Source organism: Nocardia alba NBRC 108234, assembly GCF_001612665.1.
GTDB classification, from domain to species: Bacteria; Actinomycetota; Actinomycetes; order Mycobacteriales; family Mycobacteriaceae; genus Nocardia; species Nocardia alba.
Map to the genome: position 1 here is coordinate 1 of NZ_BDAX01000005.1, position 41,940 is coordinate 41,940.

Consider the following 41,940-nt stretch of genomic DNA (forward strand, 5'->3'; position numbering starts at 1 on the left):
CTCCAAGAACTCAGCGAAAGTCGCGGGAGCGGGCGACGATGGTCAGGTCCAGGTGTTCGAGGTGGTCGGCGACGACACTGGCCGCGCCCTCGGCGTTCTGGATGCGGCCGCGAACGAGCAGGGCGGTGGCGTTCTGGGCGAGGCGGCGGTAGCGCGTCCACAGGCCGACCGAGCAGACGACGTTGACCATGCCGGTCTCGTCCTCGAGGTTGAGGAAGGTGACACCCGCGGCGGTGGCGGGGCGCTGGCGGTGGGTCACAGCGCCGGCCACCAGGATGCGGGCGCCGTCCTCGACGAGCAGCAGATCGCACGCGGGGACCACCCCGAGCGAGTTCAAATGGGCGCGAAGGAATTCGGTGGGATAGGAGCCCGGCGAGATGCCGGTGGCCCAGACGTCGGCGGCGGCGAGTTCGAGCGCGCTCATGCCGGGCAGCGCCGGGGCATCGATAGCGGGGCCGGTGCCAGGTAGCCGATCGGGACGTTCCACCGCCGCCGCGCCCGCTGCCCACAACGCCGCCCTGCGCACGCTGCTGCCACGCGAATCCCGCCGCACCGCTGAAGAATCCGGCAGACCGGGACGTTCGGTATCGACCAGGACGTCCAGCGCCCCCGCGGTCGCGAGCGATTCCGACTGGGCGACAGTGAGTTCCACGCGGCCGGTGAGATCGAGCATCGAGGCGAAAGGGCCGTGTTCGGCACGGGCGGTGACGATGCGCTCGGCGAGGTCGACGCCGATGTGGCGCACACTCGACAGGCCGAGCCGGATCTCGGTGCCCGCGTTCTCGAGGGTGGGCTCGGCGCGGCTGGCGTTGATGTCGGGGCCGTGCACGCGCACCCCGTGTCTGCGGGCGTCGGCGACCAGCGACTGTGGTGAGTAGAAACCCATCGGCTGCGCGCGCAACAATCCGGCGCAGAACGCGGCCGGATGATGCAGTTTGAACCACGACGAATAGAACACGATCGAGGCGAAACTCTGCGAATGACTCTCGGGGAAACCGAAATTGGCGAAGGCGTAGAGCTTCTCGTAGATGCGATCGGCGAGATCGCCGGTGATGCCGTGTAGGTCGCGCATGCCCTGGTAGAGGCGATCTTTCAACTGTTCCATCTTCTCCGGCGAGCGTTTGGAGCCCATCGCGCGGCGCAGCCGATCGGCTTCGGCGGGACTGAAACCGGCGACGTCGATGGCCATCTGCATCAGTTGTTCCTGGAACAGCGGAATGCCGAGGGTGCGGGCCAGTGAATTCTCCAGTGCCGGATGGTCGCAGACCGGAGATTCCGTGCCGTTGCGCCGACGGATGTAGGGGTGCACCGAGCCGCCCTGGATCGGGCCCGGCCGGATCAGCGCCACCTCCACCACCAGGTCGTAGAAGGTGCGCGGCTTCAGCCGGGGCAGGGTCGCCATCTGCGCGCGCGACTCCACCTGGAACACCCCGATCGAGTCGGCACGCGAAAGCATCTCGTAGACACCGGCTTCGGTGAGATCGAGCGCGTGTAGTTCGACCTTCTCACCCTTGTGCTCGCGCACCAGGTCGATCATGTAGTGCAGCGCCGAGAGCATGCCGAGGCCGAGCAGGTCGAACTTCACCAAACCGACGGCGGCGCAATCGTCTTTGTCCCACTGCAACACACTGCGCCCGGCCATCCGCGCCCACTCCACCGGACACACGTCGGCGATCGGCCGATCGCAGATCACCATGCCGCCCGAGTGGATACCCAAATGCCTCGGCAGGCCGTCGAGTTCGCCCGCGAGTTCCAGCACCGCAGCGGGGATATCGGTGCCCGTCTCGGCGGCCACCCCGGACCAGCGGCTCACCTGCTTGCTCCACGCGTCCTGCTGCCCGGGCGAAAAACCCAGTGCGCGTGCGGCATCGCGCACCGAGGACTTACCCCGGTAGGTGATCACATTCGCCACCTGAGCGGCGTAGTCGCGGCCGTACTTGGCGTAGACGTGCTGGATGGCCTCCTCGCGGCGGTCGGATTCGATGTCGACATCGATATCGGGCGGCCCGTCACGCTCGGGCGAGAGGAACCGTTCGAACAGCAGCCGGTTGGCGACGGGGTCGACATTGGTGATGCCGATGGCGTAGCAGACCGCGGAGTTGGCGGCCGAACCTCTGCCCTGGCAGAGGATGTCGCTGCGCTTACAGAACTCGACGATGTCGTGCACCACCAGGAAGTAGCCGGGGAACGTCATCTCCTCGATCACCGCGAGCTCGTGCTCGAGCTGCCGGTACGCCCGCGGGTTGCGCTCCGGCGGGCCGTAGCGCTCGGCGGCGCCGCGTAGGGCGAGTTCGCGCAGCCACGAGTTCTCGTCATAGCCCGCCGGCACCTCGAACGGGGGTAGCTTCGGGGCGATCAATCCCAGGTCGAACGCGCATTCGCGAGCCAGCACCGCCGCGTTCGCCACCGCGTGCGGGTAGTCGGCGAACAGGTGCGCCATCTCCGCGCCCGAGCGCAGGTGCGCGCCGCCGGTGGGCGCGAGCCAGCCCGCCATCTCGTCGAGACTGCTCCTGGCGCGGATCGCGGCCAGCGCCATCGCCCGGCGACGCTGCTCCGGGGACGCGAAATGCGCACCGGTAGTGGCGAGTACGGGCACCCCGAGCCGGTCGGCCAGCGCGATCAGCAGGGTGTTGCGCTCGTCATCGGTGGCGATGCCGTGGTGGGTGAGTTCCACACTCACCCGGCCGTCGCCGAATCGTTCGATCAGATTCCGCAGGGCCGCTTCGGCTTTCGGTAGCCCGGTATCGCCGCCGCGCAGATCGCGTTCGAGCGCGGTGCGCAGGTGGCCCTTTCGGCAGCCGGTGAGAATGTGCCAGTGCCCGCTCGCCGCCGCCGAGAGGGCGTCCAGGTCGTACCGCAGCACCCCCTTCTCCCCCGCGGCCATATGCGCCGCCGCCATTTCTCGCGACAGCCGCCGGTAGCCCTCCTGCCCCCTGGCGAGGACCAGCAGATGCGGGCCGTCAGGGTCGGGAGATCCAGTGCGCGGCATCGAGTCCGGCGCGTCGGCGTGCCCACTTCGCGGCTCGGGCGATCCGCCGCCATCGCGCGGATCACCCTCAGCCGCCGCTTCGCGCGCCCGCGTTCGCCCCGGGGCGAAACGCACCCCGCCCCGAGGTACAGAACGGCGCCGGACCGCATCCCCTCGGCCCGGCGCCGCCTCCGCATCGGTTCCCAGTGACAGTTCGGCACCGAAAACCGTTGGCATTCCCCATTCCCTGGCCGCCTCGGCGAACCGGACGGTCCCGTAGAAACCGTTGTGGTCGGTGAGCGCGAGCGCTTCCAGACCGAGCCGCACCGCCTCCTCCACCAGCTCCTCCGGCTGACTGGCCCCGTCGAGGAAGCTGTAGGCGGAGTGGGTGTGCAGCTCCGCGTAGGGCACCGTCGGGCCGGTCGGCCGGTCGAGCTCGGCGGCGTGGTACTCGCCGCGCTTGCGTGACCAGGCCGGACTGTCACCGCCGTCGCCCGGGTGCATGTCCTGCGGCGGCCTGCCGCTCGGCTTGCCCGAGAGCACCCGTTCCAGCTCCGACCAGGTCGGCGGCCCGTTGCTCCAGCCCATGCACCCGCTCCTCTCACGACCCCCGCATCACCGCACGCCTTTCCTGTTGGCGGACAACTCAACTCGCGGACAAGCGCTCCATCGAGCGCGACTCCAGCGCCGCCTCCACATCGCTGAGACCCGTGCGGATCACCGCGCCGTAGGCATCGTTGGCGAGCACGTCCAGGTGCCCGCGCGCGATGGCCAACTGCATCCGCGCCATCTCGAAGTCACCGACGCGGCGATGACTGTCGGCCAGGTTCAGATACAGCGAGGGCAGGAATCCGCGCAGCCCCTCGTCGAGCGGGATGCCCGGCCCGAACACCGCGGCCAGCGCCCGCTGATCCCAGAGCAACGCGCCCTCCGGCAACTCCTGCACATCCGCCAGGTGATGTGCCACCACGCAGCGATGCAAGGGGTCGCCGCCCTCCCCTATCTCGTTCCACAGCCTGGTCAGCGCCGCGCGCGCCGCATCAGGGTCGCCACCGCCGAGCCGCACCGCGGCATAGATGTCCGCCATCCGATCGTCCGCCATGCGCACCAGTATCGCACATACGTTCGATTATTGGCGAGCGACATTCGAACATATTTTCGAGTTTCTCCCGAGGCCTGGTTCTCTAACTTACTTTGGAGTAAGTTCTGAGGGAACGAGCTGCAAAGGAGCAGTGATGTCTCAGGTTTCCCCAGGTGAACAGGGCCGCAAGCGGCGCGATCTCACCGGCAGGCAGGTGGTGATCACCGGTGCGTCATCCGGGATCGGCCGGGCCGCCGCGCTCTCGGTCGCCGACAAGGGCGGTGTGGTGTTCCTGCTCGCGCGCCGCGCTGACGAACTGGCCGCGGTGGTCGCCGAGATCGTCGACGCGGGCGGGCGGGCCTACGGCTACCCGTGCGATGTCACCGATTCCGAATCCGTGGACTCCGTCGTCGAGGCCATCCTCGACGAGCACGGCCACGTCGACATGCTCGTCAACAACGCCGGCCGTTCCATCCGCCGCGCCATCCACCGCTCCACCGATCGCCTGCACGACTTCGAACGCACCATGGCGGTCAACTACTTCGGCGCGCTGCGGGTAACCCTGGCCCTGCTGCCGCAGATGCGCGAACGCGGCTTCGGCCATATCGTCAACATCTCCAGCGCCGGGGTGCAGATGGCCACCCCCCGCTTCGCCGCCTATCTCGCCAGCAAGGCCGCCCTGGACAAGTTCACCGAGGTCGCCGCAGCCGAAACCCTGGCCGACGGAGTAACTTTCACCACCATCCACATGCCGCTGGTGCGCACCCCGATGATCGCCCCCAGCGGCGACCAGGGCCCCTCCGAATCCCCCGAGTGGGCCGCGGGCACGATCGTGCGCGCCCTCGCCGAACGCCCCAAACGCATCGACGTCCCCCTGGGCACCATCGCCGAGTACGGCGGCATCATCACCCCCAAACTCCGCGACCGCATCCTGCACCGTTACTACCGCTCGCTGCCCGATTCGCCTGCGGCCAAAGGGGAATCGGCGGAGATCACCGAGGTCGCGGTGCCGTCGAATCCGAGAACGCCCTCGGCCGCCCGTAAGGTCACCGGCACCGCCCTGCGCCGCGCGGCCCGCTGGGTACCCGGCACACACTGGTGATCTCCCGGTTCGGCTCGTAACCAACGGAATTCACCGCACGTCGAGGATCAGATGATGGAACTCGGCCAGCCGCGAAGCCGTCTCCCACCGGGTGTCCCGGCATCCGCACGACGCGCCCGCCCGGAACCCGGAGTGAAGTCAGCGGGTCGCGGGCCGTTCGAGCTGAGCGAGCGACTGCGCGGGGAGCTGTTCTACCGCAGCGGGTTCCAGGTAGGTGGCGGGCTTGGGGCCAGCGCCGCAGCTGGCTTGACGCGGGGCGGCGGCGACGGTGCGGGCGGTGACACGCCAGCGGCGGCCATCGCGGTGGGTGACGATGGCGGCGCCCGCCAGGGTCGGGTCGTGGGCGGGAGCCGGATCGGGCGCGACCGTGAGATCGGTGGCGCCGGCCGGGACCTGTTCGCGCACAGCTACTTCGGCGAGCTGGGAGATCGGCGGGTAGCAGCCGCGGCCACGCAGGCCGGTCAGCGAGACCTCGCCCGCATCGGCCGCGTCGAGCACGGCTCTGGCGGCGGGAGCGTCGACGCGACCGTAGGTGAGGCCCGACGGGAGCAGCACGACCGCTGGGGCGAAGCGGTGGCCGCCGGTGTGCGAGGCCTCCCAGATCCGGCCGGGGTGATCGGCGGCCATGGCGGCGGCGATCGGGCGACCGAGCAGGGCACAGCACTGGTCGCGTTTGCCGTGGGCGCAGACCAGCATCACCGGATCATCGACGCGCGCACCGATTCCCGGCGCGGGTCCGTCGACGAGACCCAGGTCGATGTCGAAGAGCTGACGAAGGTCGGTGATCTCGAACCGCTCACACCATGACCCCTCGGGTCGCGAACTGGCCAGCAGCACGGTTCGGGTTCCGGTGAACTCGTTGCGGCCGGGACGGCGGATCAGCGTCGGCCGCACCCGCGCCGCCGTGGTGCGCGCCGCCAGTTCGGCGGTGATCTCCGGCCCGAGCACCTCGTCGCCGATCACATCTGTGCCCCACGCGCCGGGATGCTCGACGCACAGCCAGCCGGTGACATGCGCCGCGGTGCCGTACAGCGCGAGATCACCAGCGGCCGCCGAACACAGCATGCCCTCGAACGGGTTCACACCGCTCCTTCCGCGACGAGCCGTCGCCGGCGATCCGGGACGGGCATCGTTCACTGTAGGACCAGGGGAACGACCAGCGGGAAAGCCGAGCCGACCGCAGTGGTCGCCGTCACTCGTAAACGCCCTCGGCGTGCCACAGCCGCGCGTCGTAGACGAGCAGGACCGCCCGGATCTCGGTGGGCTCGGCATCGAGCTGGACCTGCGCGCGCACCGCCGGGGCGGCCGGTTCCGCGGTGGACCACCAGCGTTCGATGACCGGCCACGGGCCAGCCCAGCCGAGCAGGGCCCATTCCCGGCGGCCCCAGCGCAGGCGGGTGGGCTCGGCGGTGAACAGACCGCGGTCGGTAACCAGGACGGGGGCGCCGTCGGCGGCGGTCAGGTGCACGACCGGACGGTGCAGCAGGAGCAGGGTGGGGGCGGGTTCGGGGAGGCGACCCGGCCAGGGTTTGGCGGGGTCGGCGGCGGGGGTCAGCTCGTCGCCGAGGGCGATCATGGTGATGCGTTCGGCGGGCCCGCGCCCACCGCTGAGCACCCCGATGCGGACCGCTTCGCCGCCGAGCAGGCCCTGCACGCGCACCAGGGCGCGGCGGGCGCGCTCGGTTTCCTCGCCCTCGCCACCCCACAGGCCCAGTTGCAGGGCACCGGCGGCGACCACCTCGACCGGTTCCAGCGTGAGCGCGACGATCGGTCCGGTGGGGCGGGCGCGGTGGGTGAGCCAGCCGTCGAGTTGCCAGCGGACGCGGTCGGCGGTGTCGGCGGGAGTGAGCGGGCGGGCACAGCGCCAGATCCTGGTGAGTTCCTCGCCCGTCTCGGTGCGCGCGGTCACGGCGAGCCGGGTACAGGCCACCCCCGCCGCCGACAGCACCGTGTGCAGCCGGGTGGACAGCTGCCTGCCCGCGAAGGCGGCCGCGTCGACCCGGTCGATGGGTGGGTCACAGGCCAGCTCGACAGTCAGTTCCGGAGCGGCGCGCCGCGCCGACGGCGGGCGTTGCGGCAGGGCGCGAGCGGTGCGATGGGCGAGCACGGCGTCGGCGCCGAACCGGGAGGCCACCTCGGCCGCAGACAGGCGCGCGAAATCACCGATGCGGCGTAACCCCAAGCGGCGCAGCAGATCCACCAGGTCCGCCCGCTGCGGCGCGGCCAGGCTCGGCTCCGCCGCGAGCTCCGAGACCGGGAGCGCGGCGAGGTATCGCGCGCCCTCCCCCGGCGCCACGATCGCCCCGCGCCGCGCCGCGATCACCGCTGTCGACATGGTGTCGGCGATCCCGATCTGCGCCTCGGCTCCCGCTACGGCGACCGCGTCGATCAACCGCACCACCGCGGCCTCCTCGGAGCCGAAATATCTTGCGGCTCCGCGTGCCCCGAGCACGATGAGCCCGGGCCGCAATACTTCCACGCCCGGCACCGTCTCATCGACGGCACCGACCACCGGTTCGAACAATCGCGCGTCTCGATCCGGATCATCCTGCACAACAACAAGTTCCGGGCAACATCCCTGCGCATCGCGGCGACCCATCCCCCGCCGCACCCCCTCGGCCCGCGCGATCGCCGAGCACGCCACCACCGAGTTCCCCCGCAACACCGCGATCGGTCGCTCCGCCGACACCCCCGCCACCGCGGCCGCCGCCACCGCGGGCCAGTCCAGGCACCACACCGCCAGCACCCGATCAGCACGCGTCACGACGGCACCACCGATCCGCCCGCTCGGCGGATCCCCTCATGTCCATCGGCCGCAACCGCGTAACGGGCCGGTGGTCATGAGACAGCCTCACGCAGGGTGGTGACTTCCGTTGCGGTTTCGCGCGGCAGCCATTCGGTGCGCCCGACCTGGGCGCACAGGTCCATCCGGCCACGGCGGGTCTGGCCCGCCTTGGCGCTGACTCGCACATCGAGGCAGACCGAGCGCAGGCGACCGCGGCCGGGGCCGAGACCGCGGTATCCGGTGACGCGGGAGTCCAGCCGCAGGGCGGGGTTGACCCATTCGCCCGCGACGACCAGGGTGGCGCCGCGGTTGCGGGCACGGGCGGCGAGCACCCGGCAGCGCGCCGGGGGAACAGCGAGGCCGCCGAGACCGAGGACTACCAGGTCGAGGCCGTCGAGCAGGACCGCGGCCACTTCGGCGGGGTCGGGGCCGGGGTCGGTGATCACCGCCAACCGGGACAACTCGGCGCCCATCTCGGCCGCGGCCAGCAAACCGAGCCGGGGCAGGCCGACGACCGCGGCGTGACCGCCGCTCCCAGTGACCGCGGCGAGCATCCCGGTCAGCAGGGAATGCGCGCCGGTATAGGCGACGACCGCGCCTTTCGGCAGCCCGCCATCGGGCAGCAGATCGGCGAGCGGAGGCGGAACAGGCAGCAGATCTCGACGTAATGGCTGCTCACGTGGCATATGACCGGTCGCGGACTCACCACGGCCTCGGCCCGCGGCCATCCGCCTACGCAGCTCGTCGAGCACACGTTCCCGCGCGCCCGCATCGGGCGACAACGCTTCCGAACCCATCAACACCACCTACTTCCACGATGGACCCGCGAGCGGGAAACCGCTCAGCGCCGAAACAGCAGCACCGTTTCAGCTATCGATCGTATTCGAATATACGTTCGATAGCGACCAGCGTGACACCCACCCCCGCCCCGTGTCCACCGAGAAGCACGCCGAAGATCCCGGCCAGTCAGCGCCATATTCGGCTACCCTCGCACCCGTGAACGAACGTGCTCGTCCCCATATCGGCCCCGACTACCTGGTCGCGGGTCGCTACCGCCTGCAGTCCAAGCTGGGCGGGGGTGGCATGGGCGCGGTCTGGCTCGCGACCGATCGATTGCTGAACCGGGAAGTCGCGATCAAGCAGGTGCTGTCCACCGCGGGACTGAGCGCCGCCGAGGCCGAGCGAATCCGCAGCAGCATCGTGCACGAGGGCCGGGTGGCCGCCAAGCTGTCGCACACCCACGCCGTGGCCGTGCACGACGTGGTGATCGAGGCGGGTGAGCCGTGGCTCGTCATGGAGTACTTACCCTCGCGCAGCGTGGCCAAGGCGCTCGCGCTGGTCGACACGCTGCCCGCGGTCGAGGTCGCCCAGATCGGCGCGCAGGTGGCCGACGCGCTGGCCGCCGCGCACGCCGCGGGCATCGTGCACCGCGATATCAAGCCGGGCAACATCCTCGTCGCCGACCGCGGCAACAGTGTGGGCCTGGCCAAACTCAGCGACTTCGGCATCTCGCGCGGGGCAGGCGACACCCACGGTGACGAAGCCGACGGTGTGATCACCGGCACGCCCGCCTACCTCCCACCCGAGGTCGCGCGCGGCGCCCGGCCCACCGAGGCCAGCGACGTGTTCTCCCTCGGCGCCACCCTCTACACCGCACTCGAAGGTCAGCCGCCGTTCGGTTTCGACTCCGACGAGCACGATGTCGTCGCCGCGGCCGCGATGGGCCGGATCATCCCGCCCACTCGCTGCGGCATCCTCACCCAGCCGCTGCTGCACATGCTCGAGCCCGCACCCCAGCGCCGCCCCACCATGGCCGAGGCGCGCGACGAGATCCTCACCGCCGCCTTCGGCCCCGGCACCGGCGGCTACATCCTCGGTGTGCCGCTGCGCGCCGAGGACGGCACCATCCCGGCCTGGTCCACCCGCAACTCCGCCAGCGGCCTGCGCAGCTCCAATTCCGCCCCCCTGCCGCGCCCGCACCGCGCCCCGCTCGCCCCCACCGCCGCCGCACCCCAACAGCGCACCGGCAGCTTCGTCGACAACCTCCCCAACGGCGCCCCCCTCGCCATCGGCGCGGGCGTGCTGATCGGCCTGATCATCCTGATCGCGATCATCATCGCCGTGATGTAGAGCGCCGAGCCTCACTCGATCCGGCGTCGATGCGCCCACCGGGTCAGCGCGTTCCGGTTCGACTGCTGGGTCTTACGCAGCACATTCGACGCGTGCGTCTCGACGGTCTTCACCGAGATGAACAGGGATTCGGCGATCTCCCGATAGGTGTAGCCACGGGCGAGCAGGCGCAGCACCTCCAGCTCGCGGGGGGTGAGCGAGTCCAGTTCGGGATCGAGCGGCGGCTCGGGAACCGGTGAGCGCCCGGTGAACGAGTCGAGCACGAAACCGGCCAATCGCGGACTGAACACCGCGTCACCGCCCGCGACCCGGCGAATACCGTCGGCCAGTTCGGCACCGGAGATCGTCTTGGTGACGTACCCGCGCGCACCCGCCCGGATCACCGCGATCACGTCCTCGGCCGCGTCGGACACGCTCAACGCCAAACACACCGGCCCCTCGGCGATTCCGCCCAGCACCGCCACCCCGCCGCCATCGGGCATGTGCACATCCAGCAGCACCACGTCCGGCTTCGCCGCGTCGATCCCGGCGACCGCCTCGGTCACCGCCCCGGCCTCACCGACGACCTCCATATCGGTCTCCCGGCTCAACTCGGCCCGCACCCCCGACCGGAAGACGGCGTGATCGTCGACCAGGAACACCCGCACACTCACTACAAGACTCCTCATTCGAACCGCTCGATCGACCTGCTGTCATCGGTACCACACCACGGTGTCCGGACGCCGAAATCGGCTCGAGTTCGCCGGTGATCGCGCGATCAGCGATCGGTCGACTGCTCCCGGGTCGACGCGTCGACCTCGGGGCTCGGTGCGGAATCGGCCTGGTTTCCGGAGTCGTCCGAGCCCGATGTCGCGGTCTCGTCCGGCTCGGAGGTCCCGGAGTCGGTGCGCGGCATGACAATCCGTACCTCGGTGCCACGCCCGAGGGTCGAGTCGATCACGGCGGTACCGCCACGACGCTCGATTCTGGCGCAGATCGACTTGGCCACCCCGCGCCGATCCGTGGGCACCGCCGACACGTCGAAACCGGCGCCGCGGTCACGTACGAAGATGCTCACCTGGTGGGGTTCGGTTTCGGCGAACAGGTCGATCTCGGGGACATCGGCGTGTTTGGCGGCATTGACCAGCGCCTCACGGGTCGCGCCGAGCAGCGCGGTGAAATGTTCCTTTGGCAGGCCCGCCCCGGTGTCGCCGGGGTCCATCGCCACATCGCCGACGGTCACCGGGGTGACCTTCACACCGTGCTGGTCCTCCACCTCGCCCGCGATGGTGCGCAGCGCGGTGGCCAGGCTGGACTGAGCGGGCGCGGTGTCGTCGAAGAGCCACTTGCGCAGTTCGCGCTCCTGACTGCGGGCCAGGCGGAGCACCTCCTGGGGGTCTTCGGCCTGCCGCTGGATCAGCGCGAGCGTCTGCAGGACCGAATCGTGCAGGTGCGAGGCGATCTCCTCACGTTCCTCGTTGCGGATACGGGCGCCGCGCTCGGCATTGAGCGCGCGAACCATGCGCAGCCACAGCGGCACCGTCAGCAGACCCGCGCCGACCAGGGTGACCGCCACCGCGATCAGCGCCGACCCGAGCGAACTGAGATCGATCCTGGCCAGCACCACCACCCCGAGCCCGACCACGATCAGCGTCGCCCCGGCCACGATGCGCGACCAGGTGACCACAGAGGGTCGCGCGGGCAGCCCGAACAGGGCGCGCGGACCCGGCGCGGCGACATCGTATTCGCGCCACACCAGCGCGGCGCCGACCGCGACCACCACGATCGGCGCGATCACCTTCGCCGCGGTCCCCTGGAACAGCCACCCCACCGTCACCGCGAGCCCGAGCCCGAGCAGGGCGAGCCCGATCGCCTGCCTGCGTTCGTCACCGGTGGGCTTCGCGGCGTCCGCGCCACCGGGAGTGAAGATCCACAGCAGCCCGTACGCCACCAGACCAGCGCCGACCAGCGCGGACAGCAAGACGAACGCCAACCGCACCTTGACCACGTCGACACCGAGATGGTCGGCCAGACCACCCGCGACGCCGCCGACCACCCGTCCACCGCTGCGGCGAACCAGGCGCGGGGTCTCCGGCAGCGGCGCACCCACCGGCTCGGGTCCGGGGGCGGGCAGCATGGGCCGGTAGCCACGCGGCACGCCATAGCCCTGCGGATACTGGGCGTAACCCGCCGCGGTCCGATACTGCGGCGGCGGCGCGTAGTGCTGCGGCGCCCCGTAGACCACCGGCTCACCCCCGAACGCGCGCGCTACGAAGCCACGCGGCCAGTGCCCGCCATGATGCGGATTCGCCGCGGCCCCCGGCCCGTCGGAAGGCCCTGCCGAGCCGCCAGGCCGGGGCGTGCGGCCGTCGGCCGCTCCGGTGCCCATCCCGGGCTGATGACCGGGCGCGGGGCCGTTACCGACCGTGGGCCGGTAGCCGGGCACGGCGGCCCGGCCGACCGGATAGTCGGTGGCGTTGCTCCCGGCGGCGACGCCGGGCCCGGACGGGGCGGCGGACCCCTGGGCGGCAGTGCGAGCGGAAACAGACGGATCCATGCTCTCGATAGTGGCACGCGCGACGCGGTGCCGACATCAGGAGAGACCCTGAACTCTCCCCCGATGTCGGTGATCCGGCACCGACCTGCGGCGCGAGCTGTCCGGTCCGGACAAAAATCACGTCCTACCTGGGGGTATGCCCGATCCGGTAGCGGACCGCGATGACAGCGCCGGACCGCCGGACCGGCAACCCGGCCACAGGGTCCTCAACAGGTCTTTTAAGCCGATGCGTTGTCACGCCGAAAGCCTTGCCGCACAAGCTCTTCCTACGTTGATGGCAGGCCGGAATCACGGCCGCCACTTCAGGGGAGGAACACATGAACATCATCACCACCGTGCTCGGCGCCGCCGCCATCGGCCTGAGCACCCTCGGGATGACGCCGATCGCCTCAGCGACGCCGATGGCACCGCACGAGACGACCTATCACGGACCGGCGGGCTTCGAACTCACCCTCGGCCATGCCGAGGAGTCCTACCGGCTGGTGCCCCCGCTCAACGCGATGCCGACCAATCGCGAGGTGTTCCTCGACAACACCGCCTACGTCACCGCACCGCTGGGCGCGACCGGCAAGATCACCTCCGGCTATTTCGCCGCCTGCGCGGTGGACCTGAAGCTGTCGGTCGGGCTCGACGGCGGCATCTCGGTCGGCGCGGGGGCCACCATCGGGTTCGGCTCGTCCGGTCCGGACGTGTCCGCCGATATCGGCCCGTCGATCTCGGCCGGTCTCGAGCTGAACCTGTCGCTGGCGCCGGGCGAGATCAAGAAGATCGAGGTGGGGTCCATGCCGCTCGGTTCGGGCACCAGCTATCTGGTGAACCGTGACTTCCATCTGATGGTGGGCAATTGCGGTGGACCGCTCAACATCTATTCGTGGGCGACGGTCACCGCGAGCACCGGACAGGTGAGCGCGACGAACTCGATCTTCGGCGACACCATGTTCCTGTGAGCCGAACCGGGACCCGGCGAATCGCCGGGTCCCGGTTGATCCGAATATCATGACCCTCGGTCTTTTCATCGGGGGGTTCATTTGACCATCAGTGACGCGCAGAGTTCTTCGCCGCGTGCGCTTTTCGCTCAACGGTTCGCCGAACTGTATGCCGCAGCGGGCAATCCGACGCTGCGCCGGGTCGCCGCGGCCACCGAGCGTCGCATGCGCGGCACCCAGGCGAGTACACCGTCACCGCAGCGGATCAGCGATTGGAAGGCAGGGCGCAATGTGCCCGCCCGCTTCGAATCGCTGCTGCCGGTGGTCCTCACGCTCGTCGAGCTGACCGAGAAGGCTCAGCGCGACCTACCGCGCAAGCTGGCCGACCCGCACGAATGGCAACGGCTGTGGCAGGAATCGGTTACCTGGACAGCCGCCGCGACCGACGGCGACGCCTGCCCCTATCCCGGCCTGCGCGCCTACCGACCCGAGGAGCGCACCTTGTTCTTCGGACGGGAGCAGGCCACCGCCGAATTCGTCGAACTGGTGCGCGCCACCACCGGCATCGTCGTCCTGATCGGCGCGTCGGGGGCCGGCAAATCCTCGCTCCTGGCGGCGGGCCTGCGACCCACGATCGACCTACCCGCCGCGACGATGACGCCGGGCGCGACGCCGACCACCGGACTCGCGGCGACGCCGACCGACGACCTACGGGTCCTGATCGTCGACCAGTTCGAGGAACTGTTCACCCTGTGCCAGGACGAAGCCGAGCGCTCGGCCTTCCTGGCCACGCTCGCCGACCTACCAGACACGCTGACGGTCGTCCTCGCGCTACGCGCCGACTTCTACGAACAGTGCCTGCACTATCCAGCCCTGCGGAAAAGCTTGCAGCACAACAGCTATCTCCTCGGCTCGATGTCGATGGACGAGGTGGCGCGCGCGATCACCGGACCGGCCGCCGCCGGCGGACTCACCCTCGAATCCGGCTTGGAAGAACTGGTACTCACCGAACTACGCGGGGTCGGCGGACAACTCGGCACCGACGGCTACGACCCGGGGGCACTGCCACTGCTGTCCCACGTGATGGCCGCGACCTGGCAGCAGCGCGACGGCCGCAAACTCACCGTCGCCGGGTATCGCAAGGCGGGCGGCGTGACGGGCTCGGTCGCCGAGACCGCCGAACTCGCCTGGAGCGAACTGACGCCGCAGCAGCAGAGCGCCGCCCAGGAGCTGCTCGGCTCACTGGTCACCGTCGGACAGGACGGGCGTGACACCAGGCGCATGGTCGAGCGTGCCGAATTGCTCGGTCGCGGCGATGATCCCGACGCTTGCGCGGAAGCGCTCGAAGTCCTCGCGGCCAGCAGACTCATCGCTCTCGACGCGGGCTCGGTGCAGTTCTCCCATGAGATCGTGCTGACCGCGTGGCCCCGGCTACGCGGCTGGATCGATACCGACCGGGTCGGGCACCTGGTCCGCCAGCGGCTCGAACACGACGCGGCCGAATGGGAGGCAGCGAAACATGATTCGGCGCTGCTGTATCGCGGTACTCGGCTCGACAGCGCGAGTGAGCACACCAGCCGGGCAACAAGTAGTCCGCGCGTGCGGACCTTTCTGCGAGCCTCTCGGCGGTCGGCACGCAACAGTGGGCGCCGACGGATCGTGGCGGTCATGGTTGTGTTCGCCCTGCTCGCCACCGGTGTCATCGCCATCGACCGCAGCAGGCTCGCCGATCAACGGGCACTGGACCGCGACTACGCCGAATTGGTGACCGCGGCCCAACGAACCCGGACCATCGACCCCTCGATATCGGCCCAGTTCATGCTCGCCGCGTACCGAATTCGTTCCGATGAATCCACCCGCACCCAGTTGCTCAACAGTCAGGACTCGCCGCTCGCCATCACCGAGGCCGCCCACGAGAAGGGAGTCGACACGCTGGCGCTCCGGTCGTCGGACCGCCTGCTCGTCTCGACCGACTACGCAGGTGACACGGCTTTCTGGGATATCCGCGATCACCTCGCGCCCCACCGTCTCAGCACCGGGCTCGGGACGCGCGTCAACACGTTCGAGTTCGTTCCGGGCAGCACCGACGGGGTCACCCTCGGCCCATCCGGTACCCAGCTGTGGGACCTCGCCGACCCGAAATCACCACGGCTGATCCGCACCCTGGATACCCTCCGACCGAGCACGATCGCCCTCGATCCGACCGGAACAGTCCTCGCCGAAATCGAGGGGTCGACCCTGACCCTCTGGGATATCCGAGATCGCACGCGACCATTGCGAATCGCCACGCGTGCTCTGCCCGGCGAGCACCACATCATCGGATTCGGTGCCGAAGGAGGGGTGCTCGCCGTCGGTACCATCACCCTCGACATCAGGGTTCCCGACACGGTGCAACTGTGGGATGTACACGTTCCAGCCGCCGCTCGCCCGGTAGGACCACCGATCTCCACAACAGGCGACGACCAACTTCGAGGCTTCGCACTCAGTCCCGACGGCACCCGCTTGGCCGTGGGGTCCTACGGCACGAAGGGCACCGTCAACGCCCCATCGAACCGAGTCGAGATCTGGGAGATCACCGACCCGAATCACCCGACCTCCTATGGGACGTCGATGCGACTCGACAACGGAATCTTGGCCTCGATCGATTTCCACGAAAACGGAAACCTACTCGCCACCAGCACCGGTCGCGCCGGACAACTGTGGAACGTCACCGACCCCGCACAGCCCGTCCAAGCGGGCCCCGCGCTGTCGGTAACCCCGACCGGCTGTCCACGACTGCGAGTCGCCCCCTGTGGCGGTGGACCGAGGACAATGCGCTTCCTACCCGGCGAACCGGCGCTGATCGGAGCAGGTGAGGACGGACTGCTGTATTTCTGGTCACTGCCGCGTTCGACGATCGACGTGGTGCCGGGGACACCATCGACGCCCGTATTCGATCGCGCCGGCGATCGGATGGCCATGCTGTCCGGGGGCAGTGCCGTGACGATTTGGGACACCACCGATATCCGTCACCCGGTCCGCCTGGCCGCTGTTCCCGGTTCACCCGGGTTGTCGAATGTCGCGCTGAGTTCGGACGGACGCACGCTCTCTTTCCACGACCGTTCCGGCGACCAGCGAAAAGTCTTCGACCTCGGCGATCCACGTCAGCCACGCGTGCTGCCCAGCTGGCCGACCGGGTATGCCCGACAATCGACGGTCAGAGGCAACCGGATGCTGCTGACCTTCCGGAATTCGGTACAGATGTGGGATATCACCGACCGCACCACCCCGGTGCCCGTCGGTGTGCCGATCAGCGCGACGATCGGCACGGTCCAGAACGCGGCGTTCAGTTCCGATGGCAGTCGGGTCGAGCTGGTGTTGCTCGATGAGCGGGGCCACGAGGTCCCCCATTACCTTCGCCAGATGTGGAATCTGGACGATCCGCAACACCCACGATTGACCACCGAGTCCGAGGTCAGCCGCAACACCATCATCCAACCGTCCTACTTCCTGCCCGACAATCGAACCGTCGCCGTCACCGAGCCCGACCAGTTCGGCCTGCGCGACATCGACCAACCCGACGCGTTCACCCCGATCATCGACATGGCCCGGGCCGAATCAGCGCCGATCAGCGGAGTATCCGTCTCAGCGGACGGCACCGAACTTGTCGTCTCGGGCAACGGGGTGGCCGACCTGTGGAACCTCGATGACCCCCGCGCACCGCGCAAACGAGCCGGACCGATCGGCCCTACCGACGGTCGCCGTCGGCAGATGGCGATGCACCCCCGCGGCGAACAGCTGGTGATCGTCACCGACAACGGCCAGCTCGGTGTGTGGGATCTCGATGCCGAGACCGTCGCCGCCCGGATCTGCGCGTCCACCAGCCGACTCACCGAGGCCGTGTGGCGCGGCCAGCTCGCGAACGTGTCGTACCGCTCCCCCTGCCCCTGAACCCGGGAAATTATCAGGGTTACCCCCGATGTGCCGGAGGGGTGGCCCGGCACACGATGGATGACATGAGCGCAACGAGCTTCTCCGACCAGGTTCACCAGATGTGGCATACGCGGCCCGTCCGGCTGCCTCGGCAGGGACCGATCGCCGGGGTGGCGGCGGGGTTCGGGTTGCGCTACGGGGTGGATCCGGTGCTGGTGCGGGTGGCCTTCGTCGTGTCGACGATCTTCGGTGGGGCCGGGATCGTGCTGTATCTGCTGGCCTGGCTGGTGCTGGGGTCGGCGGGCAACGAGATGTCGGCCGCGCAGGCCCTGTCCGACCACGACCGGGGGTCGCATTCGCAGACCAAGACGATCGTGTTGATCGTGGCGCTGGCCATCGCCGTGTCGACCATGGGACCGATCGGGCTGGGCATGGGTGGGTCCGGGGTGGTCAGCCTCGGGCTGATGCTCGCGGGCTGGTGGATGCTGTACCTGCGTCATCCCGAGCTGCCCGCGGGGTTCGATGCCTACCGCGCTCCGCTCGGCACGACAGGCTACCCGGGTGCGGGCTACCCGACCGGCGTCCCGGTGCGCGGCTATCCGTACAACCCGGAGGTGCCCCCGACCGGGATGTACACGCCCTACACCAAACTTCCCGACGTCTACGTTCCCGATCCGGCGCTCGCCCGCGAGGAAAATCGCACGCCCACAGCCGAATCCGCGCCGCTGCTGCGCGTCGACGTGACCGACACCGTCGTGCTGCGCAAGGAGATCGACGAAACTGGCGGCAGTTCCACGGATTCCGTAGAAACCGCTCGGATCACGGTGACACCGGCGGCCTCCGTAGAACCAGCGGCTACTGATTCGGGTCGTCGAGATCCAGAACACGAAGAGCCGAACAATCGCGAAGTCGCCTCGGACGCACAGTCTTCGCCCACACCGCACGCCGCGTCGGATACGAGCTCGCGGGCAGTGGATTCGGTGTCACCCGTCGATCTCGACAAGCGCGCGGACAGCTCGAAACCCGAGCTCATCGAGAACACCGACAGGAGCATGCCGCCCGTCGCGCAATCGCAGAACGACGCCGGTGCCACCGCGCTGCTGCGCGAAGACGTGCCCGGAACCATCTCTCCCGCACCGGAACCCCCGCGCCTCAACGCGCAGGTGCCCAACGGCTGGGATCCGCTCGCTGTCGCCCCGCTGGCCTGGGAACTACCGGAAGCGGCGCCCCGCTACGCGCCTGTCACGCCGCCGACACCGAAACGTCCACGCTCCCGGCTCACTCCGGTCACCATCGGCCTGGCGATCCTGGCCGCGGCGCTGGCGGGCGCCGCGGCGGCGTCGGGCGTGGAATGGATGACCCCCGCGCGAATCGCGGCCTTCGCCCTGGCGGTGGTCGGCCTCGGCCTCGTCGTCGGCGCATTCCTGCGGCGCGGATACGGCCTGCTGATACTCACCGCCCCGCTGGCCGGGTTCGTGGTGCTGGCCTCGCTGATCGGGCCGATCGACTTCAAGGAAACCGCCGTCGGCGACCGTGTCTGGGCGCCGACCTCGATGACCGAGTTGCAGCCCCGCTACGCCCTCGACATCGGTTCGGGCACGCTGGACCTGCGCGGCCTTAACCTCACCGAGTCACGCAGCGTCGAAGTCGCGGTGAACATCGGTGACACGACAGTGCAACTGCCCGAAGGGATGACGGTGAACATGACGTGTGACATCCGAGTGACCGACTCCAACTCGACCTGTCGGGACGGACTGAGCGGGCCGAAAACCCCCGGCGCACCGGTCCTCGACCTGCGCGTCAAGATGCACCTGGGCGACGCGGTGGTGACCCGTGGCTGATCCGACCGACACCGAGCCCGCCCGCCGTCCCGCGTTCACCCTGCTGACCACCGGCCTGATCGCGCTGGCCGTGAGCGTCTGGGCCCTCTTGGGCGCACCGACCCCCGACGGCGGCGGAATCCTGCCCATCGGCTGGGGCGTGGTGATCGCGGCCATCGTCATCGGCCTGCTGCTCACGCTGACACCCAGCCGTAAACACCACTGACCGAAGGACACTCGACGAAACAACAATGGCCCGTCACGCTGACGGGCCATTGTTGTTGGAGGACAACGGCAATGAACGACCCGACCCCACTCGCGCACCTACTGACGCACCGCCGCCCCACTGTGAGCGGCCTACCACTGGGCCGTCTACTCCTCGCGAACTATCCGAGACCCCCACGTCCGCCGCTCACCGAGCAGAAGCAACCCGACCCAGAGCAGGGATCGGCCACATAGCGGCCGATCCGCGTGCTCCAACCCATCACTCCCACTCGATGGTGCCCGGGGGCTTGCTCGTCACGTCGAGGACCACGCGGTTCACCTCGGCCACCTCGTTGGTGATGCGCGTCGAGATCCGTTCCAGCACGTCGTAGGGCAGCCGGGTCCAATCCGCGGTCATCGCGTCCTCGCTCGACACCGGACGCAGCACGATCGGGTGACCGTAGGTGCGGCCGTCGCCCTGCACGCCGACCGAACGCACGTCGGCCAGCAGCACGACCGGGCACTGCCAGATCTGCTTGTCCAGGTCGGCCGCGGTGAGCTCCTCGCGGGCGATGGCGTCGGCCTGGCGAAGCAGGTCGAGCCGGTCGGCGGTGACCTCACCGACGATGCGGATCGCGAGGCCGGGGCCCGGGAAGGGCTGGCGCGCAACGATTTCCTCGGGCAGCCCGAGTTCGCGGCCGACCGCGCGGACCTCGTCCTTGAACAGCAGGCGCAGCGGCTCGACCAGATCGAACTCGAGGTCGTCGGGCAGGCCGCCGACATTGTGGTGGCTCTTGATGTTCGCGGTGCCGGTGCCGCCGCCGGATTCGACGACGTCCGGGTAGAGCGTGCCCTGGACCAGGAATTCGACCTTCGGGGCGCTGCCCGCGGCCTCGGTCTCCTCGCCGACGATGCCCGCGACGGCGTCCTCGAACGAGCGGATGAACTCGCGACCGATGATCTTGCGCTTCTCCTCGGGATCGGAGACGCCCTTCAGTTCGCCGAGGAACTTGTCCACCGCGTCGACGGTCACCAGCTTGGCGCCGGTCGCGGCGACGAAATCCTGCTGGACCTGCTCGCGTTCACCCGCCCGCAGCAGACCGTGGTCGACGAACACACAGGTGAGCCGATCGCCGATCGCGCGCTGCACCAGCGCGGCCGCCACGGCGGAGTCGACGCCACCGGACAGGCCGCAGATGGCGTGCCCGTCACCGATCTGCTCGCGCACGCTCTCGATCAGCGACTCCGCGATGTTGGCCGGCGTCCACTGCGCCGGAATACCGGCGAGCTCGTGCAGGAAGCGGCTGAGCACCTGCTGGCCGTGCGGGGAGTGCAGCACCTCGGGGTGGTATTGCACGCCGGCCAGTCGACGCGCGCGATCCTCGAACGCGGCGACCGGCGCGCCCGCGGTGGTCCCGGTGACCTCGAAGCCCGCGGGGGCGTCGGTCACCGCGTCGCCGTGCGACATCCACACCGGCTGGATGGTCGGCAGGCCGTCGTGCAGCACACCGCCGTCGATGTTGAGTTCGGTGCGGCCGTATTCGCGGGTGCCGGTTTCGGACACGGTGCCGCCGAGTGCCTGCGCCATGGCCTGGAAGCCGTAGCAGATGCCGAACACGGGCACGCCGAGATCGAACAGCCGCGCGTCGAGTTGCGGTGCGCCCTCGGCGTACACGCTCGACGGACCACCGGACAGGATCACGGCCAACGGCTGCTTGTCGGCGATCTCTTCCACGGTCATCGTGTGCGGAATCACCTCGGAGAACACCCGTGACTCACGCACCCGTCGGGCGATCAGCTGGGCGTACTGCGCGCCGAAGTCGACGACGAGGACCGGTCTCTGAGTATCTGCCACCGCCACAGTTTAGTGACGGGGTACGGCGAGCAAGCAACGGGCATCGCCGGAAGCCGGACTCGCCGTAGTGACTGTGCACGACGCGCCCTCTTTCTTGGGCGCGGCGCGGTAGCTCTGGCTATCCTCGTGCTCGTGCCATTCGCCCGCGCGATCGATGCAGACATCTACTACGAGGACAGCGGTGGCACCGGTCCGGTGGTGTTGCTCGCCCATGAGTTCTTCATGGATCGCACGATGTTCGCCTCGCAGCAGGCCGCGCTCGCACCCGAGTTCCGCATCGTCGCCTGGGACGCGCGCGGGCACGGCCGCACCAAAGATCAGCGGTTGCCGTTCACCTACTGGACCGCGGCCCGCGACGCGCTGACCGTACTCGACTCGATCGGCGCCGAACGCGCCATCATCGGCGGCACCGCGCAAGGGGGCTTCACAGCGCTGCGGACCGCGTTGGTCGCGCCGGAACGGGTCGACGCGTTGATCTTGATCAGCACCGAGGCGCACGGGCCGACCCTGGGCCAGTCGACCGCCACCCAGCGATTCCTCGACGAATGGCACGACCGCGGCTCCCGCGAGGAAGCCGCGGGCCGCCTCGCCGACTGGCTCATCGGCGACGACACCTGGTATCGCGACATCTGGACCCGCCGGTGGGTCGGCGACGCCCACAGCGGGCTCGACGCCGCCGTCGGCTGCCTGCTCGGGCGCGATTCGGTGCTCGACCGGCTCCGCGAGATCACCTGCCCGGCGTTGATCATCCACGCCACGCAGAGCGGTATCGCGGGCGCGCGCGCCCGCACACTGGCCGACGGGCTCACCGCCTCCACCTTCGTGGAGATCGATGGCGCCCGCCTGGCCGTGACGATGACCCATCCGGAACCGGTCAATACCGCGATCGCCCGGTTCCTGCGGGATCGGGTCTCACCGACCCGCGTTCGTTAGCGGACGCTCAGCCCGACCTTCTGGAATTCCTTGAGGTCGGAGTACCCGGCCTTGGCCATCGAACGGCGAAGGCCGCCAACGAGGTTCAGCGAACCGAACGGGTCGTCGGAGGGGCCGTAGAGCACATGCTCGAGGCTCGGGCGGGCCGCCGCGCCGTCGGGGCCGTCCAGCCAGGCCTCGTCGACCGGCAGGAACGAACCGCGCGGCACCGAGGGGTGCGCGGTCGCCGAAGGCCAGTACCAACCCCGACCGGGCGCCTCGGCCGACGCGGACAGCGGCACACCGAGCATCACGGCATCGGCGCCGCACGCGATGGCCTTGGCCAGCTGACCCGAGGTGGCCACGTCGCCGTCGGCGATGACGTGCACATAGCGACCGCCGGTCTCGTCGAGGTAATCGCGACGGGCCGCGGCCGCGTCGGCGATCGCGGTCGCCATCGGCACGCCGATGCCGAGCACCTCACCGGTGGTGGTGGCGCCGGGGAACGAGCCGTAGCCGACGATGACGCCCGCCGCACCGGTGCGCATCAGGTGCAGCGCGGTGCGGTGATCGCTCACGCCACCGGCCACGACCGGCACGTCCAGCTCGGCGATGAAGGTCTTCAGGTTCAGCGGCTCCTCGCCGCCCACGTGCTCGGCGGAGATGATGGTGCCCTGCACGACCAGTAGATCGATGCCGGCCTGGAGCAGCGCGGGGGTCAGCGCGCGGGCGTTCTGCGGGCTCACGCGCACCGAGGTGGTCACCCCGGCCGCACGGACCTGCGCGACAGCGGCGGCCAGCAGGTCGGGCTGCATCGGCGCGGCGTGTAATTCCTGCAGCAGCGAGATGGCCTTTTCGTAACCCCCCTTGTCGACCAGATCGAGCAGCTGATCGATCTTGGCCTGCACGTCGGCGTGGCGCGCCCAGAGGCCTTCGCCGTTGATCACGCCGAGGCCGCCCTGGCGACCCAGCTCGATCGCGAACTCGGGCGAGACCAGCGCGTCGGTGGGGTGCGCGAGCACCGGGATCTCGAAACGGTAGGCGTCGAGCTGCCAGGCCAGCGAGACCAGCTTCGACGAGCGCGTCCGCCGCGAGGGGACGATATCTACGTCATCGAGCTCATAGGTTCGACGAGCGACCCGTCCCATACCGATTTCGACCATGTCACGCACAATGCTCTGCTTTCTGCGCGCTGGCGCGCGCGTGTTCGCGGCCCCGAGGGGCCGCCGGTCAGTCACCGCGGCTTGCTCCTGCGTCGCCTACGCCGCGGCGCCTGACCGGCGGCCCGGCCGCGAACCGGCCACTGCGTGGCCGCCGCTCCCCAAGGGTCGCGGGTACGAGGCGCGTTGGTGATGAAGGTGACATCTGGTCGTCAGCTTTCGCCGTTGTCCTGCGAACCGCAAGCACATCGACCGGGGGTGTCCCGTACACGGACGTGCGCCGGAGGTCGACCCTCCGGCGCACAAACGCGTCTATTGTACTCAGCCGCGCCCGGAGTAGTTCGGGGCCTCGACGGTCATGGTGATGTCGTGCGGATGGCTCTCCTTGAGACCCGCCGCGGTGATCTGCACGAACTGCGCGCCCTGGAGGTGCTCGATGTTCTGCGAACCGGTGTAGCCCATCGCGGCACGCAGGCCGCCGACGAGCTGGTGGATCACCTGGTTGACCGGGCCGCGGAACGGGACACGGCCCTCGATGCCCTCGGGGACGAGCTTGTCCTCGGCGAGCACATCGTCCTGGAAGTAACGGTCCTTGGAGTACGACTTGGCCTGGCCGCGGCCCTGCATGGCGCCGAGCGAGCCCATGCCGCGGTAGCTCTTGAACTGCTTGCCGTTGACCAGGATCAGATCACCGGGCGACTCGGCGGTGCCCGCGAGCAACGAGCCGAGCATCACCGTGGAGGCGCCGGCGGCGATGGCCTTGGCGACATCGCCGGAGTACTGCACGCCGCCGTCGGCGATCACCGGCACGCCGGCGGCCTTGCACGCGGCGACGGCCTCGAGGATCGCGGTGATCTGCGGTGCGCCGACGCCGGCCACCACGCGGGTGGTGCAGATGGAGCCGGGGCCCACACCCACCTTCACCGCGTCGACGCCCGCCTCGACGAGCGCGGCGGCACCGGCGCGGGTGGCGATATTGCCGCCGACGATCTGGATCCGGTCACCGACCTCGGCCTTGACCTTCGCGACCATCTGCAGCACCTGCGACTGGTGGCCGTGGGCGGTGTCGACGATCAGCACGTCGACACCGGCGTCGCCCAGCGTCATGGCACGCGACCAGGAGTCCTCGCCGACGCCGATCGCGGCGCCGACCAGCAGGCGGCCGTCGCGGTCCTTGGTGGCGTTGGGGTACTGATCGGTCTTGACGAAGTCCTTGACCGTGATCAGCCCGCGTAGGCGACCGTTGCCGTCGACGATCGGCAGCTTCTCGATCTTGTGGCGACGCAGCAGACCGAGCGCGGCCTCGGCGGTGACGCCCTCACGGGCGGTGATCAGCGGCGCCCTGGTCATCACCTCGTCCACCCGGCGGTCCTGATCGACCTCGAAGCGCATGTCGCGGTTGGTGATAATGCCCACCAGCGCGCCGGTCTCGTCCACCACCGGCAGACCCGAGATGCGGAAGCGGGCGCACATGGCGTCGACCTCGGCGAGGGTATCGGTGGGACGACAGGTGACCGGGTCGGTCACCATGCCCGCCTCGGAGCGCTTCACCGTCTCCACCTGGGCGGCCTGATCGGCGGCCGAGAGGTTGCGGTGCAGCACACCCATACCGCCCGCACGCGCCATGGCGATGGCCATGCGCGCCTCGGTGACGGTGTCCATGGCCGAACTCACCAGCGGCGTGCGCAAAGTGATGTCCCTGGTCAGGCGGCTGGATGTCTCGACAGAGCTGGGGATGAGATCCGAGGCGGCAGGCAGCAACAGCACGTCGTCGAACGTGAGGCCGAGCATGGCAATCTTGGTCGGATCGTCGCCCCCCGTAGGAGGACGCACCGCGATTCGTTCGCCCGACACGGGATTACTCATTCGGATCGACCCCTCCTGGTCGTCATAGCAACCGACACGGTAGACACAGTGCGTCGGTGCTCGAGCGGAAAAAGCTTTTCGGATGGTCGGCAGGAACAAAGTCGCCGACGCCTGCATTCCATGGTATCCGGCACCCGGATACGCCTGTGAAGTGAGCCCTTCCGCAAAACTTGCCCGGTGCATCGCTGGCGCGATGTACCAAGTACTGCGTACCGTGGGGATGTGCGTGACCATCTACCACCTGGCCTGCCGCCGGATCCCTTCGCCGGAGACCCCTCCGACCCGTCTGCCGCGCTCGATGCGATCGAGCCCGGCGAGCCGCTGGATCCTCATGAGCGCCTCGCGGTCGAGGAAGATCTCGCCGACCTCGCCGTATACGAAGCCCTGCTGGCCCACCGCGGCATCCGCGGCCTGGTCGTCAGCTGTGAGGATTGTCGGCAAGATCACTACCACGACTGGGACATGCTCCGGGCGAACCTCCTACAGCTACTGGTCGACGGCACCGTCCGGCCACACGAGCCCGCGTACGACCCCACCCCCGAGGCCTATGTCACGTGGGATTACTGCCGCGGCTACGCGGACGCGTCGATGAACGAGGCGTTCCACGGCGACGGCTTCGACGGGTTCGACAACTGAGGTTCGACAACGGGAGCTCTCCGGTGACTCGGCACAGCTGAGTCTCGCGGCGCCTGTCCGCCCCACGCTCGGTCACGCGTGCGTGGGGCGAATACGCGGGCCCACACCGGAAACCTTTCCGCACACAAAGACGAAGGCCCCGAACATGTTCGGGGCCTTCGTCTTTCGATCCGGAGTGCTACGAAGAGGGAACCGCGGGCGGTGCCTGGATCGTCCCCGGCGCGGGCAGCTGCTGCGTGGGGGGCAGGGTCGGTAGCGGCGCCGACGTCGGTACCACGGTCGTCGGCACGGGGATGGTCGGCGGTTCGACGATGGTGGTCGGCGCCGTCGTCGGCTCCACCGGTGGCTTGGTCGGCTCCACCGGCGGCTTCGTGGGTTCGACCGGCGGCTTGGTCGGCTCGACCGGCGGCTGCGTCGGCTCCACCGGAACCAGCGGCTTGGTCTCCGGGCCCGGCGTCTGCGGGCCGGGCGTCTGCGGGCCGGGTGGCGGCGGGGTCGCCGGATCCGCGGTTCCCGATCCGGGACCGGGCGGTGCCACCGGCGCGGTGCCGCCCGGGTTCGTTGTCGGCGGGGCCTGCACGGCCGAGGTCGGCTTGGTCGGCACGGAAGTGACCGGCGGCAGTTTCGCGCCGATCTCCGGTGCGTCCTTGACCAGCTGATCACGCAGCAGGTTCCAGCGCGCGATCAGGTCCTCCCGCTTGGCCGGGTCGTCGACCTGGCCCGCATTGGCCGAAGCCTGCTCCAGCCTGGCCTTCGCCTGCTCCGGATTGCCCGACTTGAGCAGGTTCTGCGCGGCCAGCAGATCTTCGTCGGCGTACTGCACGACGGTCGACTGGGCCTGCTCGCTGAACACGACCTCCTTGACCCGCCACAGCGGATCGCCGGGTGCCGCGCTGTAGGCGAAAGCCGTGATGCCACCGAACACCAGCGCCAATGCCGCTGCCGCACCGAAGATCGGGCGGACCAGACGCAGTCGTCCTCGAGAGGAGGCTCCGACTCGGACCTGCCGCGCGCCGATCTCCTGATTGACGGCCGCGAACACGGTATCGAGATCAGGGCCCGCGGGCATCGGCTCGGCCAGTAGATCGGCCCGCCAATCCGCGAGTAGCGACGCGAGCTGGAACTCCTCGGGGCTGTCGGTCCGCACCGGACCGTCGCTCGCGATCGCGTCGATCAGCGCGTCATCGCTGCGCACCGCCGCGATGTCGACCGGCCCGGAGTCACCGGCGTCCTCGGCGGCGTAGGGACCGCTGTTTTGCGATCCGCGCTGCCAAACTTTCCGGTCGCCTAGACCGCGCTCGCCATCCCTAGCCATACATTTCACCTGCCCTCGCCACTTGTGACTTCAGTTTCGCGAGTGCCCTGTGCTGGGCCACCCGTATCGCCCCCGCCGTGCTGCCCACGGCGACTGCGGTTTCCTCTGCTGACAGACCCATGACCAAGCGCAGGATCAGGATCTCTCGATGCTTCTCGGGGAGCGTTGCCAGCAGAGTGTTCATCTGCCTGCTCGTCTCCGAGTCGAGAGCCCGCTGTTCCGGCCCGTGGTCGGTGGATATGACATCTGGTACTTCGGCCATCGCCTCCGCCTTGTTACGGGCGGCGTTGCGATGGGCGTCGGCGACCTTGTGCGAAGCGATTCCGTACACGAAGGCCATGAAGGGCCGACCCTGATCCTGATAGCGGGGCAGGGCGGTCATCACAGCCAGACAGACCTCTTGCGCAACATCGTCCGCGGAGAGCTGTCCGCGCTCCGCGGCTCCGATCCGGGCCCTGCAGTAGCGAACTACCAAGGGACGGACCAGTTCCAATACCCGAGCTAAAGCGGTCCTGTCGCCCTGCGCAGCCGCAGCGACGGCGAGGTCCAACTCTTCGCCCATATGCGTCATCGTCAGAGATTTTCCTGGCGTTACGAGTGGCGCGGTCGAATGTGACCGAGCTTCCACCGAAGGGCGGAACGCGACTAACAATAGCGACCCCCGGATCGGCCGCCAGCGGGCATGGCCGCTTCTAACCGAGCTCTCAGAAAGATCATCCGCAACGAATCAGGCACCCAGCGGGGCGATGTCTCCACCCCAGGCCCGTAGACGGGTCGCATGATCAGCGGCTTCGCCCGCCGCGGCGCGCGCTCGGGCCGGTTCGGCGACCCCCGAGCGCAGCATCGCGGTGGCCCAGCGCAGTGGGAGAAGGCCGTTTTCGCGGCAGTCCGCGTCGACCCGCTCGGCCAGTTTCGCCGACTCGGCGAGGTCGCCGGTCGCGGCGGTCGCGGCCGCGACGAGCAGCGCCGACTTCACCTGGTGACGCACCGATGGAAGGGCCGCGGCGAGCGCGGCCGCGGCGAGCGCGTCAGGCAGCGCCCGGTCCGCCTCACCCCCGGCGAGCGCGGTCTCGGCACACACCCAGTGCCAGCGCACCTCGGCGCGCGGGGGCGCGTCGGCGAGTAGTGGCCGGACGCGGCCGAGCAGTGTGCGGGCCAGCGCGAGTCTGCCGGTGCCGAGGGCATCGGCTGCCAGCCCCGTATACGCGTCGGCGAGCGCCTCGGCGCGGGCCGCGCCCGTGGCACCGAACGCGATCGCCGCGGCGCGACCGTCGAACGCGGCCGCGCCCGCGTGATCGCCGAGCTGGCGCAGCAACGAGCCCCGGGTGCTCTCGACGAGCGATCGCAGGCCGGGCTCGGTCGCGGTACGCGCCGATATCAGCAGGTCAGCACGGGCGGCGGCGTAGCGGCCCTGCCCACCGAGGGCGACCGCGCGGTACCACCGCGACAACGGGTCAGCGGGCTCCGGCAACTCCGTAGCGGCCAGGCCCGGGGTGGGACCGAAGGCAGTCGAAACGAGTATTTCGGAACCGATATCCGCGGGTAAGGCCGTTGTCTGCACGGCGAGACTCTAGCCGCCGCCGGTCGGAGCCGGTTCCCATGTTATGGATCCACGGTCAGCATTCAGCAAACAGTCAGCATTTATCGTGGGTGTCGATGTTGCCATCAGGTAAATCTCAGCTCGCCGACGCCGGTGCGAATTCACATGCGTTTCTCGCAATTAACCTTCGCGCCCCGTTATCGCCATCTCCGGCCAGTTCGCCCGCAACGGCCATTGTGATCCAGCACACCTACCCGCCGTGGGCGCCACCGGCCCGAACCGGGCCCCGACCGGCGCGACCTGGGAAAATCGGCACTGTCCCGAAAACGCGAAGACACCCGATCCATAGCCAACCGAACAGTATGGCGGGATCGGGTGTGAAATGTAAATAGTGAGTAGGTTAAATTTCGGCGTTGCAGATTTACTGAACTCATGCGCCGAACTATTGACGGAATTTCCCGCCTGCACCTAACGTAGCTCATCGCCACGGTTGGCGCCGCGCGAAATCGCAGCGACCGCCGAGCGGCACCGTCAGGCACCGTCGAGCCGGCCACCCTTTCCGGGTGGCGCGAAGACCTGCCGCACCACTCGCTCGACAACGCCGACGAGCTCGCGCCACAAGGAGTTCACATGCCCATGCCCACCCACCTCCCCGGACCGAACGCCGATGTCTGGGATTGGCAAATGCGCGGCTCGTGCCGCGGCCAGGACTCCGCGGTCTTCTTCCATCCCGACGGCGAACGCGGCCGCGCCCGCACCGCGCGCGAAATGCGCGCCAAGGAGATCTGCCGGGCCTGCCCCGTGCTGATGCAGTGCCGTACCCACGCCCTCAAGGTCAGCGAGCCCTACGGCATCTGGGGCGGCATGTCCGAGACCGAGCGCGAGATGCACGCCCGCCGCAACCGACGCCGGATGACCGTCTGAGGTCCGCTGACCTGTCTTGGCGGGTTGGCAAATCTTTTCCAATCCGCTGGCCGTGGCGCGCCGAATCTCTAGCAAACAACTGGCACCCGAATAAAGACACCCCGGTCGTGGGAAGGTCATAGCCTCGGGCTACATTCGTGACCGATGACACAGAATGGGTTCCGAAGCGAAGCCTTTCCACCGATCGTGGATTCTGCGGTTACCGCACGGGCGGCCGAAGGAGTCGAGCTAGCCGCACTGTTGCAACGATGCGGCCTGTCCGACCAGCAGGCCTTCGCCGAGCTGTACGACCGAACATCCGCGCGGGTTTTCGGCCTGGTCCTACGGGTACTTCACGACCCCGGGTACGCGGAGGAGACCACGCAGGAGGTCTATCTCCAGATCTGGCGTACCGCCACGAGTTTCGACCCCGCCAAGGGGTCTGCGGTGACCTGGCTGATGACGTTGGCACACCGGCGCGCGGTCGACCGGGTTCGCGCCGAGCAAGCCCACACCCAGCGCGAGGTCGCGTACGGGATCCGGGTGCTCGGTCACGAATTCGACGAGGTCACCGAGGAGGTGGAACGCAGACTGGAACAACAGGCCGTCCAGCGCGGGCTCTCGACCCTCACCGAGACCCAACGCGAGGCGATCTCGCTCGCCTACTACGGCGGGCGGACCTACGCGGAGGTAGCGCAATACCTCGGCATCGGGTTACCGACCGTTAAGTCCCGAATTCGGGACGGATTGACACGACTGAAGAAAAGTTTGGGGGTGACGTGAGATGAACGAAGCCCAGATCGATCTCGCGCACACCGTCGCGCTCGGATTGATCGACGACGAAGACCATCACGCGATCCAGACCATCATCGATACCGAAGACCCCACCCTGTGTACGCAGTTCCTGCGAGAGGTTCGCGAAACCCGCGAAGCTCTAGCCCATCTCGCGTCCGCAACCCCCCTCCCACCGCCGCCGTCCCTGCGCGCCCGTTTACTGGCCGCGCTCGCTGCCGAAGATCCCCCAGTAGTCAGCTAACCCCCACCGCCCAACCCAAGACCCGCCATGACCGCACTCCCACCCACCACCTGCGACCTGCGACCCCTAGGGAGCAGCGGCCACAAAGTGGCCGGTCGCGGCCGGGCCGCCGGTTAGCCGCCGGGGGCGTACGCGACGAAGGAGCAAGCCCCGGCGGCTAACCGGCGGCCCCCAGGGGCCGCGACTCGAGCGCGCCAGCGCTCCAAAAACACAGCGTATACAGCCCGGGACTACCCGAACAAAGAAGGGCCCGCCGCCGATCGAATGATCAGCAGCGGGCCTCCCGTTTATCTGATCAGTGCGCGTGACCGTGGTGGCCGTGGTCGTCTTCGGCCTCGACCGGCTTCTCCACGATGGCGCTCTCGGTGGTCAGGATCATCCGCGCGACCGAGGCGGCGTTCACCACGGCGGAGCGGGTCACCTTGACCGGATCGACGACACCGTCGGCGAGCAGGTCGCCGTAGGTCAGGGTGGCGGCGTTGAAGCCTTCCTTGCCCTCGGAGACCTTGGCGACGACAACCGCGCCATCGAGACCGGCGTTGGCGGCGATCCAGAACAGCGGCGCCTGGAGGCCCTTGCGGACCACCTCGACACCGACGGCCTTGTCACCGGTGAACGAGTCACGCAGCTCGCCCAGCGCGGCGGCGGCGATCACGAGCGCCGAACCACCACCGGGGACGATGCCCTCCTCGACCGCGGCCTTGGCGGCGGCGACCGCGTCGTCGACGCGGTACTTGCGCTCCTTGAGCGCGGTCTCGGTGGCAGCGCCGACCTTGATTACCGCGACGCCACCGGCCAGCTTCGCCAGACGCTCTTCGAGCTTCTCGCGATCCCAGTCGGAGTCCGAGGCCTCGATCTCGCGACGCAGCTGCGCGCTGCGGCCCTTGATGTCCTCGTCGGTGCCCGCACCGTCGATCAGCACGGTCTCGTCCTTGGTGACGACGACGCGACGCGCCTGACCCAGCTGCTCGATGGTGGCCTCGCGCAGGGTGACGCCGAGATCGGGGTTGATCACGGTGCCACCGGTGACGACGGCCAAGTCGTCGAGGAACGCCTTGCGACGGTCACCGAAGAACGGCGCCTTGACGGCGACGGCCTTGATGGTCTTGCGGATCGAGTTGACCACCAGGGTCGACAGCGCTTCGCCGTCGACGTCCTCGGCCACGATCAGCACGGCCTTGCCGGACTCGGCGATCTTCTCGAGCAGCGGCAGCAGATCGGGCAGCGAGCTGATCTTGTCCCGGTGCAGCAGGATGTAGGCATCCTCGAGCACGGCCTGCTGGGTCTCGGGGTCGGTCTGGAAGTAGGGCGAGAGGTAGCCCTTGTCGAACTGCACGCCCTCGGTGATGACGAGTTCGGTGTTCGTGGTCGAGGACTCCTCGACCGTCACGACGCCGTCCTTGCCGACCGTGGTGAGCGCCTTGCCGACCATCTCGCCGATTTCGGGGTCACGCGAGGAAACGGTGGCGACCTGGGCGATGGCCGTCTCCCCGGAGACCGGGGTGGCCAGCGCGAGCAGCACCTCCGACACCTTCTCGGCGGCAGCGGCGATGCCCTGGCCGAGGGTGATCGGGTTGGCGCCCGCGGCGACGTTCTTCAGGCCGCCGCGCACGAACGCCTGGGCCAGCACGGTGGCGGTGGTGGTGCCGTCACCCGCGACGTCGTTGGTCTTGGTGGCGACGCTCTTGACGAGCTGTGCGCCGAGGTTCTCGAAGGGGTCCTCGAGGTCGATCTCACGCGCGATGGTGACACCGTCGTTGGTGACGGTCGGGCCACCGAAAGCCTTGGCCAGCACCACATGCCGGCCACGGGGGCCGAGGGTCACCTTGACGGCGTCGGCCAGCTTGTCGACACCGCGTTCCAGAGCCCGGCGAGCCTTTTCGTCGAACTCGATCTGCTTGGGCATAAGTTCCAATCCTTAGTCATGTCGCGCACAACTCGACGCTGCGCTCGATCCCACTTGCCGGCCGATACGCCGAAGGCGCTGGGCAACGCAATCCGCCCCGGGCCTGTGAAGACGCCGGGGCGGAACGCTGATGCGGCGTCGGCCTTACTTGGTGACGACGGCCAGGATGTCGCGCGCCGAGAGGATGAGGTATTCCCCACCCTGGTACTTGATCTCGGTGCCGCCGTACTTGCTGTAGATGACGACGTCGCCTTCTTTGACGTCGACCGGGATGCGGTCACCCTTATCGGTGACGCGGCCCGCTCCGACGGCAATGACGGTGCCCTCCTGCGGCTTCTCCTTGGCCGTGTCCGGGATGACCAGGCCGGAGGCCGTCGTCGTCTCGGCCTCGTTGGCCTGGACGAGGATCTTGTCCTCGAGCGGCTTGATGTTCACGCTCGCCACGTTGAGCCCTCCACTTTCAGGGGAAATTCGGTCGTCCGGAACTGGTGTCCCGGACCGGGTTTCGGTCAGCTCGCGACTCTGCGCACAGCCCCGTCGTCGCGGGTGCCGGGACCGTAGCCCAGTAGTCGACTCGGCACAGGTACAGCTACTCAGGTGCCGACTAGCACTCTATACGCGAGAGTGCCAGCACTCAAGGTCGGGTTCTGCCGATATCGCGTTTTTCGACACGCCCACACTCGCCAGTGATCTTCACATCGCCTGCCACAATCTGTAACGTTCGCATAACAGGCTGTGACATAGCACAGGAAGGCGCCATCCGCTCGGAGAGCACCATCGGCTTGAAGGGAGGTGAACATGCGAACATCCCTCGGCATCTCGGCCGGGAACGAGGTGGTGTGCTCGGCACTGGTCGCGACGGGGCCCGCGGGCGAGCAGACTTTCGACTACCGGGTTGTTTCCGCGGATGAGGCACATTCCGATCTCGGCGATCTCGTGTCGTCCTCGATCGAATTGATGACCACCCAGCTGCCTGCATCACAAGCGGCGATGGCGGGCGATCCGCTCGAACGCTATTCCGGCGGCCACCGTCACGCCGAGCAGGCCCGGTCGCGTCCACCGACCAGTGTCGCCGTCGCCTACCGCAACAAGGAACAGGCGCAAGCCATTCGGGCCGCCACCACGCGCCACCGCGATCTGCGCCTGGTCACCGAGGGGGCCGCCGCCCTCGCCTATCTGCGCCATACCGGACTGCTCGCCCGCTATCCCACGGTCGCCGTGGTCGACCTCGGCGCGACCGGCCTCACCGTCACCGTGGCCGATTTCACCGACAACGTGGTGCTGCACACCGAACGGACGCCGACGGTCAGCGGTAACGCGATCGACGAGCTGATCTACCACCACCTGGTCGACCTGCACTACGCCCGCCGCGGCACCCGGCCCAACCGCACCACGCTGACCAACCGCGGCCGCGCCGCCAAGGAACACCTGTCGCTGGCACCCGTGGTCACCATCGACCATGTCGCGGGACAGGGACTGGAGCTCACCCGCCCCGATTTCGAGGTACTCATCGACGGCCTGCTGCGCAATATCGCACTGTTCTCGTCGTCGGTGTTCACCCGCGCGCCGAAATACCCCGACGCCGTCGCCGTGATCGGCGGTTGCGCCAACATCCCGGCTGTCATCGATGTTCTCCACGAACGCCTCGAAGTCCCCGTGCTCACGGTGCCCGATCCCGAGGCCGTGATCGCCAAGGGCGCCGCGCTGGTCGCCGACGCCGCGGCACCGACCGGACCCGCGGGCGGCGCGAACACCGACGCACCGAGCGGCACCTTCGCCAAGGTCGTCGGCACCCTCGTCGGCGCGGTGGTGGTGGTCGGGCTGGTGATCGGCTACGGCGTGCAAGCGATTTCGCCCGACGCCCCCGATGTCACCCCCGCCGGTACGAGCAGCACCGTGCGTCAGTCCCCCGCACCGTCCGCGTCGTCCCCGGCACCCGCCCCCGCCGGTCGGGAGAGCACCGAACGTACCGGCGCCACCGTCGCCCCACCCGCTACCGAGGTCCCCGCACCGTCTACGGGCCCGAACGCCGCCCCGTCCGCGCCCGCCTCGGCCACGGCCCCCACACTGCGCCCCGACCCGAACCTGCCGCAGATCCCCTACCCCGAGTCCCCCCTCGGCGACACACTGGACAGCGGTTCCGGCGGACAACGCCCGTCCACCCCGAACATCTTCCCGACGCAAGTACCCGCCAACAGCACCCTTCCGATCCCGTCCACCGCCGCGACAGCCGAGGTCCCCCTGCTGACCGGTTAACGCGCCGGACCGACCGGTGGCGGGTTCGTCGGGTAACCGGACGCTAGCCGCGCAGGGCACTCACCGAGACCGGCAGCCCCGGATCCGTGGCGACAGTCAGTGCTGCGGGCTGCGCACCCGCGGCGATCACATGCGCACCCAGCGCCGCGATCATCACCCCGTTGTCCGTGCACAGCCGCGGCTTCGGCACCCGCAGCGTCAAACCCGCTCCAGCACAACGCTCTTCGGCGAGTGATCGGATGCGGGAGTTGGCGGTGGCGCCGCCCCCGAGCACGATCGTGTCGACACCGATGTCGGTCGCGGCGCGAACCGCCTTCATCGTCAGCACATCCGCGACCGCCTCCTGGAAGGACGCGGCGATATCGGAAATCGGCAACTGGTCGGCAGTGACGCCCTGACGCTGCGCGGCCTCGACATAGCGGGCCACCGCGGTCTTGAGACCGGAGAACGAGAAGTCGTACCGCGCGTCACGCGGTCCGGTCATGCCACGCGGAAAGGCGATCGCCGCCGCGTCGCCCGAGGCGGCGGCGGCATCGAGGGCGGGCCCGCCGGGATAGCCGAGACCGAGCAGCCGCGCGACCTTGTCGAACGCCTCCCCCGCGGCATCGTCGACGGTGCTGCCCAGTTCGGTGATCGGCGAACCCAGATCCGTCACCTGCAACAGATGCGTATGCCCACCGGACACGAGCAGCGCCACCGCGGGCGGCATCGGCCCGTGTTCGAGCGTATCCACCGCCACATGCCCACCCAGGTGGTTGAGCGCGTAGAACGGCACATCCCACGCCGCCGCGTAGGCCTTGGCCGCGGCCACCCCCACCAGCAGCGCACCGGCCAGTCCGGGCCCGATGGTGACAGCGAGCGCGTCGGGCTTGCTGATGCCCGCGGTGGCCAGCGCACGCCGCATCGCGGGCACGATCGCCTCCAGATGCGCGCGCGAGGCGATCTCGGGTACCACGCCACCGAAGCGCGCGTGCTGGTCCACACTCGAGGCCACCTCGTCGGCGAGCAGTTCGACGGAGCCATCGGAATGGCGGCGCACGATGCCGACTCCCGTTTCGTCGCACGAGCTTTCGATTCCCATGACGATCACGACAACACCTCGTCCTGCCGACCGCGCGCGGCCCATTCATCGGCCGCGACGGTCAGTTCCGGACGACGCATCGTGTACGCGTCGGCGCCGCTGGGGTGGTAGTAGTTCTTGCGCAGCCCGATGATGTGAAACCCGTGCTTGGCATACATCGCGATAGCGGGAGCGTTGTCGGTGCGCACCTCGAGAAACACCGGCCCGCCGCGGACGGCCGCCGTGGCCAGCAGCGCTTCGAGCAGCAGTGTGCCGATGCCGCCCCGATGACACCGCGGGTCGACGCCGATCGTATGCACCTCGGCCTCGGGATGGGCGTCGTCGCCGAGCAGCGCGATGCCCGCGTAGCCGACCATCACCCCGTCGGCGGTGCGGGCGGTGATGTAGCGGTTGTGCCCACCGGCCAGCTCGGACCGGAACGACACCGCCTGCCACGGGTCGTCCTCGGCGAACAGCAGGTGCTCGAGTTCGACACAGCGGTCGATATCGGGCAGCGTCATGGGGGCGATCAGATACTCGGTCACGGCACTCACGCCCCGGTCCGGTCGAGGGTGCGGAAGCTGTTCTCCACCGCATCGGGTCTGCGCAGATACAACGGCACCAGCGCTTGCGGCGGCTCTCCGGACAGCAGCGCCGACGCCGCGACGGTGACCAGCCCGGCGGGCGATGGTGTCTCGCTCGGCAGCACCGGCAGATCGAAGAAGTCCACGTGCGCGGCCGACCCGGCGATCACGGCGGCCTCGCCCACCGGCACATCGACAGCTTTGTTCACCTCGGGACCGGCGACCCGGGCCCCATTCAGATACTTGGCCCAGTACACCTCACGTCTGCGCGCGTCGGTGACCACCAGCAGCTCGCCGGGATCACGTTTCTCCCCGATGGTGTCGGCGGCGATCGCGTCGAGACTGCACACCCCGTACACGGGCAGTCCGAGCGCGTCACCGAACGCGGCCGCGGTGGCCATGCCGACGCGTAGCCCGGTGAACGGACCCGGGCCGAGCCCGACGACGACCGCGTCCAGCTCGTCGCGGCCCACCCCGGCCTCGGCCAGGCACTCCAGGATCTGCGGGGTGAGGACCTCGGCGTGCGCGCGGGCGTCGACCTTCACGCGGGCAGCGAGCGTCGCCACGGCGGGCCGGGTGCCGGATTCACCGGCAGGTGACAGGTGCACCAATCCCGCTGTAACGGCGGGTGTCGCGGTGTCGACTGCTAGTACGAGCATGATTGTCTCAACAATACCGGGTGGTTTCGGCGCTCGGCGCGCACCGGTGCGCGGGTGATCGCGCGTTATTCGATCCATTCCCAGATCGCCGTGCGCACATCGGATTCCGGTTCCCGGGCGAGTTGAACTCGCAGGTGCCGGTCGGCGAGGTGCTCGACCACCCCCCTGCCCCATTCCACGACGACGACCGCGTGGTGCAGGTCGGTGTCGAGGTCGAGCGAGTCCAGTTCATCGAGGTCGCCCGCGAGTCGATAGGCATCGACGTGCACCATCGCCACCCCGGGCGTGCCGTCCCGGCGCACGCCGGCCTTGTGTGCTCTGGCGATGATGAACGTCGGCGAGCTGACCCGGCCCGCGACCCCGAGTCCGGCGGCGATACCCCGGGTCAGTGCGGTTTTTCCGGCGCCAAGTGGGCCGTCGAGCACCACCAGGTCACCCGGTCGCAGGGTGGCCGCCAGTTCGCGACCGAACGCTTCGGTGTCCTCGACGGTGTCGAGCACGCGCTTGTGCGGGTCAGCCACCGACTGCCTCCTCGCCGGGGCTGTCGATGATTCCCGCGCGTGCCAGCAGCCGGTCGAGCGCGGCCGCACTCACCTCGGGGAACTGCAGGTGCGGCATGTGCGCCGCCGCCCGCACCCGGACCAGTTCACTGCCTGGGAGCTCCGCCGCCAATTCGTGGGAGTTGCGGAACGGGATCACCATGTCGTGCGCACCGCCGAGGATCAGTACCGGCAGCTCGCTCAGGACGGGCACGGCGGCTGATTCATCGTGCAGCTCAATCGCTTTCAGGAATTTCTCGATGGTGCCGACGGGCGTGCGGTCGATCATCATCGTGGTGAACCGCGACAGGGTCGGGCTCACCGCGCCGTGGAACGAGCTCACGTGCAGGATCGGCGTCACCACCTGCTTGCTCGCGCTGCGGCTGAACTGCACCAGGGTCGGCGCCGCCCGCACCGCCAATCGGAAGCCGTCGACCGCTGGATGCCGGATCAACTGCGAGATCCCGGTCGCGGTCACCTCCGCGGCGGCGGTGCTCAGCAGCCCGACCGCGCGCACCCGCGTCGCGAACAGTTCGGGGAACTGCGCGGCCGCCGCGAGCACCGCCATCCCGCCGAGTGAATGCCCGACCAGGACCACCGGACCGTTCGGCGCGCACTCCCGGATCACCGTGGCGAGGTCGCGGCCGAGCTGGGCGACCGTGCAGCTGTCGGTACTCGGCGCACCGGACCGTCCGTGTCCGCGCAGATCGAAGAACACCATCCGTATCCTCGACCCCCACTGCCGCGCGAGATCGCGACGCTGGAAGTGGAAGGACTCCATGCTGTTGCAGAATCCGTGCACGAACACGACCGTGAACTCGGCGGAGTCGTCGCCGAAAGTGCGGGTGGCCAGCGACACGCCGTCGTCGGCGAGCACCATGCCCGGTTCGTCCTCGTCGATCAGCGCGAAGTTCTCCTCGCGGTACTCGTCACGTTCGGCAGGCCACATCACCCGCGCGCCGATCTGGCGCAGGGTGTGGGCGATGGCGAGGCCGGCGAGCAAACCCGCCGTCGCCAGGCCGCCGCGGCGGATCACCGTACGTCGGGTCATCGGCCGGTGCCCACGTAGCGGCGGACCACGCGTCCGCGCGGCGCGCAGACGACCTCGTAGTCGATCGTGTCCAGCGCCCGCGCCCAGTCGAGCGCGTGTGGTTGTCCCGCGCCACCGCCGAACAGCACCGCGCGGTCGCCCTCCCGCACCCCGCCCGCGTTGTCGCCGAGGTCAACCATGAACTGGTCCATACACACCCGTCCGACATTACGGTGTCGCGCTCCGCCCAACCACACCTCGAAACGTCCACTGAGCGACCGGAATACACCGTCGGCATAGCCCGCGGGCACCAGGGCGACCGTGGTGTCGCGCGGTGCGATCCACCGATGTCCGTACGACACGCCCTCCCCCGCCGACACCTGCTTCACCAACGCGACCTCCGCCTGGAATGTCATCGCGGGCTTCAGACCGAATTGTCCGAGCTCCGGAATGGGTGAGAGCCCATAGACCGAGATACCCGGCCGAACCATGTCGAATCGCAGATCGGGCCGGGTCAACGTGGCCGCCGAATTCGACAGGTGAACGAGTTCGGGTTCCAGCCCATGTTCCTTCGCCAGCGCGATCGCCTCGATGAACCGATCCCGCTGTCGATCCACCATCGGATGCCCCGGCTCGTCGGCGTGCGCGAGATGGGAGAAGATCGCACGGAAACGCAGTACCTGTCCGTCGACCAGGCCTCGTAACGCCCGCAGGACCTGCGGATACTCGGTCACCGACACCCCGTTGCGATTGAGCCCCGTATCCACCTTCAGCGTGACCGTCGCGGTCCGTCCCGCCGCCACCGCGGCCCGCTCCACCGCCCGCAACTGCGCCAGCGAGGACACCCCGATCTCGAGGTCGCCCGCCACCGCACCCGCGTAATCAGCGTCGACAGTATTGAGCCAGCAGAGCACAGGCGCCGTGATCCCCGCCGCCCGCAAGGCCAACCCCTCCCGCACCGTGGTCACCCCCAGCTCCCGAGCCCCCGCCCCCAGCGCGGCCCGAGCCACCTCCACGGCACCGTGGTTGTACCCATCGGCCTTGACCACCGCCATCACAGCAGCCCCCTGCGCGTACTCGCGCAACACCCGCACGTTGTGAGCAATGGCATCCAAGTCGACGACCGTCTCCACTTGCGCATTCACCCCCCGATCGTGGCAGGGCCGCCTCACCGAATATTCAGCGGGTGGTCCGGTAGGACGGCGGTCGGCACCCGGCGCCCACCCATGGACTACCAACCCTCGCCCCGGCCGACCTCCCGCAGAACCCGCACCGCCGCCCGAACGTGCCCTAACAACGGTGTAGCGGAAATAGGCGCCCCCACCTCCCGCCCCCCGTGGGCAGCCAGATTCGCCGCCAGAGCATGGACCCGAGCCCCCGCGGCAGCGGCCCACCCCGCCTCACGCCCCGCGGCGAGCAACGCCCCGATGATTCCCGAAAGCACGTCCCCCGACCCCGGCGTAGCAGCCCAATCGCCACCCGCGTCATTGACCAGCGTCGCCTGCCCCGGCGAGGCGACGACGGTCGCCCGCCCCTTGAGCAGCACCGTCACCTCCCACTCGCGCGCCAACCTCCGCACCGCGCCCACCCGATCCGAACCCACCGCACTCCCCGTCAGCCGGGCGAATTCACCCGCATGCGGGGTCAGGACCGTCACCGCCGAACGCCCCCGAACCAGCCCCGGTTCCTCGGCCAGAATCGTCAACCCGTCCGCGTCAACCAACACCGGCAGATCAGTACCCAATACCTCGGCCAACCGATCCCGAGCCCCCGAGTCGGTACCTCCCCCCGGCCCGAACACCCAGGCCTGCACCCTCCCGGTCTCCGAAATCGTAGAACTGGCGACAACTTCGGGAAACTTCTCCAACACCTCGGCATCGGACCCCACATACCGAACCATCCCCGACGTAGCCGCCACCGCGGCCCCCGTGCACAGCACCCCCGCCCCCGGATACTTCGCACTCCCCGCGCACACCCCCGTCACCCCCTGGCTGTATTTGTCGTCGGTGGGCCCCGGCACCGGCCACCCGTCCCCCACCGCCCCCGGATCGAGCTGCACCAGCCCGGCATCCGGAAGCTGTAAACCGATCGGCACCAACACAATTCGCCCACACCGGGGCGCGGCCAACGCGTGCACCGGTTTATAGGCACCGAACGCCACCGTCACATCCGCCGTCACCGCGGGCCCATCCACCGCCCCGGTCTCCGGATCGACCCCACTGGGCAGATCAGCCGAAACGATCGGAACATCCAGAGCAGCAACCATTTCCGCCGCCGGAGGCCGCAACGGACCACGACCGGAAATGCCCACGATCCCATCGATCACCAGATCTACGGCATCGAGCCGATCCACCACCCGCCCACCAGCCGCCCGCAAGGCCGCGAGCCCTTCCCGATGCGCCCGTTCGGGATTCAGCAGAACAGCCGACACCCGAACCCCACGACGCCGCAAGAACACCCCCGCCCACAACGCATCCCCACCGTTGTCCCCCGACCCCACCAGCAAACCGACGGTCCGCCCGACCACCCCCCCGGTCAGCGACCGCAATTCGTCGACAACCACCCCCGCCAGACCGAAAGCCGCCCGCCGCATCGGCACACCCGCGGGCACTCGCGTGAACAGCTCGGCTTCCGCCGCCCGCACCTCGTCGACGGTGTAATAGCCACGCCGATCCGACATAGTCGCCTCCCAGCCGCCCGAAACGGGCCGCCGACCGGCCCGGGGTCGCTCGCAGACTACGCTCCACACCCATGTCGATGGTTCGTCACCGCGCCGCATCCGCCCGGTTTGTCGCCGGATCGGTCGTGGCCGCCACTTTGCTCGTCGCCGGCTGTTCCGGCGACTCGGGAAACGCCGCCACCACCACAACCCGCACACCACGCCCGGTCAACACCACGACCGCCCAACAGCACCCGCCGACCAATCTCACGATCGAGGTCGGCAACATGAAATACTCCCCCGCCGACGCCACCATCAAGGTCGGCGAGACGGTGACCTGGAAGTTCTCCGACAAGGTCCCGCACAACGTGCAGGGCATCGGCGACAAGGCGATGGGTCTCAACAGCCCGATCATCGACAAGGGCGAATGGTCCTACACCTTCACCCAACCCGGCACCTTCCGGTACCTGTGCACCCTGCACCCGGACATGCGCGGATCCATCACGGTGTCTTAGGAGCGCTGGCGCGCTCGAGTTCGCGGCCCCTTGTGTCCCGTCGAT

The 41,940-nt window shown here is 69.0% G+C and carries 35 protein-coding genes; 13 read left to right on the forward strand and 22 right to left on the reverse strand.

Going from position 1 to position 41,940, the window contains the following annotated elements; genetic code table 11:
- Positions 1-10: 10 nt before the first annotated feature.
- A complete protein-coding gene (locus tag NA12_RS08265) occupies positions 11-3,556 on the reverse strand; it encodes an error-prone DNA polymerase (protein WP_067448036.1) in 3,546 nt (1,181 codons plus the stop codon).
- 58 nt (positions 3,557-3,614) lie between these two features.
- A complete protein-coding gene (locus NA12_RS08270) occupies positions 3,615-4,070 on the reverse strand; it encodes a hypothetical protein (RefSeq protein WP_067448038.1) in 456 nt (151 codons plus the stop codon).
- 133 nt (positions 4,071-4,203) lie between these two features.
- Here NA12_RS08270 and NA12_RS08275 point away from each other — a divergent pair, with 133 nt between their 5' ends.
- The gene (locus NA12_RS08275) at positions 4,204-5,151 is read left to right on the forward strand and encodes an SDR family NAD(P)-dependent oxidoreductase (RefSeq protein WP_067448040.1); all 948 of its coding nucleotides are present in this window, start codon (positions 4,204-4,206) and stop codon (positions 5,149-5,151) included.
- Between the two features lie 138 nt (positions 5,152-5,289).
- On the opposite strand, the gene NA12_RS08280 is transcribed toward NA12_RS08275, so the two are convergent.
- From NA12_RS08280 to imuA', 3 genes are all read right to left on the reverse strand, one after another.
- Positions 5,290-6,216, reverse strand: a complete 927-nt coding sequence (locus tag NA12_RS08280; RefSeq protein WP_067448084.1) for a ferredoxin family protein — start codon at positions 6,214-6,216, stop codon at positions 5,290-5,292.
- A 127-nt stretch (positions 6,217-6,343) separates the two neighbouring features.
- Positions 6,344-7,915 (reverse strand): DNA polymerase Y family protein, encoded by a 1,572-nt coding sequence (locus tag NA12_RS08285; RefSeq protein WP_067448042.1) that lies wholly within the window; start codon positions 7,913-7,915, stop codon positions 6,344-6,346.
- A 74-nt stretch (positions 7,916-7,989) separates the two neighbouring features.
- Entirely contained in the window at positions 7,990-8,733 is a 744-nt protein-coding gene (imuA', locus tag NA12_RS08290; protein ID WP_067448044.1) for a DnaE2-dependent mutagenesis accessory factor ImuA', read from the reverse strand.
- Positions 8,734-8,932: 199 nt separating this feature from the next.
- Between imuA' and NA12_RS08295 the strand changes: the two genes are divergently transcribed.
- Complete coding sequence (locus NA12_RS08295; protein ID WP_067448086.1) at positions 8,933-10,066, forward strand: serine/threonine-protein kinase; 1,134 nt, start codon at positions 8,933-8,935, stop codon at positions 10,064-10,066.
- A gap of 11 nt (positions 10,067-10,077) precedes the next feature.
- On the opposite strand, the gene NA12_RS08300 is transcribed toward NA12_RS08295, so the two are convergent.
- Both NA12_RS08300 and NA12_RS08305 read right to left on the reverse strand, forming a co-directional pair.
- Positions 10,078-10,713 carry a response regulator gene (locus NA12_RS08300; protein WP_255284070.1) on the reverse strand — a complete coding sequence of 212 codons (636 nt, stop codon included), beginning with the start codon at positions 10,711-10,713 and terminating at the stop codon, positions 10,078-10,080.
- A 110-nt stretch (positions 10,714-10,823) separates the two neighbouring features.
- On the reverse strand, positions 10,824-12,182 hold the full coding sequence (locus NA12_RS08305) for an ATP-binding protein (RefSeq protein WP_084472533.1): 1,359 nt from the start codon (positions 12,180-12,182) through the stop codon (positions 10,824-10,826).
- A 737-nt stretch (positions 12,183-12,919) separates the two neighbouring features.
- On the opposite strand from NA12_RS08305, the gene NA12_RS08310 reads away from it, so the two are divergent.
- From NA12_RS08310 to NA12_RS08325, 4 genes are all read left to right on the forward strand, one after another.
- On the forward strand, positions 12,920-13,549 hold the full coding sequence (locus tag NA12_RS08310) for an MspA family porin (protein WP_067448048.1): 630 nt from the start codon (positions 12,920-12,922) through the stop codon (positions 13,547-13,549).
- An 81-nt stretch (positions 13,550-13,630) separates the two neighbouring features.
- Entirely contained in the window at positions 13,631-17,458 is a 3,828-nt protein-coding gene (locus NA12_RS08315; RefSeq protein ID WP_067448050.1) for an NACHT and WD repeat domain-containing protein, read from the forward strand.
- 65 nt (positions 17,459-17,523) lie between these two features.
- Positions 17,524-19,281 (forward strand): PspC domain-containing protein, encoded by a 1,758-nt coding sequence (locus NA12_RS08320; protein WP_243655055.1) that lies wholly within the window; start codon positions 17,524-17,526, stop codon positions 19,279-19,281.
- The gene (locus NA12_RS08325; RefSeq protein ID WP_067448054.1) at positions 19,274-19,486 is read left to right on the forward strand and encodes a hypothetical protein; all 213 of its coding nucleotides are present in this window, start codon (positions 19,274-19,276) and stop codon (positions 19,484-19,486) included. Before NA12_RS08320 ends, NA12_RS08325 begins: the two co-directional genes overlap by 8 nt.
- A gap of 258 nt (positions 19,487-19,744) precedes the next feature.
- On the opposite strand, the gene guaA is transcribed toward NA12_RS08325, so the two are convergent.
- Positions 19,745-21,319: a glutamine-hydrolyzing GMP synthase gene (gene guaA, locus NA12_RS08330; protein ID WP_371855980.1), complete on the reverse strand. Its 1,575-nt coding sequence runs from the start codon at positions 21,317-21,319 to the stop codon at positions 19,745-19,747.
- Between the two features lie 132 nt (positions 21,320-21,451).
- Between guaA and NA12_RS08335 the strand changes: the two genes are divergently transcribed.
- Entirely contained in the window at positions 21,452-22,252 is an 801-nt protein-coding gene (locus NA12_RS08335) for an alpha/beta fold hydrolase (protein ID WP_067448090.1), read from the forward strand.
- Here NA12_RS08335 and NA12_RS08340 read toward each other — a convergent pair.
- Both NA12_RS08340 and guaB read right to left on the reverse strand, forming a co-directional pair.
- On the reverse strand, positions 22,249-23,403 hold the full coding sequence (locus NA12_RS08340; protein ID WP_067448058.1) for a GuaB3 family IMP dehydrogenase-related protein: 1,155 nt from the start codon (positions 23,401-23,403) through the stop codon (positions 22,249-22,251). The two genes, NA12_RS08335 and NA12_RS08340, sit on opposite strands and share 4 nt — an antisense overlap.
- Positions 23,404-23,712: 309 nt before the next feature.
- Positions 23,713-25,257: an IMP dehydrogenase gene (guaB, locus tag NA12_RS08345; RefSeq protein ID WP_084472525.1), complete on the reverse strand. Its 1,545-nt coding sequence runs from the start codon at positions 25,255-25,257 to the stop codon at positions 23,713-23,715.
- Positions 25,258-25,479: 222 nt separating this feature from the next.
- Between guaB and NA12_RS08350 the strand changes: the two genes are divergently transcribed.
- Entirely contained in the window at positions 25,480-25,893 is a 414-nt protein-coding gene (locus NA12_RS08350; RefSeq protein ID WP_022567296.1) for a DUF5319 domain-containing protein, read from the forward strand.
- A 178-nt stretch (positions 25,894-26,071) separates the two neighbouring features.
- Here NA12_RS08350 and NA12_RS34885 read toward each other — a convergent pair whose 3' ends face one another.
- From NA12_RS34885 to NA12_RS08365, 3 genes are all read right to left on the reverse strand, one after another.
- On the reverse strand, positions 26,072-27,208 hold the full coding sequence (locus NA12_RS34885) for an anti-sigma-D factor RsdA (protein WP_067448060.1): 1,137 nt from the start codon (positions 27,206-27,208) through the stop codon (positions 26,072-26,074).
- Positions 27,201-27,779 (reverse strand): sigma-70 family RNA polymerase sigma factor, encoded by a 579-nt coding sequence (locus NA12_RS08360; protein WP_056818204.1) that lies wholly within the window; start codon positions 27,777-27,779, stop codon positions 27,201-27,203. The genes NA12_RS34885 and NA12_RS08360 overlap by 8 nt, the downstream gene beginning before the upstream one ends.
- A gap of 156 nt (positions 27,780-27,935) precedes the next feature.
- Positions 27,936-28,769 (reverse strand): hypothetical protein, encoded by an 834-nt coding sequence (locus NA12_RS08365; RefSeq protein ID WP_067448062.1) that lies wholly within the window; start codon positions 28,767-28,769, stop codon positions 27,936-27,938.
- A gap of 609 nt (positions 28,770-29,378) precedes the next feature.
- On the opposite strand from NA12_RS08365, the gene NA12_RS08370 reads away from it, so the two are divergent.
- The 3 genes from NA12_RS08370 (at position 29,379) to NA12_RS08380 (ending at position 30,687) form a co-directional block, all read left to right on the forward strand.
- Positions 29,379-29,672 carry a WhiB family transcriptional regulator gene (locus tag NA12_RS08370; RefSeq protein WP_067448064.1) on the forward strand — a complete coding sequence of 98 codons (294 nt, stop codon included), beginning with the start codon at positions 29,379-29,381 and terminating at the stop codon, positions 29,670-29,672.
- Between the two features lie 144 nt (positions 29,673-29,816).
- Positions 29,817-30,434, forward strand: coding sequence for a sigma-70 family RNA polymerase sigma factor (locus tag NA12_RS08375; RefSeq protein WP_371855981.1), 618 nt, complete (start codon positions 29,817-29,819; stop codon positions 30,432-30,434).
- A gap of 1 nt (position 30,435) precedes the next feature.
- The gene (locus NA12_RS08380) at positions 30,436-30,687 is read left to right on the forward strand and encodes an RskA family anti-sigma factor (protein WP_067448068.1); all 252 of its coding nucleotides are present in this window, start codon (positions 30,436-30,438) and stop codon (positions 30,685-30,687) included.
- Between the two features lie 295 nt (positions 30,688-30,982).
- Here the strand turns inward: NA12_RS08380 and groL are convergent, their stop codons facing one another.
- Together groL and groES are read right to left on the reverse strand one after the other, a co-directional pair.
- Positions 30,983-32,593 carry a chaperonin GroEL gene (gene groL, locus NA12_RS08385; RefSeq protein ID WP_067448070.1) on the reverse strand — a complete coding sequence of 537 codons (1,611 nt, stop codon included), beginning with the start codon at positions 32,591-32,593 and terminating at the stop codon, positions 30,983-30,985.
- 144 nt (positions 32,594-32,737) lie between these two features.
- Positions 32,738-33,037, reverse strand: coding sequence for a co-chaperone GroES (gene groES / locus NA12_RS08390; RefSeq protein ID WP_056818214.1), 300 nt, complete (start codon positions 33,035-33,037; stop codon positions 32,738-32,740).
- 354 nt (positions 33,038-33,391) lie between these two features.
- Between groES and NA12_RS08395 the strand changes: the two genes are divergently transcribed.
- The gene (locus NA12_RS08395; RefSeq protein WP_067448094.1) at positions 33,392-34,849 is read left to right on the forward strand and encodes a DUF7159 family protein; all 1,458 of its coding nucleotides are present in this window, start codon (positions 33,392-33,394) and stop codon (positions 34,847-34,849) included.
- A gap of 43 nt (positions 34,850-34,892) precedes the next feature.
- On the opposite strand, the gene tsaD is transcribed toward NA12_RS08395, so the two are convergent.
- The 7 genes from tsaD to NA12_RS08430 all read right to left on the reverse strand — a co-directional run bounded on the left by tsaD (position 34,893) and on the right by NA12_RS08430 (position 41,401).
- Entirely contained in the window at positions 34,893-35,939 is a 1,047-nt protein-coding gene (gene tsaD / locus NA12_RS08400) for a tRNA (adenosine(37)-N6)-threonylcarbamoyltransferase complex transferase subunit TsaD (RefSeq protein ID WP_067448072.1), read from the reverse strand.
- Complete coding sequence (rimI, locus tag NA12_RS08405; RefSeq protein ID WP_067448096.1) at positions 35,936-36,430, reverse strand: ribosomal protein S18-alanine N-acetyltransferase; 495 nt, start codon at positions 36,428-36,430, stop codon at positions 35,936-35,938. Before rimI ends, tsaD begins: the two co-directional genes overlap by 4 nt.
- Before the next feature lie 29 nt (positions 36,431-36,459).
- Positions 36,460-37,152, reverse strand: a complete 693-nt coding sequence (tsaB, locus tag NA12_RS08410) for a tRNA (adenosine(37)-N6)-threonylcarbamoyltransferase complex dimerization subunit type 1 TsaB (protein WP_067448074.1) — start codon at positions 37,150-37,152, stop codon at positions 36,460-36,462.
- 65 nt (positions 37,153-37,217) lie between these two features.
- Positions 37,218-37,673, reverse strand: coding sequence for a tRNA (adenosine(37)-N6)-threonylcarbamoyltransferase complex ATPase subunit type 1 TsaE (gene tsaE, locus NA12_RS08415; protein WP_067448076.1), 456 nt, complete (start codon positions 37,671-37,673; stop codon positions 37,218-37,220).
- On the reverse strand, positions 37,666-38,742 hold the full coding sequence (locus NA12_RS08420) for an alpha/beta fold hydrolase (protein ID WP_067448078.1): 1,077 nt from the start codon (positions 38,740-38,742) through the stop codon (positions 37,666-37,668). Before NA12_RS08420 ends, tsaE begins: the two co-directional genes overlap by 8 nt.
- Positions 38,739-39,893 (reverse strand): alanine racemase, encoded by a 1,155-nt coding sequence (gene alr, locus NA12_RS08425; RefSeq protein ID WP_067448080.1) that lies wholly within the window; start codon positions 39,891-39,893, stop codon positions 38,739-38,741. The genes NA12_RS08420 and alr overlap by 4 nt, the downstream gene beginning before the upstream one ends.
- A 59-nt stretch (positions 39,894-39,952) precedes the next feature.
- Positions 39,953-41,401, reverse strand: coding sequence for a bifunctional ADP-dependent NAD(P)H-hydrate dehydratase/NAD(P)H-hydrate epimerase (locus NA12_RS08430; RefSeq protein WP_067448082.1), 1,449 nt, complete (start codon positions 41,399-41,401; stop codon positions 39,953-39,955).
- A 71-nt stretch (positions 41,402-41,472) separates the two neighbouring features.
- Here NA12_RS08430 and NA12_RS08435 point away from each other — a divergent pair, with 71 nt between their 5' ends.
- Positions 41,473-41,895, forward strand: coding sequence for a cupredoxin domain-containing protein (locus tag NA12_RS08435; RefSeq protein ID WP_084472529.1), 423 nt, complete (start codon positions 41,473-41,475; stop codon positions 41,893-41,895).
- The last annotated feature ends 45 nt before the right edge of the window (positions 41,896-41,940 follow it).

Coding starts and splice junctions, on each gene's coding strand:
- NA12_RS08265 (WP_067448036.1), bottom strand. CDS start 3,556: ATGGGCTGGAGCAACGGGCCGCCGACCTGGTCGGAGCTGGAACGGGTG.
- NA12_RS08270 (WP_067448038.1), bottom strand. CDS start 4,070: ATGGCGGACGATCGGATGGCGGACATCTATGCCGCGGTGCGGCTCGGC.
- NA12_RS08275 (WP_067448040.1), top strand. CDS start 4,204: ATGTCTCAGGTTTCCCCAGGTGAACAGGGCCGCAAGCGGCGCGATCTC.
- NA12_RS08280 (WP_067448084.1), bottom strand. CDS start 6,216: ATGCTGTGTTCGGCGGCCGCTGGTGATCTCGCGCTGTACGGCACCGCG.
- imuA' (WP_067448044.1), bottom strand. CDS start 8,733: ATGGGTTCGGAAGCGTTGTCGCCCGATGCGGGCGCGCGGGAACGTGTG.
- NA12_RS08305 (WP_084472533.1), bottom strand. CDS start 12,182: ATGCTGCCCGCCCCCGGACCCGAGCCGGTGGGTGCGCCGCTGCCGGAG.
- NA12_RS08310 (WP_067448048.1), top strand. CDS start 12,920: ATGAACATCATCACCACCGTGCTCGGCGCCGCCGCCATCGGCCTGAGC.
- NA12_RS08320 (WP_243655055.1), top strand. CDS start 17,524: ATGAGCGCAACGAGCTTCTCCGACCAGGTTCACCAGATGTGGCATACG.
- guaB (WP_084472525.1), bottom strand. CDS start 25,257: ATGAGTAATCCCGTGTCGGGCGAACGAATCGCGGTGCGTCCTCCTACG.
- NA12_RS34885 (WP_067448060.1), bottom strand. CDS start 27,208: ATGGCTAGGGATGGCGAGCGCGGTCTAGGCGACCGGAAAGTTTGGCAG.
- NA12_RS08360 (WP_056818204.1), bottom strand. CDS start 27,779: ATGACGCATATGGGCGAAGAGTTGGACCTCGCCGTCGCTGCGGCTGCG.
- NA12_RS08370 (WP_067448064.1), top strand. CDS start 29,379: ATGCCCATGCCCACCCACCTCCCCGGACCGAACGCCGATGTCTGGGAT.
- NA12_RS08375 (WP_371855981.1), top strand. CDS start 29,817: ATGACACAGAATGGGTTCCGAAGCGAAGCCTTTCCACCGATCGTGGAT.
- NA12_RS08380 (WP_067448068.1), top strand. CDS start 30,436: ATGAACGAAGCCCAGATCGATCTCGCGCACACCGTCGCGCTCGGATTG.
- groL (WP_067448070.1), bottom strand. CDS start 32,593: ATGCCCAAGCAGATCGAGTTCGACGAAAAGGCTCGCCGGGCTCTGGAA.
- NA12_RS08395 (WP_067448094.1), top strand. CDS start 33,392: ATGCGAACATCCCTCGGCATCTCGGCCGGGAACGAGGTGGTGTGCTCG.
- rimI (WP_067448096.1), bottom strand. CDS start 36,430: ATGACGCTGCCCGATATCGACCGCTGTGTCGAACTCGAGCACCTGCTG.
- tsaB (WP_067448074.1), bottom strand. CDS start 37,152: ATGCTCGTACTAGCAGTCGACACCGCGACACCCGCCGTTACAGCGGGA.
- NA12_RS08420 (WP_067448078.1), bottom strand. CDS start 38,742: ATGACCCGACGTACGGTGATCCGCCGCGGCGGCCTGGCGACGGCGGGT.
- NA12_RS08430 (WP_067448082.1), bottom strand. CDS start 41,401: ATGTCGGATCGGCGTGGCTATTACACCGTCGACGAGGTGCGGGCGGCG.
- NA12_RS08435 (WP_084472529.1), top strand. CDS start 41,473: ATGTCGATGGTTCGTCACCGCGCCGCATCCGCCCGGTTTGTCGCCGGA.